This window comes from uncultured Microbacterium sp., from assembly GCF_964244775.1.
Classification (GTDB): Bacteria; Actinomycetota; Actinomycetes; order Actinomycetales; family Microbacteriaceae; genus Microbacterium.
In genome coordinates, this window is record NZ_CAXTJR010000010.1 from 57,672 (window position 1) to 113,692 (window position 56,021).

Annotated in this window: 52 protein-coding genes and 1 pseudogene (2 of these 53 cut by a window edge); 20 read left to right on the top strand and 33 right to left on the bottom strand. The window is 68.2% G+C overall.

Going from position 1 to position 56,021, the window contains the following annotated elements:
• The 6 genes from hutU to ACFE6Z_RS14010 form a co-directional block, all read right to left on the bottom strand.
• A protein-coding gene (gene hutU, locus ACFE6Z_RS13985) for a urocanate hydratase (protein ID WP_375386305.1) crosses the window boundary here: on the bottom strand, positions 1 to 775 show its start. It extends 878 nt beyond the left edge of the window; 775 of the gene's 1,653 nt are visible here — the first part of the coding sequence; it begins with the start codon at positions 773 to 775; the stop codon falls past the left edge of the window.
• 49 nt (positions 776 to 824) lie between these two features.
• Positions 825 to 1,739 carry an ABC transporter substrate-binding protein gene (locus ACFE6Z_RS13990; protein WP_375386306.1) on the bottom strand — a complete coding sequence of 305 codons (915 nt, stop codon included), beginning with the start codon at positions 1,737 to 1,739 and terminating at the stop codon, positions 825 to 827.
• Between the two features lie 73 nt (positions 1,740 to 1,812).
• The gene (locus tag ACFE6Z_RS13995; RefSeq protein ID WP_375386307.1) at positions 1,813 to 2,559 is read right to left on the bottom strand and encodes an ABC transporter permease; all 747 of its coding nucleotides are present in this window, start codon (positions 2,557 to 2,559) and stop codon (positions 1,813 to 1,815) included.
• Positions 2,556 to 3,206 carry an ABC transporter permease gene (locus ACFE6Z_RS14000; protein WP_375386308.1) on the bottom strand — a complete coding sequence of 217 codons (651 nt, stop codon included), beginning with the start codon at positions 3,204 to 3,206 and terminating at the stop codon, positions 2,556 to 2,558. Before ACFE6Z_RS14000 ends, ACFE6Z_RS13995 begins: the two co-directional genes overlap by 4 nt.
• Complete coding sequence (locus ACFE6Z_RS14005; protein ID WP_375386309.1) at positions 3,203 to 4,273, bottom strand: ABC transporter ATP-binding protein; 1,071 nt, start codon at positions 4,271 to 4,273, stop codon at positions 3,203 to 3,205. Before ACFE6Z_RS14005 ends, ACFE6Z_RS14000 begins: the two co-directional genes overlap by 4 nt.
• 8 nt (positions 4,274 to 4,281) lie before the next feature.
• The gene (locus tag ACFE6Z_RS14010; protein ID WP_375386310.1) at positions 4,282 to 4,941 is read right to left on the bottom strand and encodes an IclR family transcriptional regulator; all 660 of its coding nucleotides are present in this window, start codon (positions 4,939 to 4,941) and stop codon (positions 4,282 to 4,284) included.
• A 143-nt stretch (positions 4,942 to 5,084) separates the two neighbouring features.
• Here ACFE6Z_RS14010 and ACFE6Z_RS14015 point away from each other — a divergent pair, with 143 nt between their 5' ends.
• Positions 5,085 to 6,527 carry an aromatic amino acid lyase gene (locus ACFE6Z_RS14015; RefSeq protein WP_375386311.1) on the top strand — a complete coding sequence of 481 codons (1,443 nt, stop codon included), beginning with the start codon at positions 5,085 to 5,087 and terminating at the stop codon, positions 6,525 to 6,527.
• A 40-nt stretch (positions 6,528 to 6,567) separates the two neighbouring features.
• Here ACFE6Z_RS14015 and ACFE6Z_RS14020 read toward each other — a convergent pair whose 3' ends face one another.
• Positions 6,568 to 7,326 (bottom strand): SDR family oxidoreductase, encoded by a 759-nt coding sequence (locus tag ACFE6Z_RS14020; RefSeq protein WP_375386312.1) that lies wholly within the window; start codon positions 7,324 to 7,326, stop codon positions 6,568 to 6,570.
• A 176-nt stretch (positions 7,327 to 7,502) separates the two neighbouring features.
• On the opposite strand from ACFE6Z_RS14020, the gene ACFE6Z_RS14025 reads away from it, so the two are divergent.
• A complete protein-coding gene (locus ACFE6Z_RS14025; RefSeq protein ID WP_375386313.1) occupies positions 7,503 to 7,994 on the top strand; it encodes a MarR family winged helix-turn-helix transcriptional regulator in 492 nt (163 codons plus the stop codon).
• A 19-nt stretch (positions 7,995 to 8,013) separates the two neighbouring features.
• Here ACFE6Z_RS14025 and ACFE6Z_RS14030 read toward each other — a convergent pair whose 3' ends face one another.
• Positions 8,014 to 8,964 carry an NmrA/HSCARG family protein gene (locus ACFE6Z_RS14030; protein ID WP_375386314.1) on the bottom strand — a complete coding sequence of 317 codons (951 nt, stop codon included), beginning with the start codon at positions 8,962 to 8,964 and terminating at the stop codon, positions 8,014 to 8,016.
• A gap of 136 nt (positions 8,965 to 9,100) precedes the next feature.
• The gene (locus ACFE6Z_RS14035; RefSeq protein ID WP_375386315.1) at positions 9,101 to 10,018 is read right to left on the bottom strand and encodes an NAD(P)H-binding protein; all 918 of its coding nucleotides are present in this window, start codon (positions 10,016 to 10,018) and stop codon (positions 9,101 to 9,103) included.
• A 153-nt stretch (positions 10,019 to 10,171) separates the two neighbouring features.
• On the opposite strand from ACFE6Z_RS14035, the gene cyoE reads away from it, so the two are divergent.
• A complete protein-coding gene (gene cyoE / locus ACFE6Z_RS14040; RefSeq protein WP_375386316.1) occupies positions 10,172 to 11,146 on the top strand; it encodes a heme o synthase in 975 nt (324 codons plus the stop codon).
• On the opposite strand, the gene ACFE6Z_RS14045 is transcribed toward cyoE, so the two are convergent.
• Positions 11,087 to 11,638 (bottom strand): MarR family winged helix-turn-helix transcriptional regulator, encoded by a 552-nt coding sequence (locus ACFE6Z_RS14045; protein WP_375386317.1) that lies wholly within the window; start codon positions 11,636 to 11,638, stop codon positions 11,087 to 11,089. The two genes, cyoE and ACFE6Z_RS14045, sit on opposite strands and share 60 nt — an antisense overlap.
• A gap of 167 nt (positions 11,639 to 11,805) precedes the next feature.
• Here ACFE6Z_RS14045 and ACFE6Z_RS14050 point away from each other — a divergent pair, with 167 nt between their 5' ends.
• Positions 11,806 to 13,233 (top strand): FGGY family carbohydrate kinase, encoded by a 1,428-nt coding sequence (locus tag ACFE6Z_RS14050; RefSeq protein WP_375386318.1) that lies wholly within the window; start codon positions 11,806 to 11,808, stop codon positions 13,231 to 13,233.
• Positions 13,234 to 13,248: 15 nt separating this feature from the next.
• Complete coding sequence (locus tag ACFE6Z_RS14055; protein WP_375386319.1) at positions 13,249 to 14,406, top strand: NAD(P)/FAD-dependent oxidoreductase; 1,158 nt, start codon at positions 13,249 to 13,251, stop codon at positions 14,404 to 14,406.
• A gap of 61 nt (positions 14,407 to 14,467) precedes the next feature.
• On the opposite strand, the gene ACFE6Z_RS14060 is transcribed toward ACFE6Z_RS14055, so the two are convergent.
• The 3 genes from ACFE6Z_RS14060 to ACFE6Z_RS14070 all read right to left on the bottom strand — a co-directional run bounded on the left by ACFE6Z_RS14060 (position 14,468) and on the right by ACFE6Z_RS14070 (position 17,855).
• Positions 14,468 to 15,238, bottom strand: coding sequence for a DeoR/GlpR family DNA-binding transcription regulator (locus ACFE6Z_RS14060; RefSeq protein ID WP_375386320.1), 771 nt, complete (start codon positions 15,236 to 15,238; stop codon positions 14,468 to 14,470).
• A 198-nt stretch (positions 15,239 to 15,436) separates the two neighbouring features.
• Entirely contained in the window at positions 15,437 to 16,585 is a 1,149-nt protein-coding gene (locus tag ACFE6Z_RS14065) for a hypothetical protein (protein ID WP_375386321.1), read from the bottom strand.
• A gap of 268 nt (positions 16,586 to 16,853) precedes the next feature.
• Positions 16,854 to 17,855: a LacI family DNA-binding transcriptional regulator gene (locus tag ACFE6Z_RS14070; RefSeq protein WP_375386322.1), complete on the bottom strand. Its 1,002-nt coding sequence runs from the start codon at positions 17,853 to 17,855 to the stop codon at positions 16,854 to 16,856.
• Between the two features lie 107 nt (positions 17,856 to 17,962).
• Between ACFE6Z_RS14070 and hisD the strand changes: the two genes are divergently transcribed.
• Genes hisD through ACFE6Z_RS14085 form a run of 3 tightly spaced genes read left to right on the top strand, consistent with a single transcriptional unit; the run spans position 17,963 to position 20,786 of the window.
• The gene (gene hisD / locus ACFE6Z_RS14075; protein ID WP_375386323.1) at positions 17,963 to 19,285 is read left to right on the top strand and encodes a histidinol dehydrogenase; all 1,323 of its coding nucleotides are present in this window, start codon (positions 17,963 to 17,965) and stop codon (positions 19,283 to 19,285) included.
• On the top strand, positions 19,285 to 20,043 hold the full coding sequence (locus ACFE6Z_RS14080) for an SDR family NAD(P)-dependent oxidoreductase (protein WP_375386324.1): 759 nt from the start codon (positions 19,285 to 19,287) through the stop codon (positions 20,041 to 20,043). The genes hisD and ACFE6Z_RS14080 overlap by 1 nt, the downstream gene beginning before the upstream one ends.
• Positions 20,040 to 20,786: an HpcH/HpaI aldolase/citrate lyase family protein gene (locus tag ACFE6Z_RS14085; protein ID WP_375386325.1), complete on the top strand. Its 747-nt coding sequence runs from the start codon at positions 20,040 to 20,042 to the stop codon at positions 20,784 to 20,786. The genes ACFE6Z_RS14080 and ACFE6Z_RS14085 overlap by 4 nt, the downstream gene beginning before the upstream one ends.
• Here the strand turns inward: ACFE6Z_RS14085 and ACFE6Z_RS14090 are convergent.
• The 4 genes from ACFE6Z_RS14090 to ACFE6Z_RS14105 form a co-directional block, all read right to left on the bottom strand.
• Complete coding sequence (locus ACFE6Z_RS14090; RefSeq protein WP_375386326.1) at positions 20,783 to 21,511, bottom strand: alpha/beta fold hydrolase; 729 nt, start codon at positions 21,509 to 21,511, stop codon at positions 20,783 to 20,785. The genes ACFE6Z_RS14085 and ACFE6Z_RS14090 overlap by 4 nt on opposite strands.
• Before the next feature lies 1 nt (position 21,512).
• Positions 21,513 to 22,412: a carbohydrate ABC transporter permease gene (locus ACFE6Z_RS14095; protein ID WP_375386327.1), complete on the bottom strand. Its 900-nt coding sequence runs from the start codon at positions 22,410 to 22,412 to the stop codon at positions 21,513 to 21,515.
• The gene (locus tag ACFE6Z_RS14100) at positions 22,409 to 23,287 is read right to left on the bottom strand and encodes a carbohydrate ABC transporter permease (protein WP_375386328.1); all 879 of its coding nucleotides are present in this window, start codon (positions 23,285 to 23,287) and stop codon (positions 22,409 to 22,411) included. Before ACFE6Z_RS14100 ends, ACFE6Z_RS14095 begins: the two co-directional genes overlap by 4 nt.
• Positions 23,288 to 23,387: 100 nt before the next feature.
• Positions 23,388 to 24,695 carry an ABC transporter substrate-binding protein gene (locus ACFE6Z_RS14105; RefSeq protein ID WP_375386329.1) on the bottom strand — a complete coding sequence of 436 codons (1,308 nt, stop codon included), beginning with the start codon at positions 24,693 to 24,695 and terminating at the stop codon, positions 23,388 to 23,390.
• 214 nt (positions 24,696 to 24,909) lie between these two features.
• On the opposite strand from ACFE6Z_RS14105, the gene ACFE6Z_RS14110 reads away from it, so the two are divergent.
• Positions 24,910 to 25,890, top strand: a complete 981-nt coding sequence (locus ACFE6Z_RS14110; protein WP_375386330.1) for an ester cyclase — start codon at positions 24,910 to 24,912, stop codon at positions 25,888 to 25,890.
• Here the strand turns inward: ACFE6Z_RS14110 and ACFE6Z_RS14115 are convergent.
• The 6 genes from ACFE6Z_RS14115 to ACFE6Z_RS14140 form a co-directional block, all read right to left on the bottom strand.
• Positions 25,884 to 26,840, bottom strand: a complete 957-nt coding sequence (locus tag ACFE6Z_RS14115) for an ROK family protein (RefSeq protein WP_375386331.1) — start codon at positions 26,838 to 26,840, stop codon at positions 25,884 to 25,886. The two genes, ACFE6Z_RS14110 and ACFE6Z_RS14115, sit on opposite strands and share 7 nt — an antisense overlap.
• A complete protein-coding gene (locus ACFE6Z_RS14120; RefSeq protein WP_375386332.1) occupies positions 26,837 to 27,769 on the bottom strand; it encodes a carbohydrate ABC transporter permease in 933 nt (310 codons plus the stop codon). The genes ACFE6Z_RS14115 and ACFE6Z_RS14120 overlap by 4 nt, the downstream gene beginning before the upstream one ends.
• Entirely contained in the window at positions 27,766 to 28,656 is an 891-nt protein-coding gene (locus ACFE6Z_RS14125; RefSeq protein ID WP_375386333.1) for a carbohydrate ABC transporter permease, read from the bottom strand. Before ACFE6Z_RS14125 ends, ACFE6Z_RS14120 begins: the two co-directional genes overlap by 4 nt.
• A gap of 77 nt (positions 28,657 to 28,733) precedes the next feature.
• On the bottom strand, positions 28,734 to 30,014 hold the full coding sequence (locus ACFE6Z_RS14130) for an ABC transporter substrate-binding protein (RefSeq protein ID WP_375386334.1): 1,281 nt from the start codon (positions 30,012 to 30,014) through the stop codon (positions 28,734 to 28,736).
• 109 nt (positions 30,015 to 30,123) lie between these two features.
• Positions 30,124 to 31,122: a LacI family DNA-binding transcriptional regulator gene (locus tag ACFE6Z_RS14135; RefSeq protein ID WP_375386335.1), complete on the bottom strand. Its 999-nt coding sequence runs from the start codon at positions 31,120 to 31,122 to the stop codon at positions 30,124 to 30,126.
• Positions 31,123 to 31,343: 221 nt separating this feature from the next.
• A complete protein-coding gene (locus ACFE6Z_RS14140) occupies positions 31,344 to 32,237 on the bottom strand; it encodes a formylglycine-generating enzyme family protein (protein WP_375386357.1) in 894 nt (297 codons plus the stop codon).
• Between the two features lie 141 nt (positions 32,238 to 32,378).
• Between ACFE6Z_RS14140 and ACFE6Z_RS14145 the strand changes: the two genes are divergently transcribed.
• Complete coding sequence (locus tag ACFE6Z_RS14145; protein ID WP_375386336.1) at positions 32,379 to 33,233, top strand: HAD family hydrolase; 855 nt, start codon at positions 32,379 to 32,381, stop codon at positions 33,231 to 33,233.
• A gap of 6 nt (positions 33,234 to 33,239) precedes the next feature.
• On the opposite strand, the gene ACFE6Z_RS14150 is transcribed toward ACFE6Z_RS14145, so the two are convergent.
• Together ACFE6Z_RS14150 and ACFE6Z_RS14155 are read right to left on the bottom strand one after the other, a co-directional pair.
• Positions 33,240 to 33,383, bottom strand: a complete 144-nt coding sequence (locus tag ACFE6Z_RS14150; RefSeq protein WP_375386337.1) for a hypothetical protein — start codon at positions 33,381 to 33,383, stop codon at positions 33,240 to 33,242.
• Positions 33,384 to 33,422: 39 nt separating this feature from the next.
• Positions 33,423 to 33,878, bottom strand: a complete 456-nt coding sequence (locus ACFE6Z_RS14155) for an SRPBCC family protein (protein WP_375386338.1) — start codon at positions 33,876 to 33,878, stop codon at positions 33,423 to 33,425.
• A 119-nt stretch (positions 33,879 to 33,997) separates the two neighbouring features.
• Between ACFE6Z_RS14155 and ACFE6Z_RS14160 the strand changes: the two genes are divergently transcribed.
• Positions 33,998 to 35,224, top strand: a complete 1,227-nt coding sequence (locus tag ACFE6Z_RS14160) for an NAD(P)/FAD-dependent oxidoreductase (protein WP_375386339.1) — start codon at positions 33,998 to 34,000, stop codon at positions 35,222 to 35,224.
• An 8-nt stretch (positions 35,225 to 35,232) separates the two neighbouring features.
• Here the strand turns inward: ACFE6Z_RS14160 and ACFE6Z_RS14165 are convergent, their stop codons facing one another.
• Entirely contained in the window at positions 35,233 to 35,910 is a 678-nt protein-coding gene (locus tag ACFE6Z_RS14165) for a histidine phosphatase family protein (RefSeq protein ID WP_375386340.1), read from the bottom strand.
• 267 nt (positions 35,911 to 36,177) lie between these two features.
• On the opposite strand from ACFE6Z_RS14165, the gene ACFE6Z_RS14170 reads away from it, so the two are divergent.
• The 6 genes from ACFE6Z_RS14170 (at position 36,178) to ACFE6Z_RS14195 (ending at position 42,866) form a co-directional block, all read left to right on the top strand.
• The gene (locus ACFE6Z_RS14170; protein WP_375386341.1) at positions 36,178 to 37,191 is read left to right on the top strand and encodes a pyridoxal-phosphate dependent enzyme; all 1,014 of its coding nucleotides are present in this window, start codon (positions 36,178 to 36,180) and stop codon (positions 37,189 to 37,191) included.
• A complete protein-coding gene (locus tag ACFE6Z_RS14175; RefSeq protein WP_375386342.1) occupies positions 37,188 to 38,345 on the top strand; it encodes a cystathionine gamma-synthase in 1,158 nt (385 codons plus the stop codon). The genes ACFE6Z_RS14170 and ACFE6Z_RS14175 overlap by 4 nt, the downstream gene beginning before the upstream one ends.
• A 117-nt stretch (positions 38,346 to 38,462) precedes the next feature.
• Positions 38,463 to 40,991 (top strand): C1 family peptidase, encoded by a 2,529-nt coding sequence (locus ACFE6Z_RS14180; protein ID WP_375386343.1) that lies wholly within the window; start codon positions 38,463 to 38,465, stop codon positions 40,989 to 40,991.
• A gap of 51 nt (positions 40,992 to 41,042) precedes the next feature.
• Positions 41,043 to 41,969, top strand: a complete 927-nt coding sequence (locus ACFE6Z_RS14185; RefSeq protein WP_375386344.1) for an SDR family NAD(P)-dependent oxidoreductase — start codon at positions 41,043 to 41,045, stop codon at positions 41,967 to 41,969.
• A 56-nt stretch (positions 41,970 to 42,025) separates the two neighbouring features.
• Positions 42,026 to 42,247 carry a hypothetical protein gene (locus ACFE6Z_RS14190; protein WP_375386345.1) on the top strand — a complete coding sequence of 74 codons (222 nt, stop codon included), beginning with the start codon at positions 42,026 to 42,028 and terminating at the stop codon, positions 42,245 to 42,247.
• Between the two features lie 16 nt (positions 42,248 to 42,263).
• Positions 42,264 to 42,866, top strand: a complete 603-nt coding sequence (locus ACFE6Z_RS14195; RefSeq protein WP_375386346.1) for a 4'-phosphopantetheinyl transferase family protein — start codon at positions 42,264 to 42,266, stop codon at positions 42,864 to 42,866.
• 119 nt (positions 42,867 to 42,985) lie between these two features.
• On the opposite strand, the gene ACFE6Z_RS14200 is transcribed toward ACFE6Z_RS14195, so the two are convergent.
• Genes ACFE6Z_RS14200 through ACFE6Z_RS14210 form a run of 3 tightly spaced genes read right to left on the bottom strand, consistent with a single transcriptional unit; the run spans position 42,986 to position 48,740 of the window.
• Positions 42,986 to 44,293, bottom strand: a complete 1,308-nt coding sequence (locus tag ACFE6Z_RS14200; protein ID WP_375386347.1) for a M1 family metallopeptidase — start codon at positions 44,291 to 44,293, stop codon at positions 42,986 to 42,988.
• Positions 44,290 to 48,228 carry a Pls/PosA family non-ribosomal peptide synthetase gene (locus tag ACFE6Z_RS14205; RefSeq protein ID WP_375386348.1) on the bottom strand — a complete coding sequence of 1,313 codons (3,939 nt, stop codon included), beginning with the start codon at positions 48,226 to 48,228 and terminating at the stop codon, positions 44,290 to 44,292. The genes ACFE6Z_RS14200 and ACFE6Z_RS14205 overlap by 4 nt, the downstream gene beginning before the upstream one ends.
• A 5-nt stretch (positions 48,229 to 48,233) precedes the next feature.
• Entirely contained in the window at positions 48,234 to 48,740 is a 507-nt protein-coding gene (locus tag ACFE6Z_RS14210; protein ID WP_375386349.1) for a hypothetical protein, read from the bottom strand.
• A 205-nt stretch (positions 48,741 to 48,945) separates the two neighbouring features.
• Between ACFE6Z_RS14210 and efeU the strand changes: the two genes are divergently transcribed.
• Positions 48,946 to 49,914 (top strand): iron uptake transporter permease EfeU, encoded by a 969-nt coding sequence (gene efeU / locus ACFE6Z_RS14215; protein ID WP_375386350.1) that lies wholly within the window; start codon positions 48,946 to 48,948, stop codon positions 49,912 to 49,914.
• Entirely contained in the window at positions 49,911 to 51,140 is a 1,230-nt protein-coding gene (gene efeO, locus ACFE6Z_RS14220) for an iron uptake system protein EfeO (protein ID WP_375386351.1), read from the top strand. The genes efeU and efeO overlap by 4 nt, the downstream gene beginning before the upstream one ends.
• A 24-nt stretch (positions 51,141 to 51,164) precedes the next feature.
• Here efeO and helR read toward each other — a convergent pair.
• The 4 genes and pseudogenes from helR to ACFE6Z_RS14240 form a co-directional block, all read right to left on the bottom strand.
• Positions 51,165 to 53,303, bottom strand: a pseudogene (gene helR / locus ACFE6Z_RS14225) (RNA polymerase recycling motor ATPase HelR).
• A 176-nt stretch (positions 53,304 to 53,479) separates the two neighbouring features.
• Positions 53,480 to 54,562: a DNA glycosylase AlkZ-like family protein gene (locus ACFE6Z_RS14230; protein ID WP_375386352.1), complete on the bottom strand. Its 1,083-nt coding sequence runs from the start codon at positions 54,560 to 54,562 to the stop codon at positions 53,480 to 53,482.
• A gap of 27 nt (positions 54,563 to 54,589) precedes the next feature.
• Positions 54,590 to 54,931 carry a cupin domain-containing protein gene (locus ACFE6Z_RS14235; protein WP_375386353.1) on the bottom strand — a complete coding sequence of 114 codons (342 nt, stop codon included), beginning with the start codon at positions 54,929 to 54,931 and terminating at the stop codon, positions 54,590 to 54,592.
• Between the two features lie 37 nt (positions 54,932 to 54,968).
• Complete coding sequence (locus ACFE6Z_RS14240) at positions 54,969 to 55,532, bottom strand: TetR/AcrR family transcriptional regulator (protein ID WP_375386354.1); 564 nt, start codon at positions 55,530 to 55,532, stop codon at positions 54,969 to 54,971.
• 71 nt (positions 55,533 to 55,603) lie between these two features.
• Between ACFE6Z_RS14240 and ACFE6Z_RS14245 the strand changes: the two genes are divergently transcribed.
• Positions 55,604 to 56,021, top strand: partial view of an SRPBCC family protein gene (locus ACFE6Z_RS14245; protein ID WP_375386355.1) — the 5' portion only. The gene runs 128 nt beyond the window's last position; 418 of the gene's 546 nt are visible here — the first part of the coding sequence; its start codon is at positions 55,604 to 55,606; its stop codon lies beyond the right edge, outside the window.

The following is a 56,021-nucleotide window of genomic DNA, read 5'->3' on the forward strand; positions in this document are numbered from 1 at the left end:
TGGTCTGATCGGTCACGATGTCGATGGGAACCGCTCGCTCGAGCAGCTCCGCGAAAATGGTCGCGGCGTTGCCCGCGATGCCGACCGACAGCGCCTCGCCCGCCGCCTTCGCCGCGAGGACTCTTTCCAGCGCTGCGTCCAGATCGGTGAAATATTCATCGAGATAGCCGTGATCCACCCGACGGGCAAGGCGCGACTCGTCGACATCGACGACGAGCGCCGCGCCGCCGTTCATGGTGACCGCGAGGGGCTGGGCGCCGCCCATGCCCCCCGCGCCACCAGTGAGGGTGAGGGTGCCCGCGAGCGACTCGCGGCCGAGTGACTGCGCCACCGCGGCGAAGGTCTCGTACGTGCCCTGCAGGATCCCCTGCGTGCCGATGTAGATCCAGGATCCCGCAGTCATCTGCCCGTACATGGTCAGACCGAGCGCTTCGAGCCGGCGGAACTCCGGCCAGTTCGCCCAGTCGCCCACGAGATTGGAATTCGCGATCAGCACGCGCGGCGCCCAGTCGTGCGTCCGGAAGACCCCGACGGGTTTTCCGGACTGCACGAGCAGGGTCTCGTCCGATTCCAGTGTCTCCAGCGTCCGGACGATGGCATCGTACGCATCCCAGGATCGGGCGGCGCGGCCGGTGCCGCCGTAGACGACCAGGTCTTCTGGGTGCTCGGCGACCTCGGGGTCGAGGTTGTTCATGAGCATGCGCATGGCGGCCTCGGTCTGCCAGCTCTTGGCGACCAGGGTGTTGCCGCGTGCGGCACGGATCTCGCGGGACATCGGTTTCCTTCGGTGTAGCGGGTGGATCTGGAGGGGTCGCGCGGAGCAGTCAGACGCCGGACGAGTCGAGCCAGGCCCGAGCGATCTCGCTGAGGCTCTTGCCTTCCGCAGCCTGGCCGTTCATCTCGATGAGCGCGTCGGTGGTGAGGGCGGCCGATACGGCGTCGAGCGTCTTCTTCACGGTGTCGGTCGACTTCGCCGACGAGATCACCGGAATGATGTTCTCCGCGGCGAAGAGCGACTTGTCATCCTCGAGCGCGACGAGGTTGTTCGTCGTGAGCGCAGGATCGGTGCTGAAGACGTCGGCGACCTGGATCTGGCCATTTAGAAGCGCGGTGATCGTGAGGGGTCCGCCCGCATCGAGGCTCGTGAACTCCTTGAATTCGAGGCCGTACACGTCGCGGAGTCCCACGACACCGTTCACGCGGGTCGCCCATTCTGCGGGGCCACCCAGGGTGAGCTCGGAAGCTACCGGTTTTAGGTCGGAGATTGTGGTGAGGTTGTACTTCTTCGCGGTCTCTTCGGTGACGGCGAGGATGTCCTTGTCTTCCGCCTTCGAGATCTCATATGCCTCTATGCCCTCCGGGAGGGCCTTGGTCAGTTCGGCGACGACATCCTCGCTGGTGGATGCCTCGGACTCCTTGTCGAGGTATTTCAGCAGTGCACCGGAGTATTCGGGGATCAGGTCGATCGATCCGTCCTTCAGGGCGGCGATATACACTTCGCGACTGCCGATGTTGAACTGCTCCTTCACCTTGACGCCCGCGTCCTGCAACGCGAGCGAGTAGATGCTGGCGATGAGCTGGCTTTCGGCGAAGTCGGCCGAGCCGATGATGATCTCGTCGCCGGACGAGCCGCCCGCGTCGCCGCCGGAGAGTGCCTGGTCGCCGGTCGCGCAACCGGTCAGGACGAGGGCGACGGCGACGGATGCCGCGGACAGTGTCGCGAGGGAGAGCTTTCGCATGTGAGTGCCTTTCGGGAGAGGGAACGTTCGGGTCTTGGTGCGGTGTGCAACAGCGGCCGACGGGGTGTGTCGGTCATTTCGCCGCGGCGGTCAGGGTGGTGAGCGCGGCGGTGGCTGTGTCGGTGGGATCAGGGCGCCGGCGGCGCGTGGTGCGCCGGAGGCCGGGCGAGACCAGCACCCTGCCGAGGATGCTGAAGACGAATTCGAGAGTGAGGGCGAGGAGCGCCACCAGCAGCGCGCCGCCGGCCATCTGGGCGAAGTCCGCCTGCGCGCGGCCGTCGATGATGTAGCGGCCGAGGCCCTGCAGGCCGAGGTAGGCCGCGACCGTGGCGGTGGAAACGACCTGCAGGGTCGATCCGCGCAGGCCCGAGAGCAGCAGGGGCATTGCGCCGGGCATCTGCACCCGCCAGAGGATCTGCGTGCGGGTGTATCCCATGCCTCGCGCGGCGTCGACGGCCGCTTCGTCCGCGGATTGGATGCCGGTGTAGGTGCCGGTCAGGATCGGGGGGATCGCGAGCAGTACCAGCACGATGATGGTGGGAACGACGAACACCAGTTGACCGGCGATCACGGGTGCCAAGACGAGGAACAGCAGCACCAGCAGTCCCAGGGTGGGCAGTGCCCGAAGCGCGTTGGCCGATCCGGCCACGATGGCCTCGCCCTTGCCGGTGAAGCCGATGAAGATGCCGAGTGGGATGGCGATCGCGCTCGCGATGGCGAGAGAAATGACGGTGTACAGCAGGTGATAGCCGATCTCCACCGGGATGCCGCGTGGCCCCGCCCAATTCGCAGGATCGGTGAGCCATTCGAACACGGTCATGCGGGCACATCCTTCCGCCGCCACGGCGTCGCGATGCGGCCGATGCGGATCAGTAGCTGGTCGAAGATCACGGCGAGCACGACGCACAGAAGGATGCCCAGGATCAGCGGGACGAACAGGCGGAGCTGGAAGCCTTGCGTGAAGAGCGTGCCCAGCTGTGGGATGCCGATCAGCGCGGCCATCGTGACGATGCTGACGTTGGAGACGACCGCCACCCGCAGCCCCGCGATGATCACGGGGACGGCGACGGGAATCTCGACCAGGAAGAGCCGCTGCCACCCGCGGTAGCCCATCGCTTCGGCGGCCGCGACGGTTTCGTGCGGTACCGAACTGAGGCCGTCCGAGACCACGCGCACGAGAAGGGCGACCGTATAGACGGTGAGCGCGATGATGATGTTCAGCGGATCGAGTACCCGTGTGCCGAGGACCGCCGGCAGCAGGATGAAAAGCGCGAGCGAGGGGATCGTGTACAGGAGCCCTGCCGTGCCGATGATGACCACTCCGCCGCGACGCCAGCGGTGCGCCCACCAGCCGAGGGGGATCGCGATGATCAGACCGAGAACGGTGGGGATGAGCGTCAGCCAGATGTGGTTGACGAACAGCGTCCAGACCTGCTGCAGATTCGCCCAGATCCAGTCGATGCTCATGCGGCCACTCCCTGTACGGACCCGACGACGGTCGTGGCGGTGAGCACGCCGACGAATACGCCGTCGGCGTCGATGATCCCGAGGGCGCCGCCGGGGCTTGCCAGCGCGCCGTCGAGGAGTTCGCGAGCAGACGCCGTGCGCGGCAGGAAGCGCGAGGTCCGATGCAGCGTCGCGACCGACGCCGTATCGGTGCGGCTGCCGTCGACCCAGCCGATGGGCTGAGCGGTGTCGTCGACGACGACGACCCACCCGCGACCCCGTACGCTCTCGCCGAGCTTTACCGGGGCGTGCGGGGTGAGGGCGGTTTCGCCCGGCAGGCGGTCGAAACCCAACGCCCGATAGCCGCGGGCGCCGCCCACGAAATCGGCCACGAACGTGTCGACCGGTTGAGTGAGCAGCTCGAGCGGGGTGCCGAACTGGGCGAGCACTCCGCCGGTGCGCAGAACCGCGACGCGATCGCCCAGCTTGAGTGCTTCATCGATATCGTGCGTGACCATCACGATGGTCTTGCCGATCTCGCCTTGGAGTCGAAGGAACTCGTCCTGGAGCTGTGCGCGCACGATGGGGTCGACCGCGCTGAACGGTTCGTCCATCAGAAGGAAGGGCGGGTCTGTCGCGAGTGCGCGAGCGACCCCGACGCGCTGCTGCTGACCACCCGACAGCTGCCAGGGGTAGCGGTTCGCGAATCGGCCGTCGAGGCCGACCAGTTCGAGCAGGTCCAGAGCGCGCGTGCGGGTCTTCTTTTTGTCACCGCCGAGCAGCCGCGGAAGCGCCGCGACGTTGTCGACGACCGTGCGATGCGGAAACAGCCCCGCGTGCTGGATGACGTACCCGATCTTGCGGCGGAGGGTGACTCTGTCGGTGCTGAGCACATCCATGCCGTCCAGAGTGATGGTCCCGCTGGTGGGATCGATCAGTCGGTTGATCATGCGCAGGGAGGTCGTCTTGCCGCATCCGGATGGTCCGACCAGGGCGAGAAGGCTGCCGGTCGGGACTTCCAGATCGAGGCTGTCGACGGCGGTCGTGCCGTCGTCGTAGACCTTGGAGACGCTTTCGAATCGGATCATGTTCGCTCCTAAAGGGCGGTTCCATTGGTGAGCCCGGCCGAGAGACGGCGGGCGGCGGTGGCCAGGAGGACGCCGCATTGCTGAGCGGATTTCTCCGTCAGGCGGTAGGACGGTACGAGGATGCTGATGGCTGCGACGATGCGACCCGCGGCCGTGATGGGAGCAGCGAGCGCAGTCACGTCGCGCTCGATGCCGCGCTCGACGATGACGAACCCCGCGTGGGGGGTCTCGCCGCCGAGTACCAGTCCTGCCGCCGACCCGGCGAGCGGGATCGTGCGACCCACCCAGTTCGCGTGGCGGACGGAGTGGGACCCTTCGATGATGCTGATGTAGAGGGCGGATGCCGCGTGTCCCTCGACGCTCAGGTAGACGGACTCGCCCGTGGCCTCCTCGAGGCCCACCATCTCGTCGTGGCAGATGTCGATGAGTGACTCGTGGCCGAGTGCCTGCGCACCCAGCTGCATCAGCCGCGAGCCGGCACGGTAGCTTCCCTCGTCGTCACGACGAACGAAGCCGCTCGCCTCGAGAGTGCGAAGAAGTCGGAGGGCGGTGCTGGGCGCAAGGCCGGCGGCCCGGGAGGCGTCCGCGAGCGACGCGCTGCCCTGCTCGCACACGTTCGCCAGCAGTATCAGTGCTCGTTCCACAGTGCGTGTGGACTGTTCGCTCATGGGGAGCCTTTCCAAAATCGACAACTCTGACGATAGGAACATGTTGTTTCACCGGCGGTCATCCAGTGTTTCCACTCAGTAAAATACACGTGCCACCCTATGAAACGAAGACAAAAGGCAAATTTGTGCGCAAGAGTGTGCGTGTGAGCAATTCGGCGGGGCGTCGAGCCCCCATCACCTTCGATGTCGACGTGCCCGTCTCTCTGGCAGATGTGGTCGCGATCGCGGACGGCCTCCCGGTGCGGCTCACCGCGGATGTGCTGCGATCGATCGCTGACGCCGCGGCCATGGCCGACGAGATCGCGAAGACCACGCCGACGTACGGCAGATCGACCGGCGTGGGTGCGAACAGAGAGACCTCGGTCACCGAGCTGTCCGATCACGGGTTGCGTCTGGTCCGAAGTCACGCCACCGACACGGGTGACCTGCTCCCGGCGCGAACGGTGCGAGCGTTCGTCGCGACGCGGCTCGCCCAGCTCGCACGAGTGGGATCGGGGATCGATCCCGCTGTCTTGTCGGCTCTCGCCGACACGCTGAACAGCGGCGCCGTGGCCGAGATCGGCACGGTCGGCTCGATCGGCACCGCAGATCTCGCCGCGCTCGCCGCCCTCGGTCTGTCGTTGGCGGGTGAGCGCAGCGCCGGATCGCCGATCCACGCGCTCCGCTGGGGTGTCGACAGCGCGCTGCCCTTCCTCAGCAGCAGCGCCCTCACGATCGGGCGAGGTATTCTCGCGTCCGCCGACATGCGCCGACTCGATCGCGCGGGACGAGTCGCGTTCGCGCTGGCCGCGGTCGCGCTCCGGGCCAACCCCTCCTTCGTTTCCGACACGGCGGGGTCAGCTGCCGCCGCCCCACACGTCCACGACGTCGGGGCTGAGGTTCGGGCGCTACTGGACGGGGCGTCCTGGACGCCCGCGCGCATCCAGGATCCCTTCGGGCTTCGGGTCTACCCCATCACGCAGGCGGCGCTGCTGACCGCCCTCGAGCGACTGGACTCGCAGCTTCACCGCGTGCTCAATGCGGCACAGGAGAACCCCGTCTTCGACATCCAGGCGCGGACGGCCACGCACCACGGCGCGTTCTTCCAAGCCCAGCTCGCGCTCGACCTCGATGCGACGAATCTGGCCGTCGCGCAGTCTGCAACCAATGTCCATGCCCTCCTCCGGCTCACCAACGAGCCGGCGTTCACCGGGCTGGCCCCGTTCCTCGCGACCGGGCCGGCGGGTTCGTCCGGGCTGATGATGCTGGAGTACACGGCGGCCGGAGCGCTCGCCGAGATCCGCAATGCCGCGAGCCCCGCATCGCTGGGGACGATCGTGCTGTCCAGAGGCGCTGAAGAGGACGCCAGCTTTGCGACCCAGGGTGTGGCGCAGCTGGAACGCGCCGTCGCCTCTTACCGAGTCATCCTCGCGTGCGAGCTTCTCGCGATCTCGCGCCTGCTCTCTCAGCTCGAGGTCCACCTGCCGCCCGCCCTCGCGCCCGCGGGGGTCGACATCCGCGCGCTGCAACCGCATCACGAGGATCAGGATCTCCGCGGCCCGCTTCGGGCTGCGGAGGATCTGCTCGATTCGCTCGCGGCGCTCTGACGCAGCCTCAGTCGATCAGCGCGAGCACCTGGTCACGTCGTCATCGCGTCGAGGAGCGCTCGTCCAACCACTGCTGAAGGGTATCGGTGCCGATCAGGGCACCCTCGTGCGGAAGCAGGAGGTTGCCGGCCATCTCGGTGCCGGTGCCGCTCTCATCCCATGAAGGGTCGAGCACGAGGTGCTGACCGCTTGCGGCCAGCGTGCGACGCGCCACATCCACCAGGTCGTGCCGCTCGGGCCCGGCGATCTCGATGATGCCGTTGGCTGGCGCGCCGGCCGCAGCATCCGCCAGCATCCTCGCGGTGTCTGCGAGCGAGATCGGCTGCATGAGCAACGGCGGGATGTGCGAGGTCTCGCCGTCGAGCCCCCATCCGACGGCCATCTCGGCGTACTCGAAGAACTGGGTCGCCCGCACGATCGTGTAGGGCACCGAGGCGCTTCGCACCAGGTTCTCCTGTGCGAGCTTTCCGGCGAAATGCGCCTCCTCGGGAGCCTGATCGACACCGATGATCGACAGCAGCACGTGGTGCTGCACGCCCACCGCGGCCTCTGCATGCAGGAGGGCCGCAGTGCTGGCAGAGAAGAACGACACCAAGTCGTCGCGCGTCACGGCGCCGGTGTTGATGACGTCGATCACCGCGCTGACACCCTCGAGCGCCTGTGCGAGCTGGTCGGCATCGAGCACGTCCACGCCGGTGGAGCGTGCGATGACGACCACGTCGGTTGCGGGAATGGCCTCGAGGTGCCGGACCAAGGCGGAACCGATGAGCCCTGTGCCGCCGATGACTGCGATCTTCATGTTCGTCCTGCTCAAGTGGTGAGGGTGCGGTCGTGGGTCGGCCCTCAGACTATCGGCTGCGCCGGAAGCAGACGGCACACGCAGACACCGCAGGCCGACACCACAGGCACACGCCGTGGCCGCCGCATCCGCGCATAGTCTGGGGGCGGAGTGCGGGAGCGGCCGAGAGGGGCGAGATGAATCCTGGTGGCGCAGATCAGTCTTCGCGAAGGTCGCCCACGGCCGAGCAGCTGCGGGTCTGGCGGTCATTCGCCGAGACGTCCGAGCGGCTCAAGAACATCGTGGCGGTGCAGCTGCAGGACGACTCGGCCCTGTCGACCGGCGACTACGCGGTCTTGGTCGCGCTGTTCGAGCAGCCCGATCGGCGCATGCGCTCATCTCAGCTCGCCGAGCACATCAGCTGGCAGCGCAGCCGGCTCTCGCATCACCTCGGGCGGATGGAGAAGCGCGGCCTCGTCACTCGCGAGACCGCCGTCGACGACAGCCGCGGCGCGGTGATCGCCCTGACCCCCACGGGCGCGGCCATGTTCAGAAAGGCCTCACCGGCGCACCTGCACACGATCCACGACACGTTCGTCGCGGCCCTGGACGCGCGCCAGCTCGCGGCCATCGACGACGCGATGCGGGCCCTTGACACGCACCTGAACGGGTCGCCCGAGGATCGGTGATCATCGGGCGACCCGGTGATCAGGCGACGCGCAGCGAATCGGCGTTCTCTCGGGCCCACGCGGCGAAGCTCTTGAGGTCGGGGTTGAGCCGGCGCGCCTGCTCGAGATCGCGGGCGCCGATGAACTCGGCCTCGAAGTCGCCGTAGTACTGGAACATGTTGGCGATCTCATCCGCACCGGGAAAGCCGAAGCCCCGGAAGATGTCGTACGGCACCGACTGGAAGCGCACGGGCTCTCCGATCGCCTCGCCGAGCTGCTCGGCATACTGCGCTCCGGTCAGGTGGTCGCCCGCCAGGCCCACGGTCTGACCGATGTACTGGTCGCCGGCGGCGAGGATGGCGAACGCCGTGCGACCGATGTCATCGACATCCACGCCGGCGAGCAGCTTGCCGTCTTCGAACGGCAGGGTCAGGGTGAGCGCCCCGTCTTCGCCGCGCTGCGGGGCGAGGTCTTTGGCGAACCCCTGGTAGAAGAACGTCGTGTTGAGGACCGTGGTGGGCACACCCTCGGCGGCGAAGAGATCGTTGCCCTCGCCCTTGGCGTCGAAGTGCGGCACGTTGAAGCGGTCCTGCAGCACGGGCATGCGATCGTCGTGGAGGGGCAGCAGGTCGCGGGTGTCTTCGAGCGTCGACCATACGACGTGCTGGAGCCCCGCCGCCTTGGCCGAGCGCGCGAGCACACCGATCTCGGCGAGCTCGCGGTCGGCCGAGCCATGGGCCCAGAAGTTGGTGACGAAGAAGGCACCGTATGCCCCTTCGAGCGCGGCGCGTGTGCTGGCCTCGTCACCGAAGTCGGCGCGCACGACCTGGGCGCCCAGGTCGGCGAGCTGCTTCGCCGCCGCCGATTCGGGGTCGCGGGTGAGGGCGCGCACGGCGAAACGGTGCTCGGGGTCGGCGAGGATGGCGCGGGCTGCGCCGCCACCCTGCGCGCCCGTGGCCCCCGCGACGGCGATGATCTGCTGCTCGTTCATTGTTCTCCCTAGACATTCGATATAGTTGACGTGTCAATCATATATCGATATGCGACGAGCAGGATGCCGCGGCCGAAGGTGGCCCTTCGGCCGCGGTCGAGAACGCCGACAACGGATCGGGGCTACGCGTTGATCCCTACGCCGTCGCTGCGTTGCCCCGCGATTCGCTCGTCTCGGCCAGCCATGAGGGACGCTGCTCTTCGAGCGCGCGGGCGAGCCCGTCGACCAGGCTCACCGTCGGCTTGTCCGTCAGGCTGGAGAGATGTCCCGTGGCCCTCGACAGCGCGCCGTCGCGGATGTTGGCGTCCAGCGCGACGACGAACCCCGCGGTGCCTGAGTCGACGCCCGCCGCAGTCAGCGACTCGACATGCTCTTCGGGGGTGAGATTGCGAAAGCTGACGGGCCGGCCCGTCAGCTCGCTGATCGCCAGTGCGAGCTGCTCGTAATCCCAGGCGTCATCACCTGACAGCTCGAAAACCTGCCCTGCGAGCGACGGGTCCAGCAGTGCGGCGGCCGCAGCATCCGCATATTCTGCCCGCGTGGCGCTGGCCACCCGACCGGTGCCGACGCTCGCGGTGATCTCACCCGTCTCGCGACCGGCGACGATGTCGCCGTAGTAGTTCTCGGTGTACCAGTTGTTGCGCAGGATCGTGAACGGCACTCCCGACTCCACAAGCGCTTCTTCGGTGGCCTTGTGCTCCGGCGCGAGGATCAGCGAGGTCGTGGTGGCCTCGGCGACACTGGTGTACACGATGCGGTCGACTGCGGCACCCCGCGCGGCGTGGATGACCGCGGTGTGCTGTGCGACGCGCTGACCGACTTCGGAACCCGACACGAGCATGAGCGTGTCGCCTTCGTTCACCACCGCCGACACAGTCTCGGGGCGCGAGTAGTCCAACTCGGCCGTGGTCACCCCGGCGTCGGCGAGCGCCGACAGTGAGTCGACGTTTCGTGAGGTGGCAACGATGTCGCGGGGGGCGACACCGCGTGCGAGAAGGGCATCGACGATGCGACGACCGAGCTGGCCAGAGGCAGCGGTGACGATGTAGGGCATTCGGGTTCCTCACTGTAAGGGGATCGACCTGTAGGGGTATCGACCAAGCCAACTCACCGCAGACCCCGTTCATTCCGCGTTCGAGCGGGCGGGGCGACGACGGAGCGCTCGGGAAGTATCAGCTACACTGATCATCGACGTACAGGAGACAGCTTGCGAACGACACCGCCCCCGGCCGACTTCGGCGGTACGGGCAGGAGGTTCGCACCAGGCACCGCCGGCACCGATGCGTCGATCGCCGCGCGAGCGACCGGTGGAGGCTGGTGGGCCACGCTGCTGCGGTACGCCTCGCTCACCAAGCCGGGAGTGCTCGCGGCGAACGTGATGACGCTCGTGGCCGGATTCCTGCTCGCCTCGGGCGACCGCATCGACGGAGTGCTCCTCGCGGGGGCGGTGACGGGCACGACGCTGGTCATCGCGTCGGCCTGCACGATCAACAACGTGCTCGACCGCGACATCGACACCCGGATGCTGCGCACCAGCGAGCGAGCGACCGTGACAGGGAGCGTGACAGTCGCTCGAGCGGCCGTCTTCGGCGTCGTCCTCGGCGCCGCGGGCCTGGCGGTGCTGGTGACGATGACCAATGCGCTGGTGGTCATCATCGGAGTCGCCGGGTTCGTCACCTACGTGGTGTTCTACGGGATGCTGGGCAAGCGCCGGTCTGTGCACGGCACCCTGGTCGGAAGCCTCTCGGGCGCGGCGCCGATTCTCGCGGGCTATGCGGCCGTGACCGGCCAGATCGACGGGATCGCCGCGCTGGCCTTCCTCGCACTGTTCGCGTGGCAGATGCCGGAGTTCTACTCCATCGCGATCTATCGGCGAGACGAATACGCGGCTGCGGGCGTGCCGGTCATCAGCGTGGTCTACGGCGTTCGGCGCACGATCGCGGCGATTTTCGCCTACACGGCCATCTTCGTCGCCGCGACACTCGGGGTGGGGCTCCTTGCCGATCTCGGCATCATCTATGCCGTCGTTATGGGGATCACGGGCGCGGGATGGATCGGCCTCGGTGTCCGCGGCTTCTCTGCCGCCGACAGCTCCGCGTGGGCGCGGCAAATGTTCCGGTACTCACTGATCGCGGTGCTGGTCTTCTGCGTGATGATCTCGATCGGCGCCCCGCTGCCCTGAGCGCGCCGCAGCGCTCCGCCGCGCCGCCGCGCGTTCCTGAAAGTACTTCGACCCGACCGCACGAAGCGCCGTTCCGAGCCGGAGGGTATCCGGATCGTCGCTCTCGTCGAACCACTCGGCATCGAAGCGCTGCGACGTGCGCACCCCGTCGTCGATTGCTCGCAGGCCGGCGTCGGTGATCCGCAGGCGCGCCGACCGTCCGCGTCCGCCACCCGACATCACCACGTAGCCATCGGCCACCAGCGCCCGCACGATCACGTGCATGCTCTGCACCGAGATGCCCGCATCGTCGGCGAGGGACGTGAACGACGCCTCGCTGCGATGCTTGAGGGAGGCCAGGACGCCGAGCTTGCGAATGGAGAGCGAGAGCGGTGCGAGTTCGGCCTCGATCCTCTGCTCGTAGCTTCGTGCCAAGAGCACCAGCGTCATCGCGGCGTTCACCGGCGGAGTCGACGGGGTCGGCCGGGCGGAAGGTGGGGTGGAGTCGTGCATCGACAGCCTCCTTCTGCGCAGATTCGACACTAGCGCCACAGGCGTGCGGCATTGACAATCAGCGGTCTGAGTGTCCATACTTATCCACAACTTCCCACAAAATCTGTCAAGATCGGTCAGACCATGGCGTCGCCCTCGCAGTCCGTATCCAACGCAGAGGAGCGCCGATGACCACCGTTCTGGCCATCGATCAGGGCACCTCGGGGACGAAGGCCGTCGTCGTTTCGCCCGACGGCGCCATCCTGGGGCTCGCCGAGCAGCCGCTCCGACCCGACTACTCTGCCGGCGGCGCGGTCGAGCAAGACCCCCGGCTGCTGCTGGCGAGTGTGCTGGATGCTGGGCGGGCGGCTCTCGCGGAGGCGCGCACCGGAGTCGACATCGTGACGATCGCGAATCAAGGCGAGACCGTCTTGGCGTGGGACCCCGACTCGGGGGCTCCGCTCACCAACTTGATCGTCTGGCAGGACCGCCGCGCGGAGTCGATCTGTGCCGAGCTCGTCGAACACCGCGACGACATCGCGGCACGCACCGGGCTGGTCGTCGACCCCTACTTCTCCGCCCCGAAGCAGACCTGGATCCGGCGAAACCTCACCACCGAGGGAGTGGTGACGACATCCGATTCGTGGCTGCTGCACCAGCTGACCGGCGAGTTCGTCACCGATGTGTCTACCGCCAGCCGGTCGCTCGTCACCGATCTGGACACGACGACCTGGGACTCCGAGTTGCTCGACCTGTTCGGGCTCGCGGACGAAGCACTGCCGACGATCCTGCCCTCCGATGCGATCGCCGGCTCCACCAGCCTCTTCGGAGGCGAGGTCGCGGTCGGCGGGCTGGTGGTGGATCAGCAGGCCGCCCTGCTCGCCGAGTCGTGCCTCCTGCCCGGTGAGGCCAAGTGCACATTCGGCACCGGCGCTTTCCTTCTCACGAACGCGGGCGGCGGGGCTCAGCGCTCGACCTCGGGCCTGGCCGCGTCCGTCGCATGGAGTGTCGGAGGCCAGCCGACCTACTGCTTCGACGGCCAGGTGTACACCGCGGCATCAGCGATCCGGTGGCTGGAGAACCTCGGGTTCATCGGCCATGCCGCAGACCTCGACCGCGTGGCCGCGCCCGACTCGGAAGGCGTCTTCAGTGTCCCGGCATTCGCGGGGCTGGGCGCCCCCTGGTGGCGGTCGGACGCGCGCGCGAGCATCGCGGGCATGAGCCTCTCGACCGGCGTCGGGCACATCGTGCGGTCGGTGCTCGAGGGCATCGCGGCGCAGGTCGCCGAGCTCGGCCGCCTCGTCGCTGCCGACATCGGCACGCCCCTCACGCGCCTTCGCGTCGACGGCGGGCTCACCCGAAGCCAGGTGCTCATGCAGGCGGTCGCCGACCTGATGCAGATCGAAGTGGACGTGTACCCCTCGCAGCACGCCACCCCCCTGGGCGCTGCTGCGCTGGCGCGTATCGCGCACGCGCCCGGATTGTCGCTGGAGGCTGCCGTGATCGGCTGGCAGCCGGTGACCGTGTACATCCCGCGCTGGTCCGCCGACCGCGCGGCGGAGTTCATGGCGCAATGGCGCGCCGTCGCGGATTCCACCTTTTCCACGCCCACCTGAACCACGGAGTAGATCTTGACCTCACACACCGCCACCGTCGCGATCATCGGCGGCGGGATTGTCGGTACCGCCATCCTGCACACCCTCGCCCATCGGGGGGTGGACGCGATCCTGCTGGAAGCCGAAGCCGACCTGGCGCTGCAGGCGAGCGGCACGAACTCCGGCATCCTGCACACCGGCTTCGATTCGACCCCTGGGGCCCTCGAGACGCAGCTGATCCTGCGCTCGGCCGAGCTGCGTCCCGCTATTCTCGACGCACTCGGCGTGCCCGTACTGCGCTGCGGCGCCGTGCTCGTCCCGCAGCGCGCCGAAGACCGCGACGTCATCGCAGAGCTCGCCCAGAATGCTGCCCGCAACGGAGTGACAGTCAGCATCCGCGACAGCGACGGTGCGCTGCTCGTGCCCGGCGAATCGGTCACCGACCCGGTGGCGTTCACCCTCGCACTCGGGCGCTCGGCCGAAGCGGCAGGCGCGCGCATCCTTCGCGACGCGCGCGTGGCGCAGATTCGCATCGGTGCGGATGCCCTGACGGTTATCACGAGCGATCACGAGGTCGCCGCGGCCGTCGTGATCAACTCGGCCGGCCTGCACGCCGACGCGGTCGCACGGCTCATCGGCGACGACTCGTTCGAGATCTACCCCCGCAAGGGTGAGTTCTTCGTCTACGCGCTGCCCGGCGGCGAGACGCTCGACGAGATCCTGCTGCCGGTGCCCACTAAGCGCACCAAAGGGGTCCTGGTGTTCCCCACCCTCGACGGCCGGGTGATCGCCGGGCCGACCGCATACGACCAGAGCGACAAGGACGACTGGAGCGTGCGCCCCGAGGCGGGAGGCGAAGTGCTCGATAAGGCCGCCGCCCAGTACCCGGCACTCATGGGCCTCGTACCCGTCGCCACGTATGCGGGGCTGCGCCCCGCGGGGGTGGACGCGAACTACATCATCGGCTCGTCGGCCGTCGACGCTCGGTTCGTCAACGTGGCCGCCATTCGATCGACCGGGCTCTCGGCATCCCTCGGTATCGCCGCCTACGTCGCCGAGCTGCTGGCACCGCTCGGCGTGCAGCTCAGCGAGGCCCCCGCCCCCACGCGCGTCCCCGCACCCGCGACAGCGGATTCGTCCACCGAGTTCTGGTGGCAGCGCACGGCGCGGCAGCGCGCGACCCTCCGGGAATAGAAGGATGCAGCACATAGCTGATCGGCCATCGTGGGAGAGACCGCCCTCGCGGCGATTCGGGTCAGTCGGCGACGATCACCCGCGTGCCTGACGCATCGAGTCGGTGTCGCAGGTCGCCCGTCGGCGCTTCATCGACGATCACCGCGGTGAAATCGCCCAGGCTCGCTGCTCGGTACCGGGCGATGACCCCGAACTTCGTCGCGTCGCACAGCACGTACGACGTCGACGAGTTCGACAGCACGGTACGGCGGGTCTCGGCTTCATCGCGGTAGTAGTCGGTCAGGCCGGCCGTCGCGTGAAGCCCGCCGGAACCGACGAGGGCCACATCGAAGTGCGTGCCGGCGATGAAGTCGACGGCGCTCACGCCCGACACCGCGAGGTCGCCCGACCGAAGGCGCCCGCCGACGACGATCACTTCGAGGTCGCGGCGGTCTGCCAGCTCGACCGCAACCCGCACCGACGTCGTCACGACCGTCGCAGACAGTGACGCCGGCAGCGCCCGCGCCGCCAGCAGGGCGGTCGTGCCGACGTCGATCATGACGAGGCCGCCCGGGGGGACGAGCGCGGCCGCGGTCTGCGCGATCCGCTGCTTGCGCTCCGGCGACACCGCGCTGCGCACATCGAACGAGGGCTCGAACGAGACCTCGGACCTGGTCGTCACGGTCGCGCCGCCGTGCACCCGGGCGATCCGACCGTCCTCTTCGAGCGCGAGCAGGTCGCGCCGGATGGTCTCGGCCGAGACGTCCAGCCTCGTCGCGAGATCCTCGGTGCTCACCGCCCCCGCCGAGGAGACCAGATCGGCGATCTTGCGTCGACGCTCAGCGGCGAGCATCCGCGAGGATTTCTGTGGATTGCCGTGGATTCATGTGGACATCCTCGCCACTGAGCCCCAGGCGTGTCAACAGACGGTGACGGGGGGGAGTCCTCGTGCCAACCCGCCGCAGAGCGACGAAGAGCCCTGTGCGCCACACGGTCGGTGGCGCACAGGGCTCATCTTGTGCGATCGAGTCAGCTCCCGATCGCGCGAATCTCAGTCGTCTTCGGTCGCCGTGATCATCACTCCGACGGGGGCCAGGTAGCCGTTGGGGTCGATCGTCCAGTCGGCGTCGCGCGCGGCGTCGACGACCTCGGGAGCCCAGTCGAGGTAGACGCGGTCATCGCCCGAGTTGATCACAAGCAACTCGCCGGCACCCGACTCGCCCGCCTCGATGCAGCGGAACGCGCGCCAAGCTCCCGGCGGCACGGACAGAGCGTCGGCGGAGCCGAGCTCGACGGTGGTCGCGGGGTCGCCGTTGAGCGTGACTTCCCAGCGCCCCGACTTGACCAGCAGCTGCTGCGTCTTGTCGTGGCGGTGGCGCAGGATGCCCTCATCTTCGGCGGCGCGCACCCACGCGAGGTTGAAGGAGTGCGGCTCGTGGATGTTCGGGACCTGACGACGGTCTTCGGTCATGCCGTAGCCGATGACGAGAGCGATCTCGGCCCCGCCACCGGGGAGCGCGTTGCACAGCAGCGCGTTGCTGCTGTAGCGACGGTCGCCCGTCTGGACGACGCGCTGACGCATCTCTTCGACCGAGTACGTGGTCAGGTCGTCGATGTACTTCTGCTGCATCGGCGTGATCAGGGCCACGTCTTCGGGAAGCACGTCGCCCGCAACTGTGTCGATGAGCCGGTTGTCGGCGGTGAGGTGCAGGCCGTACGACTCCGCCTCGCGCAGAACTGACGGGCCCCAGATGATGCCGCCGGTGTCGTCACGGCCGAGCACCGTGTAGAGCAGCCCCTCGTCCGGGCCCTCGTTGGTGAAGCCGCGGAAGATCCACGTGGGGACGGTGATGATGTCGCCATCGGTGCTCACGTACTCGCCCTGCGAGCCATCGACGCCCCAGCGCAGTCGGAACTGCCCGCCGAGGTTGATGAACACCTCGGCCGTGAAGTGCAGGTGCAGGTTGTTCGAGATGCCGTTGGGCATACCCGCGGCGCCGGTGTTGAAGCCGTGGTTCTCGGTGAGGTTCACGTACTGGTTGGGGTTCTGCGAGACACCGGCGCCGATGAACGCGTAGTTCTCTTTGAGGTCCGAGCCCGGTGTGCGGCAGTCGATGAAAGCCGCGTTGCAGGCGACCCAGTCGGTACGGCGGATCGTGCGGCGCTGGACTTCGGTGGTATCTACGATGGTGTCGCTCATTGGTGTCTTTCTTTCTGAATCTCTTGTCTGGTGTGAAGACTCGGCCCTTTGCCGGTGGGGTCTTCGCGGCGCATCTCGTGCAGGTGTCGCATGAGATGCGCGCGGTTGCAGGCGTCACGGTGCGCGAAGGAGTGGGCAGCCAGGCAGCCGGCTCTTCCGCGATCCTGTGTGCGGCGGATGTACCGCCTACTCGAATCAGTGTATGCGTATGCACAAACGAGTGCAAGGGTTTCCGCCGACCGCGGGTATATGCGTCGCAGTGCTCGGATCAGCGGTCGCCGAGCGGCGTGGTCGTGGACCGTTCGACGAACGTCGTCGGGAACGAGATGCTCGAGATCTCGGCGCTCGGATCTGAGATACGGCGGGTGATGAGCCGTGCGGCGGCCGCTGCCATCGCCGAGATGTCGTAGGCGATCGTGGTGAGATCGATGATCGGCCAGCCCGCGGCGGGCAAGTCGTCGAAGCCGATCACCGAGACGTCGCCCGGCACGGCCGCCCCCATCCTGCGCGCGGCGTTCAGGGCGCCGAACGCGACCACGTCGTTGCCGCAGAAGATGAGGGTGGGCGGCTGCGCGAGCGAGAGCATCGCGGTGGCCTCGCGATCGCCGGTGTCGGTGTCGAACGGGCCGCGCCGCACGTACGTGGGATCAAGGACGAGACCATTCAGTTCCAGCGCTGCGCGCAGGCCCGCTTCACGACTCTGGGCCGTGCTCGTGTTCTGCGGGCCGAGGATGGCGCCGATGCGGTGATGACCTAACGCACGGGCGCTCGCGACTGCCGCCCGAAAGCCTCCCGCCGGATCGACGATCGCGGCGTCGGCCTCGACGAGGGTGGTCGTGCGGTTGAAGTAGACGAAGGGAAGGCCGCGGTCGCGCAGGCGCACGGGAACGAGTGAGTCGACGGTGGCGGTGGCGAGGATGACGCCGTCGAGGCCGTTCCCGACCAGGCGCTCGACGACCGTGGCGTTGTCTGAGGCCTCGGTGTGCAGGGTGAGCTGGAAGCCCTCGCGCTCGAGCTCGCGATGCACCGGCGCGATGACATGCGAATAGAACTGATTGTCGAGATCGGTGACCAGCAGCCCGATCCGCTGCGTTCGCCCCGACGAGAGCGCACGACCGGCATCGCTGAGCACGTAGCCCAACTGTGCCGCTGACTCGCGGACGCGGCGCTTGGTCTCCTCGGACAGACGCGGGTCATCCCGAAGCGCTCGTGAGACCGTCGGCTGAGAGACCCCTACCAGTCGGGCGACGTCATGACTGGTGACCGCCATGCCCGCCTCCCGTTGGATCGTCCGGATTCGCGCGTTGAGCCTATCGGTTCTTGACCAGCTGTGCATACGGAGGCATAATGAGCATACGTATGCACGAGAGGACACTGATGACCCTGCATCTCAAGAGCGCACCATCGAAAGCGTTCACGGACACCGCCCAGACAGATGTGGCCGACAGCGTTCGCGCCGTCATCGCCGACATCCGCGCGAACGGCGATGGCGCAGTGCGCACGTACGCGGAGAAGTTCGACAAGTGGACCGGCGGATTCCGGCTCGATGATGACGAGATCGCGCAGATCATGGCAGGGCTCGACCCGCAGGTGATCGAGGACATCGTCTTCGTGCAGACTCAGGTGCGCGACTTCGCGCAGGCGCAGCGCGACTCGCTCATCGACATCGAGATGGAGACCCTTCCCGGCGTCTTCCTCGGGCAGAAGCACGTGCCCGTGCAGGCGGCCGGCGCCTACATCCCCGGCGGCAAGTACCCGCTCACCGCATCGGCGCACATGACGATCATCACCGCGAAGGTCGCGGGCGTCCCCCGCGTGGTCGCGTGCACGCCGCCGATCCGGGGTGAGATCCCCGCCGCGACGGTCGCCGCCATGAAGCTGGCGGGGGCCGACGAGATCTACATCCTGGGCGGCATCCAGGCGGTCACGGCGATGGCCGTGGGCACCGAGACCATCGAACCTGTGAATCTGATCGCAGGGCCGGGCAACGCGTACGTGGCAGAGGCCAAGCGGCAACTCTTCGGCGAGGTGGGGATCGACCTGTTCGCAGGCCCGACCGAGATCTTGATCATCGCCGACGAGCACGCCGATCCGTTCTTCACCGCAGTCGACCTGCTCTCGCAGGCCGAGCACGGCCCCGAGTCGCCCGCCGTGCTCATCACGACGTCGGAGGCGCTGGGCCGGAAGGTGATCGAGCACATCGAAGCGCTCCTACCCGGGATGTCGACCAAGGACTACGCCGAGCCCGCGTGGCGCGACTGGGGACAGGTCATCGTCGTCGACGACCTCGATGAGGCTTATGCGCTCGCCGACACGTTCGCCTTCGAGCACGTGCAGGTATTCACCCAGAACCCGCGCGAGGCGCTGGAGAAGATGCACGACTATGGCGCGCTCTTCCTCGGCGAGAACACCGCGGTCTCGTATGGAGACAAGGTCATCGGTACGAACCACGTGCTGCCGACTCTCGGTGCCGCGCGCTACACGGGCGGCCTCTGGGTGGGCAAATACCTGCGCACAGTGACGTACCAAGAGATCATCGATCCGGCCTCGTCTGCGCATCTGGGCGATGTGCTCGGGCGGGCGGCGCGCGTCGAGCTCTTCGAGGGCCACGCCCGCTCGGGCGACGCCCGCTCCTGGCGGCACGCCGGTCGCTCGTTCGATTGGATCGACGCAGCGATCGCCGTGGAGGCCAGCGCCTGATGACCCGCCTGACGGGCCGCACGGCAGTCGTCACGGGCGGGGGCAGCGGGCTCGGGGCCGCCATCGCGGGGGCCCTCGTGGCCGCGGGCGCCGAGGTCGTCGTCGTCGGCCGCGAGCAGGCCAAGCTCCAGGCTGTGGTCGAGCGCCTCGGCGCCCGCACCCGCTGGCTGACCTGCGACGTCACAGACGCAGCATCCGTCGATGCGGTGCGAGCGGCCCTCGACGACACCGAGGTCTCGATCCTCGTCAACAACGCCGGGATCCCGGGCCCGGTTGCCGCCCTCACCGACATCGAAGTGCACGACTGGGACGAAGTCTTCGCCGTCAACGTGCGCGGCACGTATCTGCTGTGCAAGGCGTTCCTGCCCGGCATGACGGCGCGCGGCGCAGGAGACGTGATCAACATCGCCTCTGTATCGGGCAAGCGCCCTCTGGCGCACCGCACGCCCTACACCGCGTCGAAGATGGCCGTGATCGGGCTGACCTCCACCCTCGCGTTCGAGGTCGGACCCGCCGGCGTCAACGTCAACACCCTGTCGCCGGGGCCGGTGTCGGGCCCGCGGATGGAGCGCAACTTCCGCCTGGAGGCGGAGCGTTCGGGCACATCCGTCGAGGACTCCGAGCGCGCGTTCGTGTCGCGCGCGGCCCTCGGTCGCATGGTCACCGAAGACGAGGTCGCCCAGGCGGTCATCGCGATGCTCGGGATGCCCGGACTCTGCGGCGCCGACATCGATCTGTCGGGAGGGATGGTCGCGTGACCGCTCCGTCACTGCGTGCGCGCGCCCTCGCGGGGGATCGCCTGATCGGGGTGCTGCTGCGGATGCCGAGCGAAGAGCTCGTCGAGATGACGGCGATCGCGGGCTTCGATTTCGTCGTCGTCGACTGCGAGCACGGACCGGCCGACATCGTGGCGCTGCGTCAGCACATCGCGGTCGCCGCGATCCACGGGGTGCCGGTCATCGTGCGCGTCGGCGCCGGCGAGGACGGCATGATCCTGCGCGTGCTCGATCAGGGCGCGCAGGGCATCCTCGCGCCGCACATCGACACCGCCCTCGATGCGGCCGCGCTGGTCTCGGCCAGCCACTATCCGCCGATGGGTGAGCGGGGGTTCGCGACCTACAGCCGCGCGGGTCGGTTCGGAACGACGGATGCCGCCGCCCACCTCGAGTGGTACCTGCAGAACACGCTCGTGCTCGGCATGATCGAGTCGCCCACCGGTGTCGCCGCCACCGCGGAGATCGCCGCTGTGCCCGGGCTCGACGGCGTCATGGTCGGCCCGAGTGACCTCGCCGCGACGATGGGATCGGACCGCGCCGCCGTGGCCGAGGCCATCGCGCGTGTGCACGCGGACCTCGCCGCCGCCGGAGTGCTGCGCATGGATATCGTCGGCACGGCCACCGCCGCCGAGGCAGCATTCGCCGACGGGGCACAGCTGGTCGTCTACAACCTCGCCTCGTCGCTCATGGAGCGTCTGCGCGACCTGGCCGGCGCACGACCCTAGCGCCGCGCGAATCCGCTCGGCGAGCGGTGTAGGTGCGCGCTCTCATCGAGACGCGTGCGCCACTTGTGGATCATGGCCCCGATCGCCGTCGGGCGTTCGAGCGGCAGCAGGTGCGCGCCCGCGGTGGTCACCAACCGGGCATTCGGCAGCTCTGCCGCGATCTCGGCATGAAATTCCGGAGGGCAGATCACATCGTCGGCGCCCGCGATGATGAGGGCCGGGATGTCGAGCCCCCGCAGCCCGGGACGCAGGTCCACTCGCGTGGCCTGCATCCCGAGCTGGGTCCGCAGCACCGCAGGCCCCGTGGCATCCCCCATGGCGAGCGTCCGCTCGACGATGTCAGGGCGGTCCTGCAGCGTGCGAGGTGAGAGCAGCGAGTCGAGGATTCCCTCCTGCAGCTGCCGCGCCGTTGACCCGGCATCCAATCGAGCGATCCACTCGCGCCAGCCATTCTGCTGCGGTGCCGTCGGTGCTTTCGCGTTGGTCGAGATCAACACGAGCCCCTCGACGCGGTGAGGGGCCCGTATCGCCAGCGCCATCGCCACGATCGCACCGAGCGAGAGCCCCCCGAGCACGAAGCGCTGCGGCAGCCGTTCGAGCAGCGCCTCCACCTGCGGGCGCATGGCTGTCTCTGTGAGCGCAGGCGTGACCGCGTCGTCCACACCGCATCCGGTCCACAGGTCGGCTGTGCAGTTCATGCCCGGCAGCAGCACCAGCGGCGTCATGTCAGCCCTTCACGGCACCATCGCTCAAACCCGCCACGAGGTACTTCTGAGCCACGAAGGCGATCACCACCACGGGGATCGTCAGCAGTATCGAGGCTGCTCCCGCCTGTTGCAGCATCGGCAGCGTCTGCCCGAGCTGGGTGGCGATGAACACCGGCACGGTCTTGGAAGAGGTGTCGGTGAGCACCAGCGCGGTGAGATATTCCTGGAATGCGAAGAGGAAAACGAAGATCCCTGCCGTGAGGATTCCCGGCCCCATGAGGGGGATCATGACGCGGCGGAGCATGCCGATGCGCGTGCAACCGTCGATCATGGCCGCTTCATCGAGTTCTTTCGGGATCTCGGCGAAGAAGTTGCGCAGCAACCAGATCGTGAACGGCTGATTGATCGCCACCAGCGCGAGCGCCAACGCGAACGTCGTGTCGTAGATCCCGAGCGCCTTGCTGATGTCGTACATCGGCAGCACGACCGCGAATCGGGGCAGCGCACGGAATACGAGTGCGAGCACGAGCAGGATGGCGGAGACGTAGCTCGGGAAGCGCGACAGTGCATACGCTGCCGGGATGCCGATCACCAGCGCGAGCACGGTGGAGATCACGCCGACGACCAGGGTGTTGACCAGGTAGTCGGCGAAGTAGGTCGTCTCCCACAGGTTGACGAACGCATCCAGCGTCGGTGTGTACCCCCACAGCACAGGCGGGTTCGAGAACGCAACGTTGGTCGGCTTCGTGACGGTGAGCGCCATCCAGATGAACGGGCTCACCATCACGAGGCAGAGCAGCGCGAGCAGCGTGCCCGTGATCACGGGGGGCCGGGAGCGCTTGCGCGTCTTGCGGGACTTTCCTTCGATGTCGCCCGTGGTGATCGCGCGGGTCGACAGGTCCAAGTTCGTGAGCGTCATCGCACAGCCGCCTTCGCTTCTTTGAAGACCCCTCGGATGAAGGGGATGAGCATGATGAGGATCAGGATGATCGTCAACACGTTGATCGCGCTGCCCAGGCCCAGTTGCTGAGCACCGTTGGCGAACGCCACCGAATACACGTAGAGCATGATCGACTCGTTGCCGATCGCGGCTGCCTGGGGCGACAGGGGGATCAGGGTGTCGAAGAGTCGCACGACATCCATGATCGTGATCAGGGTCACGAACCCGAGGACTCCTCGGATCGTGGGGATGATCACGTGCAGGTGGGTCTGGAACCCGTTCGCACCGTCGATCGTGGACGCCTCGCGCAGTTCACCGGGCACCCCCTGGAGACCCGCCAGGATGATGAGCATCGAGAAGGGGAGGAGGTTCCAGACCGTGTTCGAGATGACCAGGATGGCGTTGGCGACGGGGTCGGTGAACCACAGCACATCTATGCCGGGGATGAAGAACCCGAGGATCTGATTGACCACGCCGCCGAAGTTGTCGTCGAACAGCCACGAGTAGGCGACGGCGCCCACCAGCTGCGGCAAGACGTAGGAAATGAGCAGGAGGCCGAGGACCACCGGACGGGAGATCGACAGCTTGTTCATGCCGGTCGCCACCATGTAGCCGAGCCCGACGATGAGGAGGGTCGAGATCAAAGTGACGGTCACGGTGAACAGGGCCGCCCGACCGAACCGCTCGTCCGTCAGCGCATTGACGTAGTTATCCAGCCCGACGAACGTACCGGGCGTGCCGTAGCGGACGCTTTCGAAGCTCCACTGGATCGTGCGGATGAGTGGGATGACCAGCAGCCCGGCCATCACCACCAAGCTGGGCGCGAAGAGCAACCAGAACTCGCGTGCCTTCATAACAGGACCTCTCTGTCCGACTGGGGCCTGGACGTTCGCCCAGGCCCCAGGTAACGACGATGTTCGTGCGCTGATGTATCCCGGTTCGGATGGCCCGAGGTCAGCCCGCGGCCGCCACCGCGGCGGACTGCATCTGCTTCAGACCCTCATCGACTCCCAGTTTGCCGGTGAGCACCTCGACGAGGATCGGACGGATGGCCTCGGTCACCGGCGGGATCGCCGGCGACACCACCGGCGTCATCGCAGCGGCGAGCGAATCATTGGCTGCCTTGCCGTAAGGGGAGTTCTTCTCGGTGACCATTCCTTCTCGCGCCGGGTATGCGGCGGGCACGGACGCAGTGGACGCCTCTTCGCTCACGGACGCGGCCATCATCTGGAACAGCATGTCCTTGTCGAGCTTCGTGTTGAAGGGGATCGACCATCCGTCGACCGACAGGTTGTTGTACACGTAGGGCGCGTCCGCCGTGGCCTTCGGCGGAGCGGCGAATGCGAACGCGTCGGAGTGCGAGCTGTTCTGGGGCTGCGTGAGGTCGTACATGCGTCCCGAGAACATTATGGCCATGGCAGCGGTGCCGTTGTACAGCTGCTGCTGCACCTTGGGCTGGTCGAAGGTGGTGACCTGCGGGTCCATGTAGGGAGTCAGCTTGGCCAGCGACTCGAGGGCCGTCTTGGCTTCGGGGGTGTCGAACGTCGGCGTGCCGTCCTCGGTCACGAACTCGACGCCGAGCGAGTTCATCGCGGCGTTGTAGCTCGTCGCCACGTCCCACGTCGCGATCCACGGCAGCGCGATGGGGTGGGTCATGAGGCCCGCTGCCTGGATCGCTTCGGCGGCCGCGATCATGTCATCGAACGTCTTCGGAGCGGCGAGGCCGAGTTGGTCGAAGATGTCCTTGCGGTAGGCCAGGACCTGCATCTGCGCCTGCATGGGGATCGCATAGAGTTCGCCCTGGTACGACATTCCGGCGCGCATCGTCTCGCTGATGTCGGCGAGTCCGTACGTCTTGGCGTACTTCTCATACAGGTCGTTCAGGGGAACGAGCTTGCCGTCGTTCGCGAACCCGGGGATCACGTACGAGTAGGTCTCGATGATGTCGTACGACCCGCTGTCGCCCGCGAGCGAGGCCTGAGTCTTGGTGACCTGGCCGCCGAAGTCGATCGGGTCGTGCTTGAGGGTGACGTCGTCCTTCGTGCAACTCGACACCATCGTGTTGGTGAACGGGTCGATCGCGGATGAGTTGTACGCGATGACGTTGACTGTCGTCGCTGACCCGGGAGGCGTGAAGTCGCACGTGACTTCGGTCGCATTCGCGCTTCCGGTACGGGTGCCGGCGCTGCATCCGGCGAGTGCGAGCGAGCCGACGACAATGACGGCTGCGAGAGCAAGAGCTCGGTTCGAGTTGGTTAGCATGTGGCGAGAGTATACGTATGCACGGTCTTTAGGGAAGCCTAAGTTATAGAAAAGATGCAGAAGTTTTTTCTCGGGAGCGTGAACGAACGGTGGCCTCTCTGCGGCGAGCGATCGGCTTGTCGCCTGCGATGCATACGCATACAATGTGGGGGAATCCGCCCGCACCGTCCGACGTCGTGCACCACTGCGCCACGCGAATCACAAGGAGCACAGAGTGCCGCTCGACCCCGTCGCCTTTCACCCTTACACAGATCCCGATGACTTCATCCGCGAGGTCACCGACTTGATCTGGGTGGATCGCTCGATCGCGTACATCCGCGAGAACTACGAACCCGATTCGATCGTGCACGGCGGCTACGGCTCGCTGTCTGCGCGCCAAGAGGTCATCGAAGGCACGCTCATGCGCATCTCGACGGCACCGGATGCGACCGCGCAGTCCGAGGACATCATCTGGGAGGCGCGCGGAGATGACGCGTTCTTGAGTTCTCATCTCGTGATCGTCGGCAACCTGCTGACCACGCAGCACAGCCGCACGATCGCGAACTGCCTGTATCGCCGGGGAGTCATGGTCGAGGAATGGGTGGTGCGGGACACGCTCGCCGACGCGCTGCAGAGCGGCGAAGATCTGGACGAGCTCGCCGCCGCGCAGGCCTTCCGCGGCTACGGCCCGTCATGGACGAACCCGGCCCCGGCCGATCCGATCGTCGTGGGCGATTCGGGACCGCGGCCCGACGAGCACCGCGCCGAGGTCGAGTCGGTCATCGATCTGATCCAGACGGTATGGAACGACCGTGATCTGCAGAAGGTCGAGCGGTTCTTCAACCGCGACCTCGTGTTGCAGACCGTGGGCAACCGCACGATAATCCGCCCCGAGGGGTACCGTCGCGCGCTGCTGCGGTTCTTGGAATCCTTCCCCGGCGGCCAGTTCTCGATTCGCGACATCCAGTCGAACTATGACGTGCGCTACGCGGGGGCGCGGGTGGCCGTGACCTGGAAGTTCACGGGCGACTACACCGGCATCGCGAACTACGGCCCGCTGACCGGCAAGCCTGTCGACCTGCTGGGCATCTCGCAGTTCACATTCCACCGGGGCGCGATGGTGAAAGAAGTACGGCTGTGGGACGACATCGCCCTGCGGGCGCAGATTGCCGGGATGAGAGACGACGAGCACCTTAAGCCGACGAACATCTATTGACGTGCCGGCGTCTCCGGGTGCCGGTGCGTCGATGACGCGATGCCACCCGGTCCGACGATGAGCGCGGCCGCGCCGATGAGCGGACCCTCGTCGCCGAGCGCGCTGGTCACCACCCGAGTCGCCCGGCTGTAGGGGAGCGCGGCGTGTTCGCGCAGCGCCTCGGCGACGAGGTCGACATAGTCGAGAGAGGCGCGCGAGAAGCCGCCCCCGATCGCCACCAGGTCGAGGTCGAACAGCGTCGACGCATCTGCCAGCGCTCGTCCGACTGCGGTGGCCGATCGCTCGATCGCTGCGCGCGCGGTCTCGTCGCCGGCCAGGGCATCGCGAGCCAGATCCTCTCCGGAGGTGCCGAGCCAGCCCTGGCCGTTCGCCCATGCGACGCTCGCGGGACCTGAAGCGATCTCCTCGAGGGTGAGCCCCTGGCCGAGGTGGATCTGGCCGAGGTGCCCCGCATTGCCCGATGCACCGGAGAACGGAGCGCCGTCCAGCACGAAGCCGCCCCCGACGCCGGTGGACACCACGATCGACAGCGAGGCCCGCGCGCCGCGAGCGGCCCCGACCCACGACTCGGCGAGGGCGAGGCACCCCCCATCGTGCCGAAGCCGCGTGGTGAGATCCTGTTGACCGTGTTCGCGGGCGACCGAGGCGACGAGCTCGGCGAGCGGCAACGCCGCGAGCGAGGGCATGTTCACCGGAGATATGGTTCCCGCGGACAGATCGACCGGGCCGGCGGAGCCGATGCCGATGCCCGCGATCGAGCCACCGCTCGGGAGGGCGGCGAGGGTCGCCGCCATGGCTTGCTGGAGAGCATCATGCAGGTCGGCGGGACCGGTCCGAACCCCGGTCGCTCGACGAGCGCGGCTGCCGGCGACGACTCGTCCCGTCTGGTCTACGAGTGCCGACTCGAGCTTCGTGCCACCGAGATCGACCGCGAGGGCTAGCGCGCTCACGACTTGACGGACCCACTCATGAGCCCTCCGATGAAGTAGCGGCCCAGCACGATGTAGACGATCAGCGTGGGCACGGAGGCGATGAGTGCAGCGGCCATCGCGGCGCCGTAGTTGGCGAGCTGCGCGCCCTGCGCCAGATTGTTCAGTGCGAGTGAGACGGGGCCTTCGCGCGTGTTGGAGAGGAACATCGCGAAGAGGAAGTCGTTCCACGCCGAGGTGAATTGCCAGATGATCGTCACGACGAAGCCGGGCAGCGACAACGGCAGAACCACCGATGCGTAGGTGCGCAGCATCCCGGCGCCGTCCACGCGTGAAGCCTCCATCAACTCGTTGGGGATGCCGACGTAGTAGTTGCGGAAGATCAGCGTGCAGATCGGAAGACCGTAGATGATGTGGACGATCAGGAGTGTGGAGATGTTGCTCGGCAGTCCGAGCGACGTCTTTATCTGCACCAGCGGGGTCATGATCGCCTGGTACGGGATGAACATGCCGAACAGGATGAACGTGAACACCAGGTCGGCGTAGGGGAAGCGCCAGCGCGAGAGCACGAATCCGTTCATCGATCCCAGCAGGGATGAGATCAGGGCCGCCGGGATGGCCAGCAGGAACGTGCGTCCGAGGGCAGCCGACAGGGCAGTCCACGCGACGCTCCAGTTGTCCAAGCCCGTCGGGCCGCCGGGGAGTGCCGGCTCCCAGGGCCACCGCACCGGGAGGCCCCACGAGGTCGCCGGGTTCACATCGGACGGCGGCTTGAGGCTGGTGACGACCAGAACGTACACCGGCATCAGCACGATGACGATGAAGAAGACGAGCAGCGCGTACTTGAGTGTCCGACCGATGCGCCGCCGTGCTTTGCCGGTGCCGGGAATGGCCGAGGCGGCGACAGCCAGATCGGCCTTCTGCGGCTCGAGACCAGTGGAGATGGTCATCGGCTGTTCCTTTCGGCACGAGAGGTGTGGATCAGGTAGGGGATGATCACGATGCAGACGAGTACGAGAAGAACCGTCGCAATGGTGGCGGACTTCGCGTAGTCGTTCGAGGTCAAGGTAACCCACATGTAGGTCGCCGGCACTTCTGTGGGATAGATCGCGCCGGTGATCGCCATGATCAGGTCGAAGACCTTCAGCGACATGTGCCCGACGATGATGAGGGCGGAGAGGGCGACGGGGCTCAGCTGGGGGAAGATTACGTAGCGGTAGAGCTTCCACTCGCTGGCGCCATCCATGCGGGCAGCCTCGCGCAGCTCTTCCGGGATGCCGCGGAACCCGGACAGGAACAGCGCCATCACGTACCCGGACAGCTGCCAGATCGCCGGCATGGCGATGGCTGCCATTCCCCAGACGGGGGTGCTCCACCAGCTGTTCTGCAGAAAGCCGAGCCCGAGGTTGTCGAAGATCCGATTCAGGCCGGAGGCGCGATCACCCTCCGCGGCGTTGAGCAGCCAGCGCCACACCACCCCGGAGGCGACGAATGAGACGGCCATCGGGAACAGGTAGACGGAGCGGAACACCCCTTCTGCGCTGACACCTTTGTCGAGCAGCCACGCCCAGATGAAGCCGAAGACCATGGTGCCGGCGATGAAGCAGACCGTGAAGACACCCAGGTTGACCAGGGAATGCAGGAATCGTGGCTCGGTGAGCAGCTCGACGTAGTTCTGCAATCCGACGAACTCGGTCGCGGGGCGAAGGTCGTAGCGGTTGGACATCGAGACCGACGTGTTGATGCCGATCAAAACGTAGACGAAGATGCCGATCAGGACGACCGTAGGGGAGATGAGGAGAAGCGGTGGTCCCCAGTTTCTGATGCCCCGTCGCATTCTGCATTCCTTTCCGTCATGGGATGGCGGCGGTCGCCATGAAGACGACCGCCGCCGTGGTGGAACCGGGCAGGGACTTAGCCGAGCGCCTTGTCGGCAGCGGCCACGAGTGCCGTCTGGAAGGTGGCGACGTTCTTGTCGGTCGCGAACTGACCGACCGCGGAGCCGATGTCAGCCGACCAGGAGAGCTTTGCCGCGGCACCGTGCGCGAGCGAGCTCACGATGGTGTCAGTGGCGAAGGACTTCAGCGCCGTCTGCTGGTAGGCGCCGAACGCGGACGTGTCCACGTCGGTGCGCGCGGGGATCGACCCCTTGGCCAGGTTGAAGGCCTCCTGACCATCGACCGAGCTGACCGTGGTCAGCCAGTCCTTGGCGGGCTGCTCGTCCTTCGCCCCCACGGGAAGGGTGAACGAGTCCGCGAGGAAGTCGAACGTGCCGTCGGTGCCGGGCGTGGCCCAGGTCGTGTACTCGTTGCCGTACTTCCAGCCGGCCTGCTGGAAGGCAGCCTCTGCCCAGTCGCCCATCACGTTGTACCCGGCGTTGCCGTCGATCAGGATCTGCGTTGCCGCATCCCATTCGAGACCGCTGTAGTCGCTGTTCGTGAAGCCGAGCAGAGTGGCGTAGTCGTTGATCGCGTCGGTGACCGAGGAGTCATCCCATTTGGTGGACCCATCCCACAGTCCGGTGTAGCCCTTGGCGCCCAGGTCGGCGAGCAGGACGTTCTCGAACAACTGAACCTGGGTCCACTGCGTCCCCAGGGCGAGGGGTGATTCGACGCCCGAGTCCTTCAGCTTCTGCAGGTCGCTGATCCACGCGTCGAGGGTGGCCGGTCCTGCGGTCGGGTCGATCCCCGCCTTCTTGAGCACGGCCGTGTTGACCCATGTCACGTTGGCGCGGTGGATGTTGCTCGGTACCGAGTAGATCTTGCCGTCGAGCGTGAGCTGCTTGATGAGGGATGCGGGGAACACATCCGTCAGCTTGTTGTCGGAGTAGAACGACGTGAGGTCCTGAAGCTGGCCCGCCTCGACGTAGTCGGTGAGTTCGGCACCCGCGTGGGCCTGGAACGAGTCGGGCGGGTCGCCCGCCTCGAGGCGCGAGGCCAGAGTGGCCTTGGCGTTCGTGCCGGCGCCACCGGCGACGGCAGCGTTGATGAACTCGACGTCGGGGTACTGCTCGCCGAACACCTTGACCAGGGCATCGAGGCCGATCTTCTCCGAGCCGGATGCCCACCAGGTGAACACCTCGACCTGGTTCTGGCCACCGCTCGCCGACGAGTCGCCGCCCGAGCCTCCTGCACACCCTGCGAGCACGAGGCCGGCGACCGCCAGGCCCGCGAATGCCGCGACTTTCTTACGCATGTGATCCTCCATTGGAACGCGATAGCCGACGGTGCGTCGAGCTGGAGCTATGAAATCTGAAAACGTTGCCAGACGCAAGCACCGATTCCGATGGAGGCCGTCTCGTGACCTATCCGTGACTCGAGGGCGGTGGGGATTCGCCCGAGCCCCGCTCGATGAGCCGGGTGTCGAGCACTACGCGCCGGCTCGCGCCGGCGAATCCGCCGATGCGGTCGAAGAGCAGCTCCGCCGCGACTTCGCCGATGGATCGCGGATCCTGGGCGATCGTCGTGGTCGGGGGCACCATGAGGGTTGCGAGGTCGAAATCGTCGAAAGCGACGATCGCGGGATGGAAATCGAGGAGACGAAACGCTTCGAGCGTGACTTTCGTCGTGCGGCTGTTGGTCGTGAAGACAGCCGTGGGCGGGTGCGGGAGCTTCTGAAGCTCGACGAGGGCCTCGACGCACGACTCGACGTCGTCTTCGATCATCACCACCAGCGCCGGGTCCCACGCGAGGCCTGCCTCGTGCAGCCCTCTGGCGTACCCGGCCTGCCGCTGTTCGGAGGTGAATCGGCCCGCGACGTGCGCGAGGCAGGCGATGCGGCTGTGTCCCGCCTGCGACAGATGCACCACCGCATCCGCGGCGCCCCGCTGATTATCGACCAGCACGGTGTCGACGGCGTCACGGAAAACGTGCAGTGGCGGGCGGTCCACGAACACCAGCGGCGTGCCGGCATCCAGTTCCCGTTTGAGGAACGAGAGATCGGCTTCTTCCGGTGCGACGATGATGAGCCCGTCCAGGCGGCGGCGCACGACGCGACGGATGACGCGCACGCCCTCCTCCGCCTGGTCTGTCGCCGACGCGACGAGCACGAGCTGGTCGCGCTTCTGCGCGGCGGTTTCGATCGCCCCGACGAGGGTGGAGAAGAAGGGGTCCGAGATCTTGGTCACGATGACTCCGATCGTGGCCGCCGTCCCGGTGCGCAGGGTGTGGGCGAAGTCGTTGCGGCTGTAGTCCAGTTCGCGGACCGCGCGCTCCACGGCGCGCACCTTGGCCTTGGCGACACCGCCCTTGCCCGAGACGACGCGGGACACCGTCGACAGACCGACCCCCGCACGCTCGGCCACATCCTTCATCGTCGGTCGCCCGCGAGCGGGTTCCGTCGACGCACGACTATCACTCGCCATGAGGAGCCTGGGGGTCACAGTTTGGCAACGTTCTCATCAACCGCGTGAGTACGCAGAGTTCGAGCTCGGGCGCTCGGGCGGCGATCATGGGACGAGTCTAGGTCGGGGGTTTGTCCGGCTTCCCATTCCTACTCGGGATCGACCAATCCGGCGGAGGTGCCTCAGCGCGCGCAGCGGAAGCCGATGTGGGTCATCCCGGTGTCTTCGGCTTGAGCGCTGCGCGCAGCCGGCCGAAACCGCAGACAGTACTCCGGTGAGCAGAGGTGCGAGCCACCCTTGAGCGTCCGGCGGGCGGTCGCCGTGCCCGGCTCGATGCTCGCGGATGCCAGCAGGTTCGTGCGCTGTCCCGCGTCGGGAGCCGCGGCGCCCGGCGTGCTGTGCCGGGGCTGGTAGTAGTCGGTGGTCCATTCCCAGGTGTTGCCGGTCATGTCGTACAGCCCGTACCCATTCGGCCGGAAGGTGCCGACGGGTGACGTGCCGGCCCAGCCCTGTGCGCCCGTGTTGGAGTAGGGGAACGAGCCCTGCCACGAGTTGGCCATGAGCTGGCCGCCCGGATGGGCATCGTCGCCCCAGGCGAATCGTGCACCGACGAGTCCTCCTCGCGCGGCCCACTCCCATTCGGCCTCGGTCGGCAGACGTTTCGCGGCCCAGGCGGCGTAGGAGGACGCATCCTCGAACGACACATGCACGACGGGATGATCGAGCCGCCCGTCGATCGACGACCCGGGTCCTTCGGGCTCGCGCCAGCGGGCGCCGGGCTGCCAGCGCCACCACTGGCGCCAATCCCGAAGATCGACCGGCCCGCTCGTCGGGGTGAACACCATCGACCCGGGGACGAGGTCTGCCGGGTCGGCGCCGGGGAACTCCGCCGGGTCGAGTGCCCGCTCCGCCACGGTCACGTAACCGGTCGCCGTCACGAAATCGGCGAACTCCTCGTTCGTGACCGCGCGCGTCTCGATCTCGAAGGCCGCGACGTCGCGCTCGTGCACAGGGCCTTCGTCGCTGTAGAACTCGGTGGAGCCCATCAGCAGCGTTCCACCGGGGATCGCGATCATCTCGGACACATCATTACGCTAGCCGCGCTCAGCGAGCCATGGCGATCCGTGCGCGCGATCATCCGTTGTGGGGGATGACTATGCGGATGGTGCGGAGCAGTGTGGCTGTGGCGGACGCAGTCCGCGGAGTGTCGATTCCGGATGAGAGGGCGCGAGTATGGCGAACGAGATGTGCTGCCGGGTTGGAACGAAGGTCGTGCCAAGACGGCGGTGCTCGGCACCCTGTGGTCGGAGCAGCCGCTCGCACCGCAGTTCGACTTCGTGTTCCGGCGCTGGGGCGAGGAAGTGAAAGCCGATCCGAGCCTCGCGGGAACCCAGCCATTCAAGGCGCTGGTCGAGCGCGACATGAGCTTCTTCGCCGGAGTGGGAACCCAGGACCCCGAGACGATCAACACCCTGCTCGCTGCGTTCAGCCGGTCCTGGGCCGGGGCGAGCCCGGAGGACTTCGATGCAGAAGTGCGGGTCTGGTTGCAGACGGTCAAGCAGCCCAAGTTCGGTGTTCCCTACATCGAGCTCGTCTACAAGCCGATGCTCGAGCGGGTCGAATACCTGAAGGCCCACGAGTTCCGCGTGTTCGTCTGCTCCGGCGGTGGTCGCGACTTCATGCGCACGTTCGCGGAGGAGACGTGGGGGATCTACAAGGAGAACGTCACCGGCACGGCCGCCGAGTACCGGTACGTGGACGGGAAGATCGTTCGCGCGGAGGCCGTGCTGGGCGGGCTGGACATCGGAGCCGGAAAGCCGGAGCACATCTTCGCGCACACCGGGCGGCTTCCTGTGTTCGCAGCCGGCAATGCCGACGTCGACATCGAGATGCTCGAGTCGGCCGCGTTCGCCCTGATCGTCAGCCACGACGATGACGACCGAGAGTTCGCGTACACCACGGGGGCGGATGCTGCGTTCACCCGCGCGGAAGAACTCGGCTGGACCGTGGCCAGCGTCAAGAACGACTGGAACACCGTGTACGGCGGATCGGTCGCAGAGCGCGTGAGCTGACCGCGATCAGTCGTTCACGACGGCGTCATCGGCCGCGGCTTTGGCCTGCTCTCCCTCCTCGGGTGACTCTGAGCCGGCGTCCGCCGCCGTGTCTTTCGCTCCGGAGCGATCGTCGTCGGCGTCGTGATCGCCGTGGGTCTGCGTGCTCATCTGCGGTTCTCTTGTCGGAATCGGTCGGGGGAACGGATGCTACGCCTCGACGTCGCCGCGCCACGCACCCGCGGCGGCACCCTGGGATTCGATGAACTCCTTGAAGTTCTTCAGGTCCTTCTTCACCGCGTGCGAACCCGCGCCCACGAGCGAGCCGACCGTCTCGAGGAAGCCTTCAGGCTTCCAGTCGAGCTGCACGGTCACGCGGCTAGAGGTATCCGTCAGCTTGTGGAACGTGACGACCCCGGCGTGATCCGTCTCGCCGCCGGTGCTGTTCCAGGCCACGCGCTCGTCCGGGTGCTGCTCGGTGATCTCGGCGTCGAACTCGCGCTCGAATCCGCCCACCTTGACCTTCCAGTGCGTGTGGGTGTCGTCGAGCTGCGTGATGGATTCGACCTCGTCGAGGAACTTCGGGAAGCTCTCGAACTGCGTCCACTGGTTGTAGGCGGTGGACACGGGGACGTCGACGTCGATGGTCTCGATGATCTGCGACACGGTAAGTGCTCCTTCTGGCTGAGTGGATGCTTCCATTCAGCCCCATCGAAGCGGGAATGGAGTGGGGTTGACCGCGACGCGCATCGGCCTCATGATGACCAGCGTCGGAAGGCGGCACAGTGGACCACGCGGACATCCGGGGCGGCTCGGCCGATGCCCATCACCAGATCGTCGTGGTGGGCGGCGGGAACGCCGGCCTGTCGGTGGCCGGTCGGCTGCGGCGGATGGGAATCACCGACATCGCTGTGATCGAGCCGCGCGACACCCATCTGTACAAGCCGCTGTTCTCGCACATCGCCGGCGGGACGGCGCGCGCGAGTGCGGCGGTGCGTGCGCAGGGTTCGGTCACGCCCCGCGGCGTGCAGTGGATTCAGGATGCTGTCGCCACGATCGATCCGGACGGCTCCTGCGTGGTCCTCGCCTCGGGGGCGCGTGTCACCTACGACCACATCATCGTGTGCCCCGGCATCCAGAAGAACTGGGACGCGATACCGGGGCTGCGCGCCGCGATGGACTCACCGCACGGCGCGTCCAACTACGAGTTCGACCTCGCGCAGAAGGCATCGGCACTATTGCGGGACTTCACGCGAGGCACCGTGGTGTTCAGCCAGCCCGCGGGGCCCGCATCGTGCGCGGGCGCTGCGCAGAAGCCGATGTACCTGGCGTGCGACTACTGGCGCCGCACCGGAGTCCTCGGCGACATCTCGGTCGTGCTCCTCGTGCCGGATGACACGGTCTTCGGGATCGCGGAGATCGACCGGGAGCTGGATCGCAAGATCGACGAGTACGGCATCCAACTGCGCACCCGTACGCAGATCCTCGAGATCGACCCCGTCGAGAAGGTACTCACTCTCGGAGGGGCGGAGGGCACAGCATCCGATCGCCTTCCGTACGATCTGCTGCTCGTGGAGCCGCCCCAATCCGCGCCCGACTGGATCAGCTCCAGTGCGCTCCCGAGCGCGGAGACGGACGGCTTCATCGCCGTCGACCCGCGGACGCTGCGTCACCCTCGCTACCCACACGTCTGGGCGCTGGGTGATGCGGCTGCCACGACGAACTCGAAGTCGGGCGGCGCCCTCAGGAAGCAGACCCTCACGGTCGCGAAGAACCTTGTGGCGGTGCTGAACGGGCGGAAGCCGACCCAGAGTTACGACGGGTATTCGGTCTGCCCGTTCACGGTCTCGCGCCACACGGTGGTCTTCGCGGAGTTCGACGACCACTACGCGCTGAAACCGACCGTGCCGTTCTGGCCGGGCCTCGCCCGCGAGCGCCGCCTCACCTGGGTGTTCGACCGCTACGTGCTGCCGTGGGTGTACTGGCACATGATCCTGCAGGGGCGCGCGTAGAGCGCCTGTCAGTCTCGCGCGACGCGGGCCTGTGGTCCGATGTCTTCGCCCGCAGGGCCGGACACCGCCGATTCGACCGCCTTGCCGCCGATCGCCTCGCCCATGAAGCTCTCCACGATCCACCCGCCTTCGTCGTCGCCCACGACGATCACGACGCCGGTGTTGTGCAGCTGGTTGTGCACGATGAAATCGGGGGGCAGGTTGGTGGCGCGCAGCGAGCACCACGCGCGGATCGCCGCGCCGTGGCTGATGATGACGGCCGTCTTGCCGGCATCCGCGGCCTCTGCGACCACACCGTCGTACCGGGCGAGGAATTCGGTGCCCGTCTCGCCGCCGGGCATGCGCAGCTCGAGATCGCCGGTGGTCCAGCCGTAGACCGTGGTCAGATAGCGCTGGACGGATGCCTCGTCGGTGCGCCCTTCGAGGTCGCCGGCCGAGACCTCGCGCAGGCCGTCGCGTTCGATCGTCTCGAGTTCCAGCAAGGCGGCGAGGAAGGCCGCGGTCAGCTGGGTCCGCACCATCGTCGAGACGTAGATCGCTTCGATCTTCTCGCTGCTCAGCGCTTCGGGCAGCGCTGCCGCCTGCCGGAGGCCGAGCGCGGTGAGCCCGGGACCGGGCACTCGGGTGTCCAGAATGCCTTTGACGTTGGCGGGTGTCTGTCCGTGACGGACGAAGATGAGACGCACGAACTCTCTCAGACGTTGTGTCGATGACCCCGAGCACGTCGTGGGTTCGGGGCCCGGTCGCGGCGCGCGATCGTTTCGGATGCCGAGCTTAGACGTGCGACCTGAATGGCCCGGGCGCAGGTTGCTCCGTCGCCGGCTTCGGGTTACCGTTGAGGGGTGCACCTGACCTGTCGTTGTTGTCGCTGAGCGCTTCGCGCTTCCTCGACGCATACCGACAGCATCCGCGCCTCTGAGTTCGCGGCAGAAGAATCAGGACACACCACTACCGTGCGCTATGCATCCCACATCGCCGACCTCGTCGGCAACACCCCGCTCGTACGGCTGGGCTCCGTCACCCGCGGCATCGAGGCGACCGTGCTCGCCAAGGTCGAATACTTCAACCCGGGCAGTTCCGCCAAGGATCGCATCGCGAGGAACATCGTGGATGCTGCGGAGCGCGACGGTCTGCTGAGACCCGGCGGCACGATCGTCGAGCCGACGAGCGGCAACACGGGAGTCGGGCTCGCCCTGGTCGCGCTGCAACGCGGTTACCGGATGGTCTTCGTCGTGCCCGACAAATTCGCCGGCGAGAAGGTCGCGGTGCTCGAGGCGTACGGAGCGGAGGTCGTGACCACGCCGACCAACGTTCCGCCCGAAGACCCGCAGTCGTACTACAGCGTGTCGGACCGGCTGGCGCACGAGATCCCGGGCGCATTCAAACCGAACCAGTTCGCAAACCCCCACGGTCCGCGCGCGCACTACGAGAGCACCGGACCCGAGATCTGGCGCGACACCGACGGCCGCGTCACGCACTTCGTCGCCGGCATCGGCACGGGCGGCACGATCTCGGGCGCATCGAAATACCTCAAGGAAGCGTCCGACGGCGCCGTCACGGTGGTCGGCGCCGACCCCGAGGGCTCGATCTACAGCGGCGGCCCGCTGCACGGCTATCTCGTCGAGGGCGTGGGCGAGGACTTCCTCCCGTCGACGTTCGACCCCTCGGTCGTCGACCGCTACGAGAGGGTCAACGACGCCGAATCGTTCGAGATGACCCGGCGCCTCGCGCGCGAAGAAGGACTGCTGGTCGGCGGTTCGTCGGGCCTCGCCGTCGTCGCCGCGCTCCGCACCGCGCGTGATCTGCCCGCGAGCGCAGTGGTGGTCGTGCTGCTTCCCGATCACGGCCGCGGGTATCTCTCGAAGCTCTATGACGACGACTGGATGCGGAGCAACGGCTTCGACATCGAGCCCGGGGCCGCCGCTCCAGGCCAACCACCCTCGAACACTCCAGGAGTGACCGCATGACCGCCCAGAACGCCGCTCGTGGATTCGCCAGTCTCGCCGTGCATGCCGGACAGGAGTTCGACCCGACGACGGGCGCCGTCATCCCGCCCGTTCATTTCTCCACGACGTATGCCCAAGACGGCATAGGCGGCCTCCGTGGCGGTTATGAGTACGGTCGCAGCGCCAATCCGACGCGCACTGCGCTGCAGCGACAGCTCGCCGCGATCGAAGGTGCGGCGCACGGCTTCTCGTTCTCGTCGGGTCTGGCAGCAGAAGACACGCTGCTGCGCGCGGTCCTGCGCCCGGGCGACGAGGTATTGCTCGGCAGCGACGTCTACGGCGGCACGCACCGGCTGATCTCGCGGGTGCTGGCCCCGTGGGGCGTCGGCCTGAGGGTTGTCGACATGAGCGACCTGGCCGCGGTCGCCGCCGCACTCGAGGAGCGCCCGGCACGGATCGTCTGGGTCGAGACGCCGTCCAATCCGCTGCTGCGCATCACCGACATCGCCGGTCTCGCCGCCCTCGGCCACGCCGCGGGCGCGCTCGTGGTGGTCGACAACACGTTCGCCTCGCCCGCGCTGCAGCAGCCCCTCTCGCTCGGCGCGGATGTCGTCGTGCACTCCACGACCAAGTACATCGGCGGGCACTCCGACGTCGTGGGCGGCGCACTCGTCCTGAACGACGACGCGCTCGCCGCAGATGTCGGGTTCCTGCAGTTCGGCGTCGGGGCGGTCTCCGGCCCGCTGGATGCGTGGCTCACGACCCGCGGCATCAAGACGCTCGATCTCAGGATGCAGCGGCACAGCCAGAACGCGGCTGCCGTCGCTGCGCTGCTCGACGGCCACGACCGCGTCGCGCGCGTCTACTACCCCGGGCTGCCCAGCCACCCGGGCCACGAACTCGCGGCCCGTCAGATGTCGGCGTTCGGCGGGATCGTCTCGCTCGAGCTCGAGTCGGCCGCGGCCGCCCGGCGGTTCGCCGAATCCACGCAGCTGTTCCAGCTCGCCGAGTCGCTCGGCGGCGTGGAGTCGCTCGTGAACTACCCGGACGCCATGACGCATGCCTCGGTCCGCGGGACCGAAGCCGCGGTGCCCGAAGAGGTCGTCCGGCTCTCGGTCGGCATCGAGACCGTCGACGATCTGCTCGCCGACATCGAGCAGGCGCTGCGGGTCTGAGCCCGGCGAACGCGTCACGAGTCGCGCACTCCGGTCGCCTGAGCTGCGTATCAGGCCGCCAGGCCGATCGCTCTGAGGGGTGACGCCTCACGCGTCATCACCCCAGAAAGATCGGATGTGGTCATCGTGCCCAACTCGTTCGCGCTCCAGCCCCTCGCCCAGTTCACCCGCGGAATCGACGACGCGCTCACGCTCGCGATCCGCAACGACTGGGTCACCGCACTACCTCCTGTGCTGCTCGTCGGCGATGAGGTCTCGCTCGCGGCGGATCAGACGCCGATCCGCGACCAGCAGGATCGGGGCACCTGCTGGGCCTTCGCCGGCATCGCCGCGCTCGAAGCCGCGTACAAGCGACAGCATGGCCTGACCCTCGATCTGTCCGAGCAGTACCTGTTCCACATCTGCAAGGCGCACGAGAGCGACTTCGGCAATCACTCGCTGATGGGGTTCCAGGGTTCCAGCGACATCGTCAAGCACATGGAGCGCATGCGGGTGCCGGAAGAAGCGGATGCCCCGTACCTCACGCAGGCGGCCATGCTCGCCGGCATCCCGGCAGCCGCCGTCCTCAACGCTGCGGCCAGCCCCACGCAGGAGCAGCGCGACGACTTCGAGTTCTCTCCGCTGCACATCCCGTTCGCCGCGCGAGGCGACGCGAAATACGGCGTGAAGTCGTCGGGGGTCCTCTCGAACTTCTCGATCGCCGATCTCGAGAGCGTGATCCGTGCGAAGCACGAGGTCGTCGTCAATGTCACCACCGGCGGCGGCGGGCACGTGCTGCTGCTCGTCGGGTTCAACAGCACGTTGCGCTACTTCATCGCGAAGAACTCGTGGGGCGGGTCGGCGCTCATCCACATCGCGTACGAGAACGACCCGACGTTCACGATCAACACGGGCGTCGCGCACTACATCATCGACGTGATCGACCCGGCGATCGACCGACGGGCCGCCTTCATCGGCCAATGGGACATGGATCACGACGGCTGGCGCGGGCGACTGACGCTGCGCCGCTTCACCGATCTGCGCGCCGGAAGCGACACGTTCGACGCCGGCTCGGCGACCAAGCTCGGCAGCTACTACCTGTCGGGCGCGAAGCACGATGTGACGGGATGGTTCGCGGATGCTGGCCAGACCGCGCACCTGCACATCGCCGACATCGGCGAAGGCGGGCAGGACTTCACGCTGAGCGTGTATTCCAACGACGTCTCGCTCGCGGCGGGCGACACCGCGTGGGCGACGATCCCGTTCGGCGCCCGGATCGGTCGCGCGCCCATCGAGGCCGCAGCGCCCGAGGACTTCGATCGAGTGCACTGGCTCGGGACGTGGGAGCTCAATCACGACGGATGGCGCGGAGTCCTCACCATCGACGGGGTGGACGCCGCCTCCGGCGCAGCAGCGCTGTCGTACCGCCGCTCGACGGGCGAGGTGCGACCGGTGCAGGGCGCTGCCCGGCCGGGCAGACTGCACGTGCTGGATTTCACGATCGACTTCGGGCCCGACAACTCCGCCCAGCCGTTCACCCTGATCCACCACACCCGCGAGCACGGTCTCGCGTCGGGCTTCACGACGTGGGCGGGCAGGCGCTTCGGCGCGGTGGCCGCCAAGACCGCGGACAAGCCCGCGTGGCGCAGCTTCGAGGTGGCCCCGGTCGGCAGTTCGTCGGCCATCCCGAACATGACGTCGGTGTCACGCATCCCGACCTCGATGGAGACCTGGTGGGTCGGGCCGCAGGGCTCGATCGAGGGGGCGTTCTGGTACGACGGAGGGCAGTGGACGAGGTATCAGCTCGCACCGGCCGGTTCGGCCGCAGCAGGATCCGGGATCGCGGCGGTGGCGCGGATCCCCGGCTCGCTGGAGCTGTGGTGGGTCGGGCCGCAGGGCACGATCGAGGGGGCGTTCTGGTACGAGGGCGGCGCGTGGACGCGCTACCAGCTCTCCGGCCCCGGCTCCGCCGATCTCGGATCGGGCATCGCTGCGGCCTCCCGCATCCCGAACTCCATGGAACTATGGTGGGCGGGGCCCAACGGTTCCGTCGAGGCCGCGTTCTGGTACGAGGGCGGCCAATGGACCCGCTACCAGCTGGCCCCCGACGGATCCGCGGGGCGTGGCACGGAGCTCGCCGTCGTCTCGCGCATCGACACGTCGATGGAGCTGTGGTGGACGGGACCCGCGGGAGCCGTGGAGGCCGCCTTCTGGTACGACGGCGGACAGTGGACGAGGTATCAGCTCGCGCCGGCGGGATCCGCGTCGATCGGCGGTGGTATCGCGGTCGTTTCGCGCATTCCCACCTCGATGGAGCTGTGGTGGGTCGGTGCGACCGGATCGATCGAGGCTGCGTTCTGGTACGAGGGCGGGGCGTGGACGCGCTATCAGGTCGCACCGCAGGGGTCGGCGCTGCCCTCCACCGGCATCGCGGCACTCGCGCGCAAGCCCGAGACGATGGAGCTGTGGTTCGCCGGTGCCGACCAGTCGGTCCAGGGTGCGTTCTGGTACGACGGCGGGCAGTGGACGCGCTACGCGCTGGAGGGGGCTAATCAGGCGGATAACCCGTTCGCCGTCACCGCGGTCAGCCGGGTGCCCGGTTCGATGGAGCTGTGGTGGGCCGGCTCAGGCGGCAGCATCCGCGATTCGTTCTTCTACGAGCTGTAGGGGTGCGCGCCCGGCGTCGGCGCCTCGAACGATGGCGCTTACGCTGAGGGGATGAGCAGCTTCGGTGCACACACGACCGCCGCCGAGGTGGTCGAGGGCCTGGACCTCGGCGGCCTGCGGGTGGTGGTGACGGGTGCCGCGTCCGGCATCGGACTCGAGACGGTGCGGGTCCTCGCCGGAGCGGGCGCCGACGTCGTGCTTACGGCCCGGCGTCTCGAGCAGGCCGAGCGGGCGGCGAGCGGAATCCGCGATGCGGTCGCCGGGAGCGTCACGGGTGCGGCGATCGACCTGACCGACCTCGACTCTATCGCCGCCTTCACGGCGGGCTGGGATGGGCCGCTCGATGTCCTCGTCGGGAATGCCGGAGTCATGGCGTCGCCGCTGATGCGCACCCGCTATGGCTGGGAGCTGCAGCTGGCGACGAACCACATCGGCCATTTCGCGCTGGCGGAGGGGTTGCACTCCGCACTGAGCGCCTCGGGCCGCGCGCGCATCGTCTCGGTCAGCTCGGTCGGCCACATCAACGGCGATGTCGACCTCGACGATCTGAACTTCGAGCGCCGCGAGTACGACCCCTGGGCCGCGTACAGCCAGTCGAAGACCGCGAACATCCTGTTCGCCCTCGAGGCGGCCTCGCGGGGCGAGCGCGACGGGATCATCGCCAATTCGCTCAACCCCGGGCGGATCGCCGCCACGAACCTGAGCAGGCACCTCGCGCCTCCGCCGGCGAGCTTCGATCCGGCCGGGAGTTCAGGAGTGTCGGTGAAGGACATTCCCCAGGGCGCCGCCACCTCGGTCATGCTCGCGGTCTCACCCCTGATCGGGACGACGACGGGGCGATACTTCGAGGACTGCCGGATCGCAGAGGCGTACCGGCCAGGCCTCCGCCGCGGGATCGCGCCGTACGCCACGAATCCCCGTCACGCCGCGGCGCTGTGGGACGCGACGGAGAAGCTCATCGTGAGTGCCCGGGGCTGACGCACGCCGTCGCAGAAGTTCACCTCCGCGTAACCACCGCGTGGGATCGTCCCTCCATGTCGATGTCAGAGCCGATCATGCCCCCGCACAAGCATCGTGATGACTCCCGATCCGGTGAGCACGACATCGACACCGACGTCGATGTCTTCCTCGATGACGAGGGCGATTCCTCGGCCGGCGGGTTGCCGACGCTTCCGGCCAACGGCGTCTTCCGGGTGCCCGCGCCTGGCGAGGCGCTGACGGCCGAGCAGCTCCAGAGCGATCTCGACAAGGAATAGCGCGTACTCTGCCGGAGTGAGCGACCCTCCGCCCGGACGTGCACTGCGAGGTCCGGTGCGACTGGCCTGGGCGGATTCGCCGACGTCCCGCGCGACCGGCAGATGGCTCCTCGCCGAGCTCGTCGGAGAGATGCTGCCCGGCGCTGATGTGGCGTTCTCGACCGTGTGCCCGCGGTGCGGCGCCGACCACGGCCCGCCGGTCGCGGTCGGGCTGCCGGTCTCGGTGAGCGTGAGCTACGCGGGGTCGCTCGTCGTCGTGGGAGCAGTGCATGGCCGGGATGCGGCATCCCTCGGTGTCGACGTCGAAGCCGTCAGACCCGGACCAGGCGGGCCGATGGCCGACCTGGCAGCGCTGTTCGCGCCGCAGCCCCCGCCCGATCTGCGCGGGTGGACGATGATCGAGGCCGCGCTCAAGGCCGACGGGCGCGGGCTACGGGTGCCGCCGGGTGACGTCGTGGTGGACGCGCGGCGCGGGGCTGCAGCATCCGTCCTCGGCGAAGCCACCGTCCTCGTCTCGGTGCCCGGCCGCGCCGACCTGATCGAGGCCGCCCCCGCACCCGCGCCGGTGGGCTACCTCGTCAGCGTCGCCGTGGTCGCGCGGAGAAGCGCGAGCCTGTAGCCGTCTCGCCGGTGGGACTGCCGTGGCCGAGCCCGTGTCTGCAAGCTGGCGGACATGGGCGCGCCGCCCGACCATCTTCCCGACATGCGGGCAGCGAGTAGGATCCCCGGTCGCGCCGCTCAGCGCCACCGTCGTGCCGCGGGGAGCGGGGGAAGCGCGGGGGTATCGAGCCACGCGTGGAAGAGTCCGGCCAGGGGCGCACCGGTGACCTGCTCGGCGAGCGCGGCGAAGTCTTCGCGGGTGGCGGTGGCGGCGCCGTACCGGCGCGTCCAGTTGCGCAGCACGTCGAAGAACGCGTCGTCGCCGACGGTCAGGCGCAGCGCGTGGAGCGTCAGCGCTCCCCGCTTGTAGACGCGGTCGTCGAACATGTGGTCGGGTCCTGGGTCGCCGAGCAGCAGGTTCTGGGGGAGGGCGGCGAGGCGCGCGTGGTGGGAGAGAGCCCTCTCGTGCGCGGTCGGGCCCCCCGAGCGCTCCGACCAGATCCACTCCGCGTAGCAGGCGAAGCCCTCGTTCAGCCAGATGTCGCGCCAGCGCGCGAGGCCCACGCTGTTGCCGAACCACTGGTGGGCCAGCTCGTGGGCGATGAGGCGTTCGGATCCGCCGACCCCGTCGACGTGGTTCGCGCCGAAGATGCCGATGCCCTGCGCCTCGAGCGGGATCTCCAGGTCGTCGGCGGTCACGACCACCGAGTAGTCCTGGAGCGGATACGGGCCGAACGCCTCGGTGAACACCGCCATCATGCGGGGGAGGTCTGCGAAATCGGCGCGCGCGCGCGCGGCGATCGGGCGGGGGTAGTGCAGCTCGCCCACGACCTGCCCGAGCGGGATCGAGTCGGTCGTGTACTTGCCCACCTGCACGGTGGCCAGGTAGGTCGCGGTCGGGGTGTCGCGGTCGAACGTCCAGGTGGTGCGGCCGCCACGGGTCACGTGACCCGTGCGCCTCCCGGCCACGACGGTGTACCCGGGGTCGGTGGTGAACGACAGCCGGTACGTGGCCTTGTCGGACGGGTGGTCGTTGCAGGGGAACCACGTGGGGGCACCGGTCGGCTGGGCCGCGACGAGCGCGCCGTCGGTGAGCTCCTCCCACCCGATCGTGCCCCAGCGCGAGCGGCGCGGGCGCGGAGCGCCGGCGTAGGTCACGGTGACGGTGAACCCCTCGCTCTCGGCCAGTGGCCGGGAGGGCGTGATCCAGAGCTTGCGATCGGTCTGCCGGAAGCTGGCCGACTTGTCGCCGCCCACGCGCACGCGGGTGGCGCGCACGCCCACGAGGTCGAGCACGATCGAGCGCGTGGGGTGCACGACGCTCCCGCGCAGGACGGCGGTGCCGCTGAGGCGATTCGTGCCCACCCGGTAGTCGAGGGTCAGGTCGTAGTGCTCGATCCGGAGGTTGGCATCCCCGCTCTGCGCCGTGTACGGGTCGCCGCTCATACGTCGGCCGACTGGTAAGAGCGCACCTTCACCGCTCGCCAGGGTCCGATCGGATTCCCGCTCCACCGTGTGCCGACGGGCACCGATTCGCCGCGCATCACGAGAGAGGCGGGCCCGACGGTCGCGTCGGCGCCGATCTTCGCAGCGGGCAGGATCACGCTGTGCGGCCCCAGGGTCGCGCCCGCTTCGATGGTCACGCTGTCGATGCTCATCACACGATCATGGAACAGATGCGTCTGAACCACGCATCCGCGGTTCACCGTCGCCCCGTCGCCGAGTGTCACGAGGTCGGGTTCGGGCAGCCAGTAGCTGTCGGTCCAGACTCCGCGACCGATCTTCGCGCCGAGCGAACGCAGCCAGATCGCGAGTGCCGGAGTGCCCTGCGCGGAATTGGCGAACCACGGCGCCGCGAGCATCTCGGTGAACGTGTCCGACACCTCGGTGCGCCAGACGAAGCTCGACCACAGGGGGTGCTCACCGGGGCGGATCGGCCCGACGATGACCCACTTCGCGATCGTGGTGATGACGGCGGCCACGGCGCCCGCGAGCATCACGACCACGCCCGACAGCACGATCGCGATGATCGGGCCCCACGCCTCGATGAGGGCGGAGAGGGTGAACAGCACCGTGAGCCCGAGGGCGCACGTGACGAACACCGGCACGATGCGGCCGAGCTCCCACAGGGCCCGCGCGACGCGTAGCGACCTGCGCGGCTTGTAGGTGCGCTCGAGGTCGGAGTCGTTGACGACGCGGCGGAGCCGCACGGCCGGCGACCCGAGCCACGACGAACCCGGCTTGGACTTCTCCGGGGCGACCGACAGCACCGCGACCAGGCCGTCGCGCGGCACCCGGTGACCGGGCCCGGCCATCCCCGAGTTGCCGAGGAATGCGCGCTTGCCGATGCGCGCCTCGGCGATGCGCATCCATCCGCCCTTCAGCTCGTAGGTCGCGACCATCGTGTCGTCGGCGAGGAACGCGCCGTCGTCGATCGTCGTGAGCGAGGGGAGGAGCAGAACAGTGGATGCCTCGACATCGTGCCCGATCTTCGCGCCGAGCATCCGCAGCCAGACGGGGGTGAACAGGCTCGAGTAGATCGGGAAGAGGAACGTGCGGGCGGAATCGAGCAGCCGCTCGATCGACCACGCCTGCCAGGCGATGCGGCTGCGCACCGGATGCACGCCTTCGGCGAGGCCGATCGAGAGCAGCCGCACGAGGACCCACACGGCGGCGGCGAACGTGAGCCCCGTCGCCAGTGTCGCGGGCACGAGCCAGATGAGCGCCGGCACGATCGCGCCCGTGATCGAGGTGGATCCGGCGATCGCCTGCGCGATCAGCACCCCGCCCACCGCGAACGACAGGAACGGCAGGAGGCCGAGCACCGCCGAGGAGGCAGCGTACGCCCACAGCCAGCGCTGCGGCGCGGGCGGGCGCTCGCGCGCGAGCGGGCTCGAGGTGCCGCCGACGCGCGCCGCCGGCGATCCCGCCCAGCGCTGGCCTGCGCGGACGCGCCCGAACACCGCCGAGCCGGGGGCGATCTCGGCGTTGCGGCCGATCTTCGTGCCGGGCGCGAGCGTGCTGCGTGCGCCGATCGACGCGCCCGCGCCGATCCGGATGCCGCCGATGCGGACGGTGTCGCCGTCGATCCAGTACCCCGACAGGTCGACCTCGGGCTCGATGGAGGCGCCCTCGGCGACATCGAGCATGCCGGTCACCGGCGGCAGGGCGTGCAGGTCGACGTTGGGGCCGATCTTGGCGCCGAGGGCGCGGGCGTAGTAGCTCACCCACGGTGCTCCGGCCAGGCCCACCGGGTCGATCTGGTGGGCGACCTGCTCGGCGAGCCAGAGCCGGAGGTGCACGGCGCCGCCGCGCGGATAGTCGCCGGGGGTGAGGCCGATCAGCAGCAGCCGGCTCAACGATGCCGAGATCGCCATGCGCCCGAACGGCGTGACGAACAGGACGAGGCCGATCACGATGACCCACCACGGCGCGCTCGGCAGAAAGTCGAAGCCGGGGAAGAACTGGAGGATCCAGCCAGCGGTCAGCAGCCACATCGTCCAGCGGAGGCCCGTGAGGATGAACAGGGGGATGCCGGCGAAGCTCTGCACCCACTGCATGACCCGCGGGGTCGGCCGCGGCGTGCTGAACGTGGCCGGCCGCTCGTCGGGGTCGGCCGCCTCGGCCTCGACGGCGTCGGCCATGCGGCGCAGGCGCGGCAGGTCGTACACGTCGGCCATGGTGAACTCGGGCGCCCGGGTGCGGATGCGCGAGACGAGCTGCGCGGCGGCGAGTGATCCGCCGCCGAGCTGGAAGAAGTCGGCGTCTTCATCCGCCGGGCGGATGCCGAGCACGGCCACCCACTGCTCGGCGAGCCACGCCGCCGTGCCGGTGAGGGGGGAGTCCGAGGCATCCGTGTCGGTCAGCGGCCAGGGGAGCGCGGCCTTGTCGACCTTGCCGGACGTGCGGACGGGCAGCTCGTCCATGACCGCGAGCAGCGGAATGAGGGGAGCGGGCAGCGTTTCGGACAGCTCGGCGCGCGCGGTCTGGCGGTCGAAGCCCTCGGTCGGCACGACATAGCCCACGAGAAGGGCGACACCGCCTTCGGAGCGCTGCACGACGACGGTCGCCGCCGATACTCCACTGAGCGCCTGCAGCGCCGCTTCGACTTCGCCGAGCTCGATGCGCCGGCCGCCGACCTTCACCTGGTCGTCGGCACGGCCCTGGAAGAGGAGGCCCGCGAGGTCGGCGCGCACGAGGTCGCCGGAGCGGTAGGCGCGTTCCCAGCCGAGCGTCGGCATGGGCGCGTACTTCTCGGCGTCCTTCGCGGGATCGAGGTAGCGCGCGAGTCCGACGCCGCCGATGATGAGCTCGCCGACCTCGCCGTCGGCGACCGGGTTGCCTTCGCCGTCGACGACCGCGAGCGCCCAGCCGTCCAGTGGCAGGCCGATGCGCACCGGGCCCTCGCCGTCCATGAGCGACGCGCACGCGACGACGGTGGCCTCGGTGGGGCCGTAGGTGTTCCACAGCTCACGGCCTTCGCCGACGAGCCGGGCGACCAGCTCGGGAGGACAGGCCTCGCCGCCGAAGATCAGGAGGCGCACGTTCTCGATGGCGTCCTGCGGCCAGAGGGCGGCCAGGGTCGGCACCGTCGAGACGACGGTGATGCCGTGACCCACGAGCCACGGGCCGAGGTCTTCGCCCGAGCGGACGAGCGCGCGCGGTGCGGGCACGAGGCACGCGCCGTGGCGCCACGCGAGCCACATCTCCTCGCACGAGGCGTCGAACGCGACCGACAGGCCGGCCAGCACGCGGTCGCCGGGAGCGAGCGGGGCCCGCTGCAGGAAGAGGCGGGCCTCGGCATCCACGAACGCCGCCGCCGATCGGTGCGACACGGCTACGCCCTTGGGTACACCCGTCGAGCCCGACGTGAAGATGATCCACGCGTCGTCGTCGATCGTGGGCGGCGGCACGGTGTGCAACGCGGTCGAGCTCGGGTGGGGGTCATCGCCCACGAACAGGTCATCGCCGGAGGGGATGGTGTCGGGATGCTGCTCCCCACGCGGCACGTACGTGCCGGGACCGGTGATCACGCCGCGCACCTTCGCCTCGCCGAAGACGAGGTCGGCGCGCTCCTGCGGGTCGTCGGCATCGACGGGCACGTAGGCCGCGCCGGCGGCCATGATGCCGAGGATCGAGAGGTACAGCGCCCGGTCGCCCGACGCCATCCGCACGCCGACGCGATCGCCACGGCGCACGCCCTGTTCGTGGAGGCGTGCCGCCGTCCGCAAAACCTGCGCGACGAGTTCGGCGTAGCTGAGCGCCCCGACCCCGTCCTCGATCGCCGACGCCTGCGGGTGCTGCCGGGCGGTCTCGCGAAGGATGTCGATCAGCGTCCGTGGCGCGGTCGCCGCCGACGTGCGGTCGAGGTAGGCCTGCACGCGGATCAGGACGACAGCAGCGCGATCAGCTGCGCCTTCGTCAGACGGGAATACCCGGTTGCCCCGGCGGTGCGCGCGCGCTCGCGCAGCTGCACGACCGTGAGTGCGGACAGGCCGGGAGCGGCCGCGGAGGCGGTCGGCGCAGCGGGCGCCTTCTTTTGGGTGAGCTTGTTGTCGGTGGCCTTCTTCGCGGCAGCCTTCTTTGCGGCGGCCTTCTCGGTCGCGGCCTTCTTCGCGGCCGCCTCGGCGGCGCGCTTGCGCTCGATGCGCTCCGTCGCCTTCTGGATGCTCGAGATCGCGGCGGTCGCCTTCTTCTCGACCTTCTTCGGAGAACGCGCGACCTTCTTCTTCGAGGCGCTCGCAGCATCCTTCGCGTCCGATGCCAGCGAAAGGAGCGTCTTCGCATCCTTCTTGGGCAGGGTCTTGCTCAGGCGCTTCGCGTCTTTGGCCGCCGACTCCGCTGCGGTCTGCGCCGCCTTGGCGGTCTGCGCCGCCTTCGTGGTGTTCGCCATGGGGAACCTCTTCATTTCGGTAGATCACCGGGCTCGACGAGCGCGGTGAGGCCGCCAAGAGTACAGGGCGCAGGAAAACGGAACCTGAACTGCCCGGCGATCGAAAGTCGGATTCGTTCTGGCGATCCGGCCCATTTCAGGTACCGTTGTGAGGGTTGCCTAACCTGACCGGCACCGTCTCCCCTTCCCGAAAGTGAGGTCCTGCGTGTTCGCCACCTTCCTCATCGGGCTGCGCGAGGGCCTCGAAGCTGCGCTCGTGGTCGGGATGCTGGTGGCCTACCTGTCGCGGATGGGCCGGCGCGACGTGCTGCCCAGGCTCTGGATCGGCGTCGCGCTCGCGATCGTCCTGGCGCTGGCGATCGGGGCTGTCCTCACGTTCGGCGCATATGCCCTGACGTTTCAGGCGCAGGAGATCATCGGCGGCCTGCTCTCACTCGTCGCGGTCGCGATGGTGACGTGGATGGTCTTCTGGATGCAGCGCACCGCGCGGACGATGAAGGCCACCCTCGAGGGGCAGGTCGATCACGCGCTCGCGGTCGGCGGCCTCTGGGCGATCGTGATCATCGGATTCGTCTCGGTCGGACGCGAGGGCATCGAGACCACCCTGCTCTTGTGGTCGATGGTGCAGTCGTTCGGCGATGCACCCGCCGCCCTCATCGGGGCTCTCCTCGGTCTCTTGTGTGCCGTGGTGATCGGCTGGCTGCTCACGCGCGGCCTGCTGCGACTCGATCTGCGGCGCTTCTTCGCCTGGACCGGCGCGATCCTCGTGATCGCCGCTGCCGGCGTGCTGGCCTACGCCGTCAAGGATCTGCAGGAGGCCGGAGTCGTCGCGGGCCCGTTCACCACGGGCGCGCCGACCGACCTCGCCACCGGTGCCGTCGCGACCGGCTGGGGAGCGTTCCCGCTCGGCTGGGCGTTCGACCTGAGCGCCATGATTCCGCCGGGAAGCCCCGTCGCAGCGGTGCTGCAGGCGACGGTCGGCTTCATGCCCCAGATGTCGTGGCTCCAGGTCGTCGCCTGGGTGCTGTACGTCGGCATCGTCGGCTTCTTCTTCGTCCGGGGTCTGCTTCGCGGATCCCGCTCCGCCCGTCCCGCACCCGCACCGACGACGCACTCCGAGACGCCTCGCAGCGATTCGGCGATCCTCACCCTCTCGACCCAGGAAGACCGATGACTCTCCGACGACCTCTCGCGGCCATCGCCGCCGTTTCCCTCGCCTCGCTCGTGCTCGCCGGGTGCGTCGCGAAGACGGCGGGCTCGGCATCCGCGTCACTGGACGTGACCTCCACCGATTCGACGTGCGAGGTGTCGGCCGCCACCGCGACCAGCGGCAACGTCACCTTCAACGTGACCAACAACGGCTCGGACATCACCGAGTTCTACCTCCTCGGCGAGGACGGCCTGCAGATCGCCGGCGAGGTCGAGAACGTCGCCCCCGGAGCATCCCGTACCCTGTCGCTTACCGCTCAGCCGGGCGCGTACTTCACGGTGTGCAAGCCGGGCATGGTCGGCTCGGGCGTCGGTCGCGCCGCGTTCTCGGTCACCGGCGATGCGGTCGCGGTCAGCGGTGACGACGCCGCGCAGAAGCAGCAGGCCGTCACCCTGTACGCCGCGTTCGTGAAAGATCAGGTCGGCCAGCTCGCACCCGCGGCAGACACGTTCGCCACAGCGTACGAGACCGGCGACGACGCCGCCGCACGTCAGCAGTTCGCGAACGTCCGCGCCTACTACGAGCGCATCGAGCCGGTGGCCGAGGCGCTCGGCGACCTCGACCCGAAGATCGACTATCGCGAGCTCGACGCCGTCGCGGAGGGGCTGGACTGGACCGGCTTCCACCGCATCGAGAAAGACCTGTGGGTTCCGGCCACCGATGCGCTCAACGCCGATGATGTGACGCCCGCCTGGCAGAACTGGCAGCCGTCGACCCCCGAGCAGCGTGCGGCCTTCGCGACGCACCTGCGCGCCGACGTGCAGTCGCTGTTCGACTACGTGCACTCCGACGAGTTCGTCACCACGCTCGACGAGCAGGGCATCGCGGGCATCTCGAACGGCGGCATCAGCCTGCTCGACGAGGTCGCCACCGGGAAGATCACCGGTGAAGAGGACTGGTGGTCGGGCACCGACCTGTACGACTTCGCCGCGAACGTCGAGGGCGCGAAGATGGCGTTCACGCTGGTCCGCGACTTCGCGGACTCGAAGGGCGCGGAGGGTACGAAGCTCACCGCCGAGATCGACTCCGGGTTCGCCGATCTCGACGCGGCCCTGGCCGCACACGGCTCGCTTGCGACCGGATTCGTCGACTACCGCGCCCTGAGCGAGGCCGACAAGCGCGAGCTCATCGACCTGATCAATGCGCTGGCCGAACCGCTCTCACAGCTGACGGGCACGATCCTCAGCTGAGATCTGGTCGCCGCTTCCCGGTCCTCACCCCCGAGCGGAGGCGAGGACCACGAGCTGCTGCGTCGCGCGGGTCATGGCGACGTAGCGGTCCACCGCTCCCTCGATCCCCATCCCGAACGAGTCGGGGTCGACCAGCACCACCAGGTCGAACTCGAGGCCCTTCGCGAGTTCGGGGGTCAGTGACCGGACGCGCGCGGAGCCGTCGAACGAGGGGTCGCCGATCACGCACGCGATACCTTCGGCGTGGGCGTCGAGCCACTCATCGACGATCGCGTCGAGGTTCTCGCGCATGCCGTACCGCACCGGGACGCCGCTCTCGCGCACCGAGATCGGCACGTTCGCGTCCGGCAGCGCCTCGCGGATCACCGGCTCGGCCGCGTCCATCACCTCCTTCGGCGTGCGGTAGTTGACGGTGAGCGATGCGACCTCGACCCGGTCGAGGCCCACGCGGTGCAAGCGCTCCTCCCACGACTCGGTGAAGCCGTGGCGCGCCTGGGCGCGGTCGCCGACGATCGTGAAGCTCCGCGAAGGGCACCGGGCCGACAGCATCCGCCACTGCGCGTCCGTGAGCTCTTGCGCTTCGTCCACGACGATGTGCGCGAACGGCCCGTCGAGCGTGTCGATGCGGTCGTCGGTCACTCCCGATGCGCCGGCGAGCGAGTTCTGGAAGTCCTGCCCGCGGAGCATCGACATGACCGACATCTCGGAGTCGTCGGCGGCGATGAGGTGGTCGACGACGTGCGACATCTCCTCGCGCTCGGCCGCGAGCGCGGCCTCGCGCCAGCGCCGGCGGATCGACGCATCGGGGTCGCCGATGCGCCGGCGTGCAGCATCCAGGAAGGGGAGATCCGACTCTGTCCACGCGAGCGGATCTTCGCGCTGCAGGGCGGCGACGTCGTCGTCGCTCAGCCACGGAGCGCAGCGCCGCAGGAAGGCGGGCGAGCTCCAGAGCTGCCCGACGAGCGCGACCGGTTCGAGCAGCGGCCATGCGCGATCGAACGCGCCGGTGAGCTCTTCGTTCTGCGCGAAGGCGCGATTCAGGAGCGATGCCGGGACCGCCCCATCGGCCGAGTCGGTCAGGATCTCGACGAGCGTCTCCCACACCTGTTCGCGCGCGTCGTCGTGCGAGGCTCCCGGCTCGGCGGAGGTGAACGCCTCGGCCCAGTCGGCGCCGCTCAGCAGCAGATCGATCCACGGCGTCTCGACCAGGAGGCCCTCGGCCGGAGGCCGTTCGTAGAGCGCCACAGCGGTCTCGATCGCGTCGAGCAGGCGGACGGATGCTTTGAGCCTCGCGGCATCCGGATCCGTCTCGGTACCGGCTGTCGGGCCCTCCGGAACGAGGTCGCGCAGCGTGCAGATGCGCACGCCGTCTTCGCCGAGGCGCGGCAGCACGTCGTCGACATAGGCGAGGTAGGGCTCGTACGGGCCGACGAACAGCACCCCGCCGTGGCCGCGATCGAGCCGAGGATCGGCGTACAGCAGGTATGCGGTGCGATGGAGCGCGACGACGGTCTTGCCTGTGCCCGGGCCGCCGTCCACGACGAGGGCGCCGCGCGAGCCGGCGCGGATGATCGCATCCTGGTCTGCCTGGATCGTGCCGAGCACGTCCTGCATGCGAGCCGAGCGCGTGCGCCCGAGACTGGCGATGAACGCGGACTGGTCATCGAGCGCCGCGGCGTGTTCGAGCCCCTCCGAGGTGAACACCTCGTCCTAGTAGTCGACGATCCTGCCGCCGGTCCACCGATACCGCCGCCTGCTCGCCAGGCCCATCGGCCGTGCATGCGTCGCGCCGAAGAACGGCTCGGCTGCGGGGGAGCGCCAGTCCACGAGCAGGTGTCGGCCGCCGCTGTCGGTGAGGCCCAGCCGGCCGATGTAGACCGGCTCCGAACCCTCCGTGTCGACGATGCGCCCCAGGCACAGATCCAGGCCGAAGCGGCGCAGGATGCTGAGGCGCGAGGTCAGCCGATGCACCTCGAGGTCGCGATCCAAGGCCTCCTGGCCGTCGCGGCCCGGCTGCAGGCGCACGCGGTCGAGGCGTTCAGTGAGCGCGGCGATCGACTCGTCGAGGGTTGCGGCGATCGCGGCGAAGTGCGCCTCGTCGTCGCCGATGAGGGAGGGATCCGCCTTTGCGGCGAGGCGGTCGGGGAGGGTGAAAGCAGGCACGGCCGCCCATTCTGCGCCCCGAGGGGGGCCTTGCCGCAAGGCCCCCCTCGGGCGATATCCTGGAAATGCGGGGCGGGGCGTAGTACGTCGGTCCGGGGGATCTCGATAGGCTCGCACGCTCGCTACTCGATCACCGCCGCCGGGGATCTCGATACGCTCGCACGCTCGCTACTCGATCACCGGCGCTCGGCCAGCGACAGACCCAGCCACGCCGCGAGCTCGGCGATCTCGGCCCGCACCATCTCGTCCTCTTCCGGCTCGAACGGCAGGAACTCGTGGACGGCGTTCACCCGCAGCTCGCCGCGCTCGCGGTCGGCCTCGGCATCCAGCATCCCGACGAATCGGTCGCCCATCAGGATGGGGTGCGCGAAGAAGCCGTAGACGCGTTCGGCCTTCTTCTTGAACTGCTCGAGCACGTACGTGAACTCGAACACCTCCTCGAGCCGCTTGCGATCGAAGAGCATGCCGTCGTAGGGGCTGAGAAATGCGACGCGACCGCCGTCGTCGTCTTGGAGGGCGGCGATCGCCTCAGGGTCGACCCTGAACTTCTGCCTGCTGCCCTCGACCACGGCCTCTTCGCCCGATGTCTTGCCCGCGCCGCTCCAGTACCAGTGCGGCCGCGCGAGACCGGATGCTCGCAGCCAGCGCTCTTCGAGCAGGTGCGCGGCCTCTTCGGCCTCGTACTCGGGTAGGTCGTGCGGATATACGCGCTCGGCGAGATCCCACCGCTTGTGGCGACCTTGCCTGCCGGCGACCGCGACGACACCCTGCCGCACGAGGAAGTCGAGCATGATCGGCACTTGGTTCGATCCGCTCCACCCGTCCGGCGCGCGGCTCACCTGCGCCGTGTCGGGGATGTCGCTCGTGAGCAGAGGCCCCTCCGCGCGGAGTCGGGCGATGACGTCCGCCCGGAACCTGTCGTTCGCGTCGAGCCACTGTTTCGTGCTCTCGCGGGTCGGCCACGCGCGCATCTTCGGCAGCATGAGCGGGAGCAGGCTGATCGGGCGGAAGGCGCCGTCGAACTCGAAGAGCAGCCGATCGGTCTCGACGGCCTTCTTCAGCTGGCCGGGTTCGTACGACCACCCGATCCGCGACCAGAGCTCGGTGTCTTCGCACGGCGCGATCGTCGCGGTCGGGTCGATCTTGATCCAGCAGATCTGCTCGGCCACCTCGACGACATCGCCGGGCCGGTCGGCATCGAGCAGCTGGGCGCGCACGATGATGCGGCGTGCCTCGTCACGGCTGAGCTGATGCGTCACGAGTCGAGGGTACGCGTTGGGCGGCGCTCAGACAGTCGGAGCGCCCGGAGTCAGTACGGGAGCTTCGCCGGGTCCGGACAGGAAGTAGCCCAAGAAGGTCGCGCCATCGGATGTCGCATCGAACCGGTCGATCACGACATCGGCGGGCTCGTAGAAGACGTCGCCCGCGTGCAGGATCGCCTCCGGCCCTCCGCCGACCTGGAAGACGACTGAGCCGACTTCAATGGTTCCGAACACCGGCCCGTTGTGGTGGTGGGGGCCGGCCGCCACGTTCGGCTGCATCGTGATCCGGCGCACGTGCACCGTGGCCGTGACCTGGTCGGGGAGCGCCTGCTCGAGAAGTTCGACTCTTTCCACGGGTTCGGCCATGCCGTGATTCTGCCAGCCTCTGGTCGTGGCGGGCAGATTACGGCGCGAGGATGTCGAGCGCCAACTGGCGCAGCAGGTCGGTGATGTCGTCGAGCCCCTTCTCCTTCGTTCCGTGCCCCGCAAGCGTCAGAGTGATCGCGCCGTGGGTGGCTGCCCACAGCTTCGACGCTGCAGTCTTGGACGCGGCCCTGTCGTGCAGGACTCGGTCGATGAGACCGACGAAGGTCTCGTATGCGTCGAGGCCGGCTCGGGTGAGTTCGGGGTGTTCGTCGGTGGCGAGGTCGGCGCTGTAGATCAGTGTGTAGACGGCGGGTTCTGCGCGGGCGCGGGCGATGTAGGCCTGGAGAGCCGCGTCGAGCCGAGCTTTCGCGTCGTCGCTGTCTTTCCCGGCGGATTGGAGCGCGTGCTGGATGCGTCGGAGTCCGTCTTCGGCGACCGCGGCGAGAAGGTCGGATTTATCGCGGAAATGGCGGTAGGGAGCAGCGCGACTCACCCCGGCGGCTGTACCCACGGCACGCAGGGTCACCGCTGAAATCCCGTCGGCTTCGGCGATCTCCCTCGCGACCCGGACGATGCGATCACGAGTCGGTTCGGTCGTCATCTGCTCATCCTACGTTGACATTGTCAACAAACTCGCTACGCTAGGTTGACTTAGTCAACTTAGGAGAAGCCATGTCACTGATTTCGCCGACCGATCGCACCGTTCCCATCACCGTGGAACGCCGCATCGAGCTGACGCCGAGTGAGTCTTTCCAGATCATCGCCCCGATCGACCTCGGCCTGATCTTCCACAAATGGGGTCCGCTGCCGGGGGTGACCGGCGTGAAGAACCAGACCGGCTCGTGGGATCAGGTGGGACGAAGCAGAAATCCCCAGCTCACCGATGGCACGACGGCGAACGAGCAGCTGACCGAATACAACGCTCCGCACAGCTTCGCGTACCAGCTCACGGAATTCACCAACCCGATCCTCTCTCGCCTCGCGATCGGAGTTCGCGGCGAGTGGACCTTCACCCCTGACGGACCGGGAACACTCATCCGGTGGACCTACGAGTTCCTGCCGCGTCCCCACCGCCGACTCGCGCTGCGTC

Coding starts and splice junctions, on each gene's coding strand:
- ACFE6Z_RS14120 (WP_375386332.1), bottom strand. CDS start 27,769: ATGACCATCTCCACTGGTCTCGAGCCGCAGAAGGCCGATCTGGCTGTC.
- ACFE6Z_RS14090 (WP_375386326.1), bottom strand. CDS start 21,511: ATGACGCCGCTGGTGCTGCTGCCGGGCATGAACTGCACAGCCGACCTG.
- ACFE6Z_RS14185 (WP_375386344.1), top strand. CDS start 41,043: ATGAGCAGCTTCGGTGCACACACGACCGCCGCCGAGGTGGTCGAGGGC.
- ACFE6Z_RS13995 (WP_375386307.1), bottom strand. CDS start 2,559: ATGACCGTGTTCGAATGGCTCACCGATCCTGCGAATTGGGCGGGGCCA.
- ACFE6Z_RS14010 (WP_375386310.1), bottom strand. CDS start 4,941: ATGAGCGAACAGTCCACACGCACTGTGGAACGAGCACTGATACTGCTG.
- ACFE6Z_RS14235 (WP_375386353.1), bottom strand. CDS start 54,931: ATGGCCGAACCCGTGGAAAGAGTCGAACTTCTCGAGCAGGCGCTCCCC.
- ACFE6Z_RS14050 (WP_375386318.1), top strand. CDS start 11,806: ATGACCACCGTTCTGGCCATCGATCAGGGCACCTCGGGGACGAAGGCC.
- ACFE6Z_RS13990 (WP_375386306.1), bottom strand. CDS start 1,739: ATGCGAAAGCTCTCCCTCGCGACACTGTCCGCGGCATCCGTCGCCGTC.
- ACFE6Z_RS14030 (WP_375386314.1), bottom strand. CDS start 8,964: ATGAACGAGCAGCAGATCATCGCCGTCGCGGGGGCCACGGGCGCGCAG.
- ACFE6Z_RS14005 (WP_375386309.1), bottom strand. CDS start 4,273: ATGATCCGATTCGAAAGCGTCTCCAAGGTCTACGACGACGGCACGACC.
- ACFE6Z_RS14095 (WP_375386327.1), bottom strand. CDS start 22,412: ATGACGCTCACGAACTTGGACCTGTCGACCCGCGCGATCACCACGGGC.
- ACFE6Z_RS14060 (WP_375386320.1), bottom strand. CDS start 15,238: ATGCTCGCCGCTGAGCGTCGACGCAAGATCGCCGATCTGGTCTCCTCG.
- ACFE6Z_RS14125 (WP_375386333.1), bottom strand. CDS start 28,656: ATGCGACGGGGCATCAGAAACTGGGGACCACCGCTTCTCCTCATCTCC.
- ACFE6Z_RS14105 (WP_375386329.1), bottom strand. CDS start 24,695: ATGCTAACCAACTCGAACCGAGCTCTTGCTCTCGCAGCCGTCATTGTC.
- ACFE6Z_RS14035 (WP_375386315.1), bottom strand. CDS start 10,018: ATGCCCTACATCGTCACCGCTGCCTCTGGCCAGCTCGGTCGTCGCATC.
- ACFE6Z_RS14000 (WP_375386308.1), bottom strand. CDS start 3,206: ATGAGCATCGACTGGATCTGGGCGAATCTGCAGCAGGTCTGGACGCTG.
- ACFE6Z_RS14210 (WP_375386349.1), bottom strand. CDS start 48,740: ATGGCGAACACCACGAAGGCGGCGCAGACCGCCAAGGCGGCGCAGACC.
- ACFE6Z_RS14190 (WP_375386345.1), top strand. CDS start 42,026: ATGTCGATGTCAGAGCCGATCATGCCCCCGCACAAGCATCGTGATGAC.
- ACFE6Z_RS14150 (WP_375386337.1), bottom strand. CDS start 33,383: ATGAGCACGCAGACCCACGGCGATCACGACGCCGACGACGATCGCTCC.
- efeO (WP_375386351.1), top strand. CDS start 49,911: ATGACTCTCCGACGACCTCTCGCGGCCATCGCCGCCGTTTCCCTCGCC.
- ACFE6Z_RS14080 (WP_375386324.1), top strand. CDS start 19,285: ATGACCCGCCTGACGGGCCGCACGGCAGTCGTCACGGGCGGGGGCAGC.
- ACFE6Z_RS14020 (WP_375386312.1), bottom strand. CDS start 7,326: ATGAAGATCGCAGTCATCGGCGGCACAGGGCTCATCGGTTCCGCCTTG.
- ACFE6Z_RS14100 (WP_375386328.1), bottom strand. CDS start 23,287: ATGAAGGCACGCGAGTTCTGGTTGCTCTTCGCGCCCAGCTTGGTGGTG.
- ACFE6Z_RS14045 (WP_375386317.1), bottom strand. CDS start 11,638: ATGCACGACTCCACCCCACCTTCCGCCCGGCCGACCCCGTCGACTCCG.
- ACFE6Z_RS14130 (WP_375386334.1), bottom strand. CDS start 30,014: ATGCGTAAGAAAGTCGCGGCATTCGCGGGCCTGGCGGTCGCCGGCCTC.
- ACFE6Z_RS14140 (WP_375386357.1), bottom strand. CDS start 32,237: ATGATCGCGATCCCCGGTGGAACGCTGCTGATGGGCTCCACCGAGTTC.
- ACFE6Z_RS14065 (WP_375386321.1), bottom strand. CDS start 16,585: ATGAGCGACACCATCGTAGATACCACCGAAGTCCAGCGCCGCACGATC.
- ACFE6Z_RS14025 (WP_375386313.1), top strand. CDS start 7,503: ATGAATCCTGGTGGCGCAGATCAGTCTTCGCGAAGGTCGCCCACGGCC.
- ACFE6Z_RS14200 (WP_375386347.1), bottom strand. CDS start 44,293: ATGAGCGGCGACCCGTACACGGCGCAGAGCGGGGATGCCAACCTCCGG.
- ACFE6Z_RS14070 (WP_375386322.1), bottom strand. CDS start 17,855: ATGGCGGTCACCAGTCATGACGTCGCCCGACTGGTAGGGGTCTCTCAG.
- ACFE6Z_RS14145 (WP_375386336.1), top strand. CDS start 32,379: ATGAGAGGGCGCGAGTATGGCGAACGAGATGTGCTGCCGGGTTGGAAC.
- ACFE6Z_RS14240 (WP_375386354.1), bottom strand. CDS start 55,532: ATGACGACCGAACCGACTCGTGATCGCATCGTCCGGGTCGCGAGGGAG.
- ACFE6Z_RS14175 (WP_375386342.1), top strand. CDS start 37,188: ATGACCGCCCAGAACGCCGCTCGTGGATTCGCCAGTCTCGCCGTGCAT.
- hisD (WP_375386323.1), top strand. CDS start 17,963: ATGACCCTGCATCTCAAGAGCGCACCATCGAAAGCGTTCACGGACACC.